This window comes from Micromonospora sp. NBC_00421, from assembly GCF_036017915.1.
In the GTDB taxonomy this organism is placed as follows: Bacteria; Actinomycetota; Actinomycetes; order Mycobacteriales; family Micromonosporaceae; genus Micromonospora.
The window spans coordinates 2,502,514-2,558,445 of the sequence record NZ_CP107929.1; the positions used below are offsets into that span (position 1 = coordinate 2,502,514).

Genomic DNA, 55,932 nt, shown 5'->3' on the forward strand with positions numbered 1-55,932 from the left:
CGACGCACGATCGGCGAGATGACCAGAGCGGCCGTCCCACCGGTCGGGGCGGTTGCTTCCTCCGGTCCGGCGACGGGCTCCGGGGCCGGGGTCGGCCGGGATCGGCGGCGACGGCGGGCGGTGCCGCCGTGCCCGGTGCCGTACCCGATCAGCACGTTGCCGGAACCGGCCCGCTCCTCCTCGCGGTAGGTGGCGTGCCCGGCGGGCTCGTCGCCGCCGTCGGGCGACGCGATGGTGATAAGCGGTTGGCCGACCGGGCGCGTCTCGCCGGCCGCGCCGTGCAGGGCGACCACCCGGCCGGCGTACGGGCAGGGCACGTCGACCACCGCCTTGGCGGTCTCCACCTCCACCACGCTCTGGTCCACGGTGACCACGTCGCCGACGGCGACCCGCCACTCGACGATCTCCGCCTCGCTCAGCCCCTCGCCCAGATCGGGCAGGAGGAAGACCCGGGTTCCTGCGGGGGCCTGCGGAACGGTGACGGCCTGCGCTGCGGTGCGGGCGCTCACGCCGCGCTCCCCTGGAGCAGCCAACGCGGGTCGGGCCGGTCGTCCCACTGGAGGCGGGCCACCGTGTCGAGCACCCGGTCCACCCCGGGCAGGTGGGTGTGCTCCAGCATCGGCGCCGGGTAGGGGATGTCCAGCCCGGCGACCCGCAGCACCGGTGCGTGCAGGGCGTGGAAACAGCGCTCCTGCACCCGGGCGGCGATCTCCGCCCCGACCCCGGCGAAGCCCTGCGCCTCGGTGATCACCACGCACCGGCCGGTGCGGCGTACCGAGGCGGTGACCGTGGCGTCGTCGAAGGGCACGATGGTCCGGACGTCGACCACCTCCAGGTCCCAGCCCTCCTCCCGGGCGGCCTCGGCGGCCTCCAGCGCCACCGGCACCGCCGGGCCGTACGCGACCAGGGTGGCGTCGGTGCCGGGTCGACGCACCACGGCCCGGCCGAACGGCGCGGTACGGGCCGGCAGCTCCGCGTCGGCGCTGGCGAAATAGAGCTTCTTCGGCTCCATGAACACCACCGGATCGGGGTCGGCGATCGCCTCCCGCAGCAGCGAGTACGCGTCCTCGACGGTCGCCGGGGTGACCACCTTCAGCCCGGGGGTGTGTGCGTAGTACCCCTCGGACGAGTCGCAGTGGTGCTCCACCCCGCCGATGCCACCGGCGTAGGGCACCCGGATGACCATCGGCACGCTCAACGCGCCCCGGGTGCGGTTGCGCAGCTTCGCCACGTGCGAGGCGATCTGTTCGAACGCCGGGTAGGCGAACGCGTCGAACTGCATCTCGACCACCGGCCGCAGCCCGGTCATGGCCAGGCCGACGGCGAAGCCGACGATGCCGGCCTCGGCGAGCGGGGTGTCGAAGCAACGCTTGTCGCCGAACCGGGCCTGCAACCCGTCGGTGATCCGGAAGACCCCGCCGAGCTGCCCGACGTCCTCGCCGAAGACGAGCACCCGCTCGTCGTCGAGCATCGCGTCGGCGAGCGCGGCGTTGAGCGCCTTCGCCATCGTCATGGTGGCCATCAGGCGTCCCCCTCCGCGTCGGCGGCCAGCTCGGCGCGCACCTGTTCGCGCTGCTCGACAAGTTGCGGGGTCGGCTCGGCGAAGACGTGGTCGAACAGGCTCAGCGGGTCGACCGTCGGCTGGGCGTGCATCCGCTCCCGCAGGTCGGCGGCGTACCCCTCGGCCTCGGCGGCGACCTGCGCCACCGTCGCGTCGTCCAGCTCACCCCGGTTGCGCAGGTACGCCTCCAGCCGGGCCACCGGGTCGCGGCCCCGCCACGCCTCGACCTCGTCGGGATCCCGGTAGCGGCTGGCGTCGTCGGCGTTGGTGTGCGCCTCCATCCGGTAGGTGTGCGCCTCGACCAGGTACGGCCCGTGCCCGGCGCGGGCGTGCGCCACCGCCCGGGTGAGCACCGCGAGCACCGCGAGCGGGTCGTTGCCGTCGACCTGCTCGCTGGGCACCCCGTAGCCGACGCCCTTGTAGGCCAGGCTCGGCGCGGCGGTCTGCCGGGACAGCGGCACGCTGATCGCGTACTTGTTGTTCTGCACGAAGTAGACGACCGGGGCCTTGAACACGGCGGCGAAGTTGAGCCCCTCGTGGAAGTCACCCTCGCTGGTCGCGCCGTCGCCGATGAAGGCCAGCGCCACGGTGTCCCGCCCCTGGTAGGACTCGCCGTAGGCCAGTCCGGCGGCGTGCACGCACTGGGTGGCCAACGGGGTGCACTGCGGCGCGGTGTGCACCACCGTCGGGTCGTACCCGCAGTGCCAGTCGCCGCGCAGCAGGGTCAGCACCTCGACCGGGTCGATGCCCCGGGCGGTCAGCGCCATCGACTCCCGGTAGGTCGGGAAGACCCAGTCGTCGTCGCGCAGCGCGAGCACCGCACCGACCTGGCAGGCCTCCTGGCCGCGCGAGGACGGGTAGACGGCGAGCCGGCCCTGCTTGGTCAGTGCGGTGGCCTGCGCGTCGAACCGGCGGCCGACGACCATCCGGCGGTACATCTCGCGCAACACCTCGACCGGCGGCTCGGGCAGGTCGGCGCGGGACGGCAGCGGGGTGCCGTCGGGGTCGAGCAACCGCACCGGCTCGGTCTGCGGGAGCAGGCCGGCGGTGGGTTCGGGGGCGACCGGGGTGGCCGGTCGACGGGTACGCGGGGATGCCCTGCGGACCGCCTGGGGTGTGGTCGTCACGGCGGGGACCTCCTGGACGTGTGGTGGCCCTATGCTCCAGCCGTTGGATGATTGACTCAACGTTCCCGGTGAACGCGGGACGATTGGCCTACCGAGGAGTATCTGATGAGCCAGCAGACCACCCCGTCGGCGGCCCTACCGGGCGGAACGGGACGTTCGGTCGCCCCGCTGGACGAGGTGGACCGACGGGTCCTCGACGAGCTGACCCGTGACGGCCGGCTGTCCATGCGTACCCTCGCCGAGCGGGTGCACGTCTCGCGCACCAACGCGTACGCCCGGGTGGAGCGGCTGCTGCGCGACGGGGTGATCACCGGGTTCCGGGCCCGGGTGGCGCCGGAGCCGGCCGGGCTGGGCACCTCGGCGTACATCTCGCTGACCATCCAGCAGAACACCTGGCGGGAGGTGTCGGCGGAGCTGGCCCGGGTGCGCTACATCGAGCACGTGGCGCTGCTCAGCGGGGAGCACGACGTGCTGGCCCTGGTCCGCGCGCCGGACAACGCCACCCTGCGGGACGTGGTGCTCAGCCGGGTGCAGGGCATCGCCGGGGTGCTCTCCACCCGGACCTGGCTGGTCTTCGACGAGTTCGACGGGGCCGGCAGCCCCTGGGGGTGAGCGGCCCGGCGCGGTCGCTCAGGCCCCGACTGGCCGGTCCGGGGACGGCCGGGCGGCGGGTCAGCGTTCCGGTGGGGCGGCCAGGCCGGCGCGGTCGGCCAGCGCCAACAGCGGCTCCAGGGAGTAGCGGTCGCCGTCCAGGCCGGCGTGCGGGTCGCCGCGCTCGGCGAACCGGGCCGGCATGCTCAGCACGTCGAAGTCCTCCGGGCGGGCGTCGTCCAGCTCGGCCCACGCCAGCGGGGCCGACACCAGCGCCGCCGGGGTGGGCCGGATCGAGTACGCCGAGGTGACCGTGTGGTCGCGGGCCATCTGGTTGTAGTCGATGAAGACCGGCTTGTCCCGCTGGTCGCGCCACCAGGTGGTGGTGACCAGGTCGGGCAGCCGCCGCGCCAACTCGTGGCCCAGGGCCAGCACCGCGCGCCGGCAGTCGCCGAAGCTCCACCGGGGCTCGATGGAGAGGTAGACGTGCAGGCCCCGCCCGCCGGTCGTCTTGGGGTAGCCGACCATGCCCAGCTCGGTGAGGAAGGCCCGGACCTCGTGCGCCACCGGCACCACCTGGTCGAACCCGACACCCGGCATCGGGTCCAGGTCGATCCGGAGCTGGTCGGGGCGCTCCACGTCGGCCGTCGTCACCGGCCAGGGATGGAACCGCAGGGTGCCGAGGTTGGCCGCCCAGATCACCACCGCCAGCTCGCTCGGCGCGACCTCGTCGGCGGTACGACCGCTGGGGAAGGTGAGGTGTGCGGTGCGGACCCAGTCGGGAGCACCGGCCGGGAGCCGTTTCTGGTAGAACGCATCACCCCGGTTGTCCTGCCGGGTGCCGATCTTGGCCCCCTCGAACACCCCGCGCGGCCAGCGTTCCAGCATCGTCGGCCGGTCCCACAGGGCGCGCAGGATGCCGTCGCCGACGGCCAGGAAGTAGCCGACCACGTCCCGCTTGGTCAGCCCGCGCTCGGGAAAGTAGGGCTTGTCGGGGCTGGAGATGCGGACCAGCCGCTCCCCCACCTGGATCTCCTCGGCCGCCGTCGCCACGCCCACACGGTAACGGCCACCCCCGACACCCACAGCCGGCTCACCGGATCGCAGCGATTCGCGTGAGGGCTACGGCTCGGGCTGCCCGACGTAGGTGCCGCGCTGCGGCACGGTGTAGACCAACCCGCGCTCGCGGAGCTCGGCGACGGCACGGCGGGCGGTGCCGCGGGCCACCCCGAACTCCTGCACGATCGCCGCTTCGCTCGAAATCGGTCGATGCGCCGCAAGATCACCACTGGCGATGCGCTCGGCCAGGATGTTCGCCACCTGGCGATAGACCGGCACCGGGCCGTCTGGGTCGATCACGACACGACGCTAATCGAGAAACAGGTCTTTAGCTATGGCACCCGAACGCCAAACCGTTCAGCGTTCCTCGTCGTCCGCGCCGCGCGGTTGATTCGGCCGGTACTGCCTGATCCACGCATCGACCGCCGTGCGATCCCAGACGCGGACCTTGCCGCTTGCCACCGTGTCGATCGGCGTCGGGAAGGTCGGACGGTTGGTGATCTCGGTGGCCCTGGTGCGCGACACGCCACCGAGCATGTCCGCGATGTCGGAGAGGGCTACGAGTCTCACGATGCGACCGTATGTACGTGCGCCGTGCACACGTTGCCACTTCCAACCTTGACGGTGTGCACGTTGAAGGTGATGCTGGTGAAGCACATCCGGTAGCGGTCCGGGTGCCTGATCGGAGATCGGTGCCCGGACCTGCCTGTCCCCAGAAAGGGCCGACCATGCCGATGGACGAACCGATCTCGCCAGCCCTGGTCATCTGGACCGCCCAGCGGGTGTTGGCCCAGCACCACGAGGCCCCGGACGGGCCGCCACCGCTGCGCCGCTGCTTCCAGTGCTGCGACGACGGATGCCACATGCTGACCTGGGCGCGCTCGGTGCTGCGGGCTCACCGGCAGCCGCCGCCGCTCCCCCACTAGGCTCGCCGCCATGGCGACCTATCTCGACGTACACCCGGAGAACCCGCAGCCCCGGACGATCGCCCGGGTGGTCGACCTGCTGCGCGGCGACGGCCTGGTCGCCTACCCGACCGACTCGTGCTTCGCACTCGGTTGCCAGCTCGGCAACCGGGACGGTCTCGACCGGATCCGGGAGATCCGGCAGCTGGACAGCAAGCACCACTTCACCCTGGTGTGCCGGGACTTCGCGCAGCTCGGCCAGTTCGTGCACATCAACAACGCGGTGTTCCGGTCGCTGAAGGCGGCCACCCCGGGCAGCTACACCTTCATCCTGCCCGCCACCAAGGAGGTGCCGCGCCGGCTGCTGCACCCGAAGAAGAAAACCGTCGGGGTACGCATCCCCGACCACCCGGTCGCGCAGGCGCTGCTGGCGGCGCTGGGTGAGCCGCTGGTGTCGAGCACCCTGCTGCTGCCCGGCGAGACCGAACCGATGACCCAGGGCTGGGAGATCAAGGAGCGGCTCGACCACGCGATCGACGCGGTGATCGATTCCGGTGAGTGCGGCACGCTGCCCACCACCGTGATCGACTTCTCCACCGACGAGCCGGAGATCGTCCGCTACGGCGCGGGCGACCCGACCCGCTTCGAATAGTCGCGCGCCGGCCCGTCTCCTACCTACGTCCCGGGGCGCTCGATCCGGGTCGACCCACCGGCTGGTCGTCGGGTCAGGAACCGGGTTCGGGAGGCGGCAGCGGCAGCGGCTCGACGACCGGGTCGACGTCACGGGCGGAGTGGACGGGTGCCGGCCGGGCCGGACCCGTCGTCCGGCTGTGCCGGCGGCCCGCGCCCACCGGCCCGGAGTGTCGGGCCACCTCGCAGGTGACCAGGCGGATCGGGGCCGGCGGCACGGCGAACTTCCCCGGACCCCAGCGCACCCAGAGGGCGACCCGGCCGGCGGCGGCCTCCGCCGCGAGCTTCTCCCAGGTGCGCCGCCGGTCGGTATGGTCGATCTCGATCACCACGGGCGGCCCGTCCCGGCGGGCGCACGCCACGTCCAGCACCGAGTGCCGGTCGGTCATCGGCGGGGGCAGCGGCAGCACGCTCGCCGCCCGACGGTAGGACCGCCAGCCCTGCCCGGCGGCCCAGGCCAGCACGGCGTCGATGATCCGCGCGGTCACCTCGTCGGTGCCCAGGTCGACGAATTCGAGCCGATCCAGCCAGGCGGTGAGCGATGCCGCCAACCGTTCCCCGTCCGCCGCACTGTCTACCCCGCCGTCCACCCGGGGAGGGTATCGACCCACTGGCGACGGGCCGACCCCGGACCAACGGGCGCGCTCCCCGACCGGTGGGGCGGCGACGGACCCTCCGGATCACATGATCGACGCCGAATCGTTGATGTAGTGGCATCCGTCGGCTCCGATACCACTACATCAACGATGTTGCGCAGCGCCTTCCGCTCGGACCTCGGGCGGCGCAGTGGGGCGGTTATCCGGGTCGGGGTGGGGGTAGGGATGGGGCATGGCGGAACTGGCAGCGCTGTGGATCGTCCGGCACGGTGAGAGCACGGCGAACGTCGCCGCCTCGGCGGCCGAGGCGGACGGCGCGGAACTGATCGACCTGACCCACCGGGACGCCGACGTGCCACTGTCGGACACCGGCGAGGAACAGGCGCGGGCCACCGCGCGCTGGCTGGCCGACCTGCCGGAGCAGCGACGACCCGACCTGGCGGTCGTCTCGCCGTATCTGCGGGCGAGGCGGACGGCCGAGTTGGCGTTGGCCGGCACCGGCATCCCGGCCAGTGTCGACGAGCGGCTGCGTGACCGGGAACTGGGCATCCTCGACGGGTTGACCGGGCACGGGGTGACCCGCCGGTTTCCCGACGAGGCGGCCCGCCGGCAACGGCTCGGCAAGTTCTACTACCGGCCCCCGGGCGGTGAGTCCTGGACCGACGTGGCGCTGCGGCTGCGTACCCTCCTCGGTGATCTGCGCCGCGACCACCAGGGGCAACGGGTGCTGCTGTTCGGGCACGACGCCCTGGTGTTCCTGCTCCGTTACCTGGTGGAAGGGCTCACCGAGGCGGAGCTGATGCGGCTGACCCGGGAACACGTGATCGCCAACTGCTCGGTGACCGGCTGGTCGGCGGACGCCGCCGGCCGGCTCGTCCCGGCCATCTTCAACGACGTCGCCCACCTGCACGCACAGGGTGCCCCACCCACCACGGAGGACGAGATCCATGCCGAACCGGTCTGACACCCGGGTCATCACCCCGGGTCTGCTGCGGGACTGGGCGCTGCCGACGCCGACCGGAGGCAAGGACAACCGGGGAACCGTGCTGGTGGTCGGTGGCTCCCGTTTCACCCCGGGCGCGGTGCTGCTGGCCGGGGTGGCCGCGCTGCGCGCCGGGGCCGGGGTGCTGCAACTGGCCGCCGCCGAGTCCACCGCCGCCGCGCTGAGCATCCAGGTGCCCGAGGCCATGGTGGTCGGCCTGCCGGAGACCGACGACGGCGCGGTCGCCGGTGACCCGGGCGACCGGCTCGGTGACCTGGTCGCGCAGGCCGACGTGGTCACCGTCGGGCCGGGCCTCAACGACATCGACCAGACCCGCGCGCTGCTGCGCCTGGTGCTGTCGGCGGCCGGGCCGCACACCGCACTGGTCTTCGACGCGTACGCGCTGGGGGCGCTCAGCCACGAACCGGACCTGCTGGTCGGCGCGGACCGGAAGGTGGTGCTGACCCCGAACCTCACCGAGGCCCGGCACCTGCTCGGCCGGGATCCCGGCGACGACCTGGACGCCGACTCCCGCGAGCTGGCCCGCCGGTACGAGGCGGTGGTCTCCCTCTACGGCCACATCGCCACCCCCGACGGCCAGGGCTGGCGGGAGGAGAGCGGCGACGCCGGGCTGGGCACCTCGGGCAGCGGCGACGTGCGGGCCGGCCTGCTCGCCGGACTGCTCTCCCGGGGTGCCGAGCCCGCCCAGGCAGCCTGCTGGGCGGCGTGGGTGCACGCGGTCAGCGGGCAACGGCTGGTGCCCCGGTACGGCCGGATCGGGTTCCTCGCCCGCGAGCTGCTCGACGAGATCCCGCACACCATCGCCACCGTCTGACGTCGCCTTACATTCGTCGACCACGATCCGTTTCCGCAGCTCGTCCCGGGGTATCGGGAGCACCGTCAGCCGATCAAGGAGGTCTGCCGGTGTCCACCGACGCCATCGTCCTGCTCAAAGAGGACCACAAGGAGATACGCCGCCTCTTCCGCGAGTTCGAGAAGGCGCAGGAGGGGCCGGCCAGTCGCCGTCGCAAGATCGTCGACGAGATCGTGGCGGCCCTGACCACGCACACCTACCTCGAGAACGAGGCGATGTACCCGGAGGTCCGCAAGCTGCTGCCGGACGTGGAGGACGACATCCTGGAGTCGTACGAAGAGCACCACGTCGCCGACCTGCTCTGCGCCGAACTGGCCGCGATGGACGCCTCCGACGACCACTTCGTCGCCAAGACGACTGTGCTGATCGAGAACGTCGAGCACCACATCGAGGAGGAGGAGCAGGAGTGGTTCCCGAAGGTACGCGAGGCGCTCGGCCGTAACCCGCTCCAGGAGATCGGCGAGCGGATGATCGCGCTGCGCCCGGACGCGCCCCGCTCGCCCGGCGACCCGAAGGCGATCAAGAGCGCCCGGCACGCCACCACCGCCTGACCGCACCCGCACCCTGCGGGGTCCGACCGCCGGTCGGGCCCCGCAGGCCGTCGCCCGCCCGGCCCGGTGGTTCACCAGGCAGTCGGTGGGGCGCCCTCCGGTGCCGGCAGGATCCGCCGTACCCGCCCCGGGGGGATGCCGCGCTGCCGCCACTCCCGGGGGTAGCCCACCGAGACCTCCTCGAACCGCACCCCGTCCTTCCAGGTGGTGCGTGGGATGTGCAGGTGCCCGTAGACCACCGCGGCGGCGACGAACCGGCGGTGCCAGTCGGCGGTGGCCTGCGTCCCGCACCACTGGGCGAAGATCGGGTAGCGCAGCACCTCGGTCGGGTGGCGGTCCAACGGCCAGTGGTTCACCAGCACCGTGGGCAGCGCCGGGTCCCGGGCCGCCAACCGGCGGGCGGTCGCGTCCAGCCGGGCCGCGCACCACTCCTGCCGGCTCGGGTACGGGTCGGGATGCAGCAGGAACTCGTCGGTGCAGACGATCCCCGTCCGGTGCGCCTCCGCCAGGGCCGCCTCCCGGGTGTCGAACCCCGGCGGTCGCCAGCTGTAGTCGTAGAGCAGGAACAGCGGGGCCACCAGCGCGGGACCGCCCGGCCCCCGCCACACCCGGTAGTCGTCCTCGGGGGTGACCACGCCCAACTCCCGGCACCGCCGCACCAGCAGCTCGTAGCGGGCCACCCCGCGCAGGGTCACCGGGTCGGCCGGCGGCGTCCACAACTCGTGGTTGCCGGGTGCCCAGATGACGGTGTCGAAGCGTTCCGCGAGCAGGCCGAGCGCCCACTCGATGTCGGCCACGGTGTCCGCCACGTCACCGGCGACGATCAGCCAGTCCCGTGGCGAAGCGGGCCGCAGCGCCTCGACCAGGGCACGATTCTCCGCGTACCCGACGTGCAGGTCGCTGATCGCGACCAGACTGCCCTCGATGTCCTCCCCCAGCATCCGCCGATCGTACGCAGATCGTCGACCGGCGCGGGGCGCGCGGGAGCGCGCCCCTGCGCGGTCGGGGTCAGTCGGCCGAGCCCGGCTCGGCCATCCGGCGGTGCTGCTCGGCCTTGAGCCGGTCCGGGGTGAGGCGGGCCGCCGCCGCCTGCACCTTGTTCTTCAGCGAGCCGGCGACCACCTTCTCCTCGCCCTTCATCATCGCCGCGAAGCCCTGCGCGGCCACCGTCGCCGGGTCGTCCTTGTCGTCCGCGCCGACCTTGGTGTCGCCCATCTCGGCCCGGTCGAAGAACTTCGTCTCGGTCGGGCCGGGCATCAGGGCGGTCACCGTCACCCCGGTCTCCTTCAACTCGTTGCGCAGTGCCTCGGCGAACGACTGCACGAACGACTTGGAGGCGTTGTAGACGGCCTGGTAGGGGCCGGGCATGGTGGCCGCGATCGACGAGGTGAACAGCACCCGGCCGGCACCCCGCGCGACCATCGCCGGCAGCATCCGCTTGGCCAGGTGCACCGTCGACGTCACGTTGACGTCGATGATGTTCAGCTCGTCGGTCAGGTCGGTGTCGCCGACGAACGCCCCGCCCGCGCCCCGGCCGGCGTTGACCGCCAGCGCGTCGACCGGCCGGCCGGTCGCGTCCACCGCCTCGACCAGCGCCGTCACCCCGTCGTAGGTCGCCAGGTCGACCCGGACGGGCTGGACCTGCGCCTGGCCGTCGCGGCGCAGGTGGTCTGCCGCCTCGGTGATGCCGTCGTCCTCGGCGGCGATCACCAGGTCGTAACCGTGTCGGACGAACTCGCCGGCCAGCTCGTACCCGATGCCGCTGGAGGCCCCGGTCACCACGGCCAGCGGTCGTCCGGTGGTCGGTGCGCTCATCTGCCTGATCCTCTCGTCGGTCGGGGCCCGCCGTCCGGATCTCCCCTGGTGGCTGCAATGCCCCGGATGGGGCCGGCCAACCATCCGGCCGGGCCGCGTGCCGGAGGTGCTCCCGGACACCCCGCCGGCCACCCGGTAGGATCGTCGGTGGGCCGTGACTGGCGCGTGGGGATGGAGCACCATCGGGAAGCGGCCCCGTCATGAGGACGCACGCCGAGCGCCTGGGCCTTCCGCACGTCACCTGGAGGTCGCATGTCGCTGAACGCCGAATCCACCGCCTTCCGCAGCGCGCTCGAGGTGATCCGGGCCGTCGAGCCCCGGGTGGCCGACGCGATCGGCGCGGAACTGGCCGACCAGCGCGAGTCGTTGAAGCTGATCGCCAGCGAGAACTACGCCTCCCCGGCCACCCTGCTGACCATGGGCAACTGGTTCAGCGACAAGTACGCCGAGGGCACCGTCGGCCGTCGCTTCTACGCCGGCTGCCAGAACGTCGACACCGTCGAGGCGCTCGCCGCCGAGCACGCCAAGGAGCTGTTCGGCGCGTCCCACGCGTACGTGCAGCCGCACTCCGGCATCGACGCCAACCTGGTCGCCTTCTGGGCGATCCTGGCCGACCGGGTGGAGTCCCCGGCGCTGAAGAAGGCCCAGGTACGCCAGGTCAACGACCTGACCGAGGCGGACTGGTTCGCGCTGCGCCGTGAGCTGGGCAACCAGCGGATGCTGGGCATGTCGCTGGATGCCGGCGGCCACCTCACCCACGGTTTCCGGCCGAACATCTCCGGCAAGATGTTCGACCAGCGCAGCTACGGCACCGACCCGGCCACCGGCCTGATCGACTACGACCGGGTCGCCGAGGCCGCCCGGGAGTTCAAGCCGCTGATCCTGGTCGCCGGCTACTCGGCGTACCCCCGGAAGGTGAACTTCCGGATCATGCGGGAGATCGCCGACTCGGTCGGGGCCACCTTCATGGTCGACATGGCGCACTTCGCCGGCCTGGTCGCCGGAAAGGTCTTCACCGGCGACTTCGACCCGGTGCCGCACGCGCACATCGTCACCACCACCACCCACAAGTCGCTGCGCGGCCCGCGTGGCGGCATGGTGCTCTGCGGCCCTGAGCTGGCCGACCAGGTCGACCGGGGCTGCCCGATGGTGCTCGGCGGGCCGCTGCCGCACGTGATGGCGGCCAAGGCGGTCGCGCTGGCCGAAGCGCGCCGGCCCGACTTCGCCGACTACGCCCAGCGGATCGTCGACAACGCCCAGGCGCTCGCCGAGGGGCTGCTGCGCCGGGGCACCACCCTGGTCACCGGCGGCACCGACAACCACCTGGTGCTGCTCGACGTCTCCAGCTACGGCCTGACCGGCCGGCAGGCCGAGCAGGCGCTGCTCGACTCGGGCATCGTCACCAACCGCAACGCCGTCCCGCAGGACCGCAACGGGGCCTGGTACACCTCGGGCATCCGGATCGGCACGCCCGCGCTGACCAGCCGGGGCCTCGGCACCGCCGAGATGGACGTCACCGCCGAGCTGATCCACACCGTGCTCAGCCAGACCACGCCCGGTGCCAACGCCGACGGCACCCCGTCGAAGGCCAAGTACGTGCTCGACCCGGCCGTCGCCGACAAGATCAGCAAGCAGGCCACCGACCTCCTCGCCACCTTCCCCCTCTACCCCACCATCACCCTGGGCTGATCCCGCTCCCCCCTCCGCTCCCTCCCGCTCTGTCCCGCTCTGTCCCGCGTTGATCAAGAGGTTTGAGTCACGGATTCCCATGTCCGTGACTCAAACCTCTTGATCACCCGACCGCCCCTGCCGACAGGCCCCACCCCCTCGCCCGGCCGTCCCCTCGGGTTCGCCGGGACGAGGGGGTGGTGATCAAGAGGTTTAGGTCAGCGGAGGCGGTTCCGGTGACCTAAACCTCTTGATCACCCGGGAGACCGGCGGGTGAGGCGGGAGAGGGGGTGGGAGAGGAAGTGGGGGGTCAGGAGAGGGGGCGCTTGAGGTGGTAGCGGTGGACCTCGGTGCTGCCCTGGATGTTGTTGACGTCCTCGGCGGCGGAGACCAGCTCCCAGCCTTCCCGGCCGACGCGGTTGAGGTGGGCGATGGCGGTGTCGCCGTACGCCGTGACGTCGGTGCGTGAGCCGTCCGGTCCGTACCAGACGAACGAGACGTGGAACTGGCGTCCCTGCCCCTGGTAACGGCGGACCAACAGGGCGTACTCCCAAGCGATCATGCGTCCATTATGGCCACTTGACGATTGCCGGCACAGCACTGGGGGTGGCGGTTCGACGACACCGGGTGGCGCCAGCCGATGGCCGCCCACCGACCACGAACACCGACGGCCGGACGCCGGTGACCGGGACGGGAGCGACCGGCGGGAACGGATCACGGCGGGAGCGGCGAGCGCCGCCGGTCAACGGGGCCGCACACTGGTGCGGGTCAGTTCGTCGGTGATCAGGGCGGCCAGCCGGTCCAGGCCGAGGTCGATCTGTTCCGGGGTGACCGCGCTGACCGACAGCCGCAGCGCGTCGACCGGGCGGCCGTCGTCGTAGAAGTGCGCCATCGGCGTCCAGAGCACGCCGTAGCGCTCGGCGGAGCGCCGCAGCAGCGCGTCGTCGACCGGAAACGGTACGGTGACCACGACGAAGAAGCCGCCGGCCGGGGCGTTCCAGCGCACCGGCGAGCCGGCCGGGAGCCGCCGCCGCAGCCCGGCCAGCAGATGGTCCCGGTTGCGGGTGTACACCGCCCGCTCCCGCCGGTTCGCGGCGACAAGCGAGCAGCCGTGCTCCAGCAGCGCCCCACCGATCACGGCCTGGGCCAACGGGGAGGTGTTCACCGTGACCATGCTCTTGACCTTGGCGAGCTGGTCGGCGAACAGCCCCACCACGCCGTCGGCACCGCCGACCCGCTGGTCGGCCACCAGGTAGCCGATCCGGGCCCCGGGCAGCACCGTCTTGGCGAACGAGCCGAGGTAGACCACCCGACGCCGGGTGTCCAGCGCCTTCAGCGTCGGCAGCCGGTCGGCGTCCCCGGCCGGAAAGAGGCCGTACGGGTTGTCCTCGATCAGCAGCAGGTCCTCCTCGGCGGCCAGGTCGAGCAGCCGCCGCCGGTCGACCACCGGGATGCTGGTGCCGGAGGGGTTGGCGAAGTCGGGCATCACGTAGCAGGCCCGGGGCCGCAGCCCCTCGTCCCGCGCCCGGCGTACCTGGGTGCGCAGGTCGGCCAGGTCGATCCCGGTCGGACCACCGGCCACCGGCCGGACCGGCAGGTCGACCAGCCGGGCCGCACCGGTCAGCCCCACGTACGTCGGGGCGACGGCGAGCAGGACGTCGGCCGGTCCGGCCCGCAACGCCCGCAGCACCAGCAGCATCGCCTCCTGGCAGCCGACGGTCACCACCACCGCCTCGTCGTCGACGTGGACATCCTCGTCGACGGCGAGGTTGCGGGCGATCAGGTGGTGGATGATCCCCTTGGTCCGGCCGTACTGGAACAGGGTGCGGCGGATCTGCTCGGGGCTCTGCCCGAGGTCGTCGGCGAGGTGCCGGCGGAACCGGCCCAGCCAGCGCCCCGGCGCGTCGTCGTCGAAGTACTCCTCGTAGGGCCGCCCGGCCGCCAGCGACACCGCGTCGGGCCAGTGCCCGGCGACCTCGTTGAGGAAGTTCATCGAGTTCAGCGCCGGGTCGTCGACCGCCGGATGCAGCGTCGCCAGGTCCAGGTCCACCAGATGTTCCAACGGGTCAGCCTCCGGTCAGGGTACGCAGCCGCCGGGCCCGCCCCGGGTCGGCGCAGCCGCTCAGCGTCAACGCGTCGCGCAGTTCCCCGGCGAGCAGGTCGAGGGCGGCCCGCGCGCCGGGTCGGCCACCGGCGGCGAGTGCCCAGAGCATCGGGCGGCCGAGCAGCACCCCGGTCGCGCCGAGGGCGAGCGCGCGCAGCACGTCCGTGCCGGAGCGCACCCCGCTGTCCAGCAGCACCTCGATCCGCTCACCGACGGCGGCGACCACCTCGGGGAGCACTGTGGCGGTGGCCGGTGCCCCGTCGAGCTGCCGGCCGCCGTGGTTGGAGACCACCACGGCGTCCACGCCGACGTCGGCGGCGCGGACCGCGTCACGCGGGTCGAGGATTCCCTTGACCAGCAACGGCAGCCGGGTACGCTCCCGCAGCCAGGCCAGATCCGCCCAGGTCAGCGCGGGGGCGAAGACGGCGTCGGTGTGCACGGCGACGGCGGACACCCCGGGCGTGCCGGCGTGCGCCAGGTCGTTCCGGCCGCCGGGCAGGTTGGCGGCGGTCACCTCCGGCGGCAACGCGAAGCCGTTGCGGACGTCGCGCAGCCGCCGACCGAGCACCGGCACGTCCACGGTGACCATCAGCGCGGCGCAACCGGCGGCGTGCGCCCGGTCGAGCAGCTCGGCGACCAGTCCCCGGTCGCGCAGCCAGTAGAGCTGGAACCAGACCGGCCCTTCGGTGGCGGCGGCGACCTGCTCGATCGGGGTGCTGCTCAGCGTGCTCAACACGTAGGGCACCCCGGCCGCGCCGGCCGCCGCCGCGAGCGCCGATTCGCCGTCCGGGTGCAGCAACCGCTGGTACGCCATCGGCGCGACCGCCACCGGCATGGCCTGTTCCCGGCCGAGCAGCACCGCGTCGGTACGGGGCCGCTCCACGCCGGTGAGCACCCGGGGCAGCACGGCGACCCGGTCCAGGGCGGCCCGGTTGGCGGCCAGGGTGGTCTCGACACCGCTGCCCCCGTCGACGAAGTCCCAGACGCCGGGCGGAAGCGCCGCCCGCGCCAGGTCGGCGAAGTCGGCCAGACTGACCGGCGGCCGGTCAGCGTCCCCGACCGGACCGACGACGGCCGAACCGACGGCCGAACCGACGGTACGAGGGGAGTCCGTCACCGCCCGTCCCCGACCGTGGCGGCGAGCGGGGTGACCGTCGGCGGGGCGGGCAGCCCGAAGACCTCCCGGAGGAAGGCGGCGGCCTCGTCCTGGGCCCGGCGGCCCGCGTCGAAGACCCCGGGCATGGCGAAGAACCCGTGGATCATGCCGGGATAGCGGCTGGCCCGCACCGGCACCCCGGCCTCCCGCAGCCGCTGCGCGTACCGCTCCCCCTCGTCGCGCAGCGGGTCGTGTTCGGCGGTGACCACCAGTGCCGGCGGCAGGCCGGACAGGTCGTCGGCGAGCAACGGCGACGCCAACGGGTCGAGCGCGTCCGCCGGGTCGGCCAGGTAGTGCCCGCGATACCAGTCGACGGAGTGCGTGTTGAACAACAGCGGGTCCTGCCCGTCAGCCGGCCGGTCGTCGGCGTCCTGACCGAGGGCGGGTCGACGGTCGGCGCGCTGGTCGGTGTTCGGGTAGACCAGCAGTTGCCCGGCCAGCCGGGGGCCGCCCTCGGCGCGGGCCAGCAGGGTCACCGCCGCCGCCAGGTTGCCGCCGGCGCTGTCCCCGCCCACCACCAGCCGGTCAGGGTCCACCCCGAGGTCGGCGGCGTGCTCGGCCAGCCACCGGGTGGCGGTGTGGCAGTCGAGCACGGCGGCCGGGAACGGATGCTCCGGGGCCAGCCGGTAGCCGACCGTCACCACCTGGCAGGGGGTGGCGTTGGCCAGCCGGCGGCAGATCCCGTCGGCGGTCTCCACGCTACCCAGCGTCCAGCCGCCGCCGAAGAAGTAGACCAGGGTGGGCAGCGGCCCGTCCCCGGCTGGCCGGTGTACCCGTACCCGCAGATCCCCGGCGGGGCCGGGCACGGTCGTGTCGCGTACCTGGTGGACCGGCTCGACGTCGCCGCCGCTGGCGCGGATCGCGGCGAGGTCGGCGGCGCGGGCCTCGGCCAGGGTCTGGGTGTAGAGCGGTGGGATGCCGGCGGCGGCCCGCGCGGCCCGGTACGCCACCACCTGGGGGTCGAGGGACATGGGTCGGCTCCTATCCGCCGGTGCTGACGAAGAGCTTGTCGATGCCGCGCAGGAACAGGCTCCCGCTGTAGTCAGGCTGCTGGCTGACCGCGAGCCGGGGGAAGCGGGCGAAGAGTCGGGGCAGGCCGATCCGGCCCTCCAGCCGGGACACCGCCGCACCGAGGCAGAAGTGCGGGCCGACGCCGAAGGCCAGCGACGGGGGGCCGTTCCGGCGCGGGTCGAACCGGTCCGGCGCGGGGAACCGGCGCGGATCCCGGTTGGCGCCCGCGATGATCAGCAGCACGTTCTCGTCCCGGGCGACCGGCACCCCGCCCAGCTCGGTGTCCCGGGGCGCGGCGCGGGCCAGGAAGTGCACCGGGCTCTGCAGCCGCAGCACCTCGTCCACGCAGCCCTGGGCCAGGGCGTCGTCGCCGGGCAGCGCGGCCACCGTCTCCGGATGGTCCAGCAGCACCGGCAGACCGTTGCTGAACATGTAGACGGTGGTGACGAAGCTGGCGTTGAACAGCACGATCAGGTTGCTGATCAGCTCCTCCTCGGTCAGGTCGACCTCGCCGGAGTCCAGCGCCTCGACCAGTCCGGAGATCAGGTCCTCGCCCGGCCGGCGACGACGGTGGGCGATCAGGTCCCGGTAGAGCGCGCGCAACTCCTCGGCGGCCTGGTTGGCCAGCGCCAGCCGCTGCGGGGTCTTGCCGGCCACGTCGAGGAACTCGTCGATCCAGTCGACCCGCTGCCGGTACCAGGCCAGTTCGGCCTCGGGAAGACCGATGAACTCGGCCATCACCAGGGCCGGCACCGGGTAGGCGAAGTCCGCGACGAAGTCGACCTCGCCGCCGTCGGCCCCGGCGTCGGCCATCCGGTCCAGCAGGGTGTCGACCACCCGGACGATCACCGGCTCCAGCGCGCCGAGCCGGCGCGGGGTGAAGGTGCGGGCGAAGACGCCGCGCATCCGGCCGTGGTCGGGTGGGTTGACGAACATCATCGACGACTGGAAGGTCCGCAGGATCTCCTGGTCCTGCCAGCCCGGCGGGGGCTGCTTGTACCACTGCGGGTCGCGCAGCACCTGGTCGACCAGGTCGTAACCGACGGCCACCGCACTGATCGTGCTGTGCTCCGGGCGGGTCGGCACGGCACTGATCGGCCCGTGCTCGTGCAGGGCCGCGTACCACGGATAGGGGTCTTGCCGGCCGGTGTCGCTGTAGAGGCCGGTCAGGATCTCGTCGACGTCCACGATGGTGCTTCCTCCCCAGGAATGAACGGTGGGGCGGCGGGTCACCCCCGCCACCCCACCGGTGTCACAGACCGAGCAGTCGAAGGGGTACGGCGTCCGCCAGCGCCTGATTGCCGGCGTCGTTGGGGTGGATGTGGTCACCGGAGTCGTACGCGGGCAGCAGTCGACTCGGCTGCGCCGGATCGCGCAGCACCGCGTCGAAGTCGAGCAGCCCGTCGAACTCGGTCGCACCCGGGCCCCGCAGCCAGGTGTTCACCGCCTGTCGGGTGGTGTCCTTCTCCGGCGTCCACACCCCCGGGTTGCCGTGCCCCTCGTACGGGGTCAGGGTGACCGCGAGGCTGCGCAGGCCGCGCGCCTTGGCCTGCTTGTTGATCTGCCGCAGCGAGGCGATGATCCGGTCTGCGGAATCGTCGGACATCCAGATGTCGTTGATGCCGAGGTGGGTCACCAGGGTCTTCACCCCGGTCTGGGGGAAGACGTCCTCGTTGAGCCGGGCCAGCGCGTTCGGACCCAGCTCGTAGTAACCGGGGAAACCACCCGCGCCGGGCTCGGTGCCCTCGTGGTTGAGCCGGTTGCCGGCCAGGCTGAGGTTGAGCACCCCGGGGGTACGCACCTCGGGGCGGGCGGCGACCAGCCGCCCGGCGAGCAGTTCCGGCCAACGCTTGTTGGCGTTGACGGTGCTGCCGTTGGCATCCCCGATCGAGTCGCCGAGCACCACCACCGCGCCCGGGCTCTGCTGGCGCTGCACGTCGATGCCGGACAGGAACATCCAGCAGCAGTCCGGCCGGATGGTGAAGCCGGCGCCGTCGGCGGCGGTGGTCAGGTCGTTCGCCCCGATGAAGGTGGTCACCTTGGACTGGCCGTGGAAGGTGACCGGCCCGGTGAGCACCGGGAAGTGCAGGGTGACGATCAGGTCCTCCTGCTCGGCCACCTGGTAGGTCAACGGGTCGCTGAGCAGTTCGGCGCCCTTGTTCATGGTCGCCGAGGTGGACCCGCCGAACGTCAGCTCGCGCAGCGTGCCGGGCCGGATGTCCGACCGGTCGGTCAGCGTGGTGAGGTTCGGGCGGGCGACGGTGGCGTGCCCCACCTGCACCGCCTGCTCACCGTAGAGGTTGCTCAACCGGACCCGCAGCCGCTCACCGCCGACTGTGGTGCGCACGGTCATCCGGATGCTCTGGTTGTTCAGCCCGGTGTTGGTCAGCCCGACGGTGTTGCCACGGGTGACCGCCGCGGCCCACGTGCCCGCCCACTCTTTATGGGCGGCTGCCCCGCCACGGTCGGAGTCGGACGGCCCGGCGCTGGCCACCACCGCCGGGGCGCTCACGACCAGCAACGCGGCCGCGGACGCTATGACCTGCCATCTCTTCGGGGTCGACATTGAACCTCCATGGTTGGCCGCCCAGGGCCGGCGTCCATCGACGGCACCGCCCGGACGATGGTCCAGAAACCTAGCCGCGACCTCTGACAGGCGTCAATCGCCCCGATAGACATGATCAAATGTCCATGGTGGCCGGTGCATCACCGTTCGGCCCTGTCCCCCGGCGATGCCGTCGGCCTAGGCTCGCAGGCGGCGGCGGTGCGGTCGCCCACTTCCCGCACCCCGTCGCGGGCCGGGCTCTGACCTGCTCGGACGCCATCCCGGCCGGTCGCCACGGCGGGCCCCACCGGGCCGCCGGCGACCCGCCGCATCGACCTGGGGGCTGTGCGATGACCGACGGGGCCGACCGATCCACCACCTACGTGCACGACGCGCTGGAGCTTTTCGTCGGGTTCGGCGACCGGGAGGCGCTGGTCGGCGACGGCCGCCGGCTGACCTACCCGCAGGTCGCCGCCGAGGTACGCGGGCTGGCCCGCGCCCTCACCCGCCACGGCGTACGCCCCGGTGCGGCGGTGCTGGTGATGCTGGGCAACGCCGTCGAGGGCCCGCTGCTCCAACTCGCCCTGCACCTGCTGGGCTGCCGGACCATGTGGATCGCCCCGGTGACCTCCCGGCGGGAGATCGACGAGTTCGTCCGGCTGGCCCGCCCCGACGTGTTCGTGCACCACGCGTACGCCCCCGACGGGCTGGGTGTCGAGATCGCCGCCTCGCTGCCCGGGGTGCCGGTGCTGCGCCTCGGCGTCGAACTCACCGCCGACACCCCGCCGGTCGGCGCGGAACCCACCGCCGACGCCCCGCCGATCGACCTGCCGGCCGGGGTGCCCGTGCCGGAGTCGTTCCTGCAGACCAGCGGCACCACCGGCACGCCGAAGCTGGTGCACCACCGGGAGAGCTTCTACCGGCAGGTGCTGGCCCTGGCGGCCGATTTCCGCGCCGCCGGTTTCCCGCTGCTGCGGCACCTGTCGCACTCCCCGATGTGGCTGGCCAGCGGGCAGATCACCACCCTGTTCAACCTGTTTACCGGCGGGGTGCTCTTCCTGCGCCAGCAGTGGGACCCGGCCGCGTTCATCGCCACCGTGCACGCCGAGCGGCTCACCTCCACCTTCGTCACCCCGCCGATGCTCTACGAGGTGCTCGACCATCCGGCCCTGCCCGGCGCGGACTTCTCCGCGATGTTCATGTTCAACGTGGGTGCCGGCCCGGCCGCGCCCGCCCGGCTGCGCCAGGCCGTCGCCCGGTTCGGCCCGTGCCTGCGCATCGTGTACGGCCTCAGCGAGGCGGTGGTGATCTGCGCCCAGCCCGGTCTGACCGAGGATCCGGCGCACCCGGAGCGGTTGGGCTCCTGCGGTCGGCCGTACGGGGACGTCACGGTGGAGATCCGCGACGCCGACGGGCGGGTGCTCCCGGCCAATGTCGACGGCGAGGTGTGGGTGCGCACCCGGCTCAGCTTCCACGGTTACCACGGCCAGCCCGAGCTGACCGCCGAGACGCTCGTCGACGGCTGGGTACGCACCCGCGACATCGGCCACCTCGACGTCGACGGGTTCCTCTACCTGGTCGACCGGTTACAGGACCGCATCCTCACCCGGCAACGTAGCTGGCCGATCTACTCCCGCCCGATCGAGGACGTCCTCGCCGGGCATCCGCAGGTCCGGGCGGCGGCGGTGATCGGGGTGCCCGACCCGGTCGCCGGTGAGCTGCCGCATGCGTACGTGGTGCGGGCGCCGGGGGCGACGGTGACCGGGGCGGAGCTGATCGGGCTGGTCACCGCCGAGCTGAGCGACACCTGGGCGCCGGGTGCGGTGGAGTTCGTCGACGCGTTGCCACTGAACCGGTCGGCGAAGGTGGACAAGCGGGCGCTGCGCGACCGGTACGCCGCCGGGCTTCCCGCCGACCCGGTCGGCACCCCGTCATGACCGCCGACGCCGACACCGGCCCCCGGACGGCCACCGACCGGCCGCCGACACCACGCCCCGACCGGCCGGCGCAGCCAGGTCTCGACCAGGCGGCGCAGCCAGGTCTCGACGCTGGGAAGGCGGCGGGTGTCGTCGGATCACCGGCACGACGGGCCGCCCGGCGGGAGCTGGTCACCCTGGTCGCCGCCGACCTGATCTCCAACCTGGGCAGCCGCATCTCGGTGATCGCCATCCCCTGGCTGGTGCTCACCACCACCGGCAGCCCGGCCAAGATGGGGATCGTCGCGGCGGCGGAGTTCCTGCCGTACATGCTCTCCAGTTCGCTTGCCACCCCGTGGGCGGACCGGTTCGGGGTTCGGCGTACCTCCATCGTGGTGGACGCGGCGAGCGCGGCGGTGATCGCCGTGGTGGCGTTGGCGCCGTGGCTCGGTTTCGGGGCGCTGGTCGCCCTCGTCGCGGTGGCCGGCGGGCTGCGCGGCATCGGTGACCGGGTCAAACACGTGATGTTCCGGCCGGCGGCGCAGCGCGCCGGGGTGGAGCTGATCCGGCTCACCTCCGCCTACGACGGGCTGCTGCGCGGGGTGGCGTTGTTCGGCACGGTGATCGGCGGTCTGCTCATCGACTGGGTGGGGGTGACCCGGGCGATCTGGATCGACGCGGGGACCTTCGCGCTCTGCGCGCTGCTGGTCGCGGTGCTGGTCCGACCGCCCGCCACCGACGCCCCGGCCGCGCCCCGGGAGGGCTACTTCCGGGCGCTGCGCACCGGCTTCGGTTACCTGCGCACCGACCGGGTGTTGCTGACCATGCTGGTGGTGGTCTCCGCGTTGAACATGTTCGCCGCCGCCAACACGGCGGTCTGGGTGCCGCTGTGGGTCCGCGACGAACTCGGCGATCCGGCCGGCTTCGGCCTGGTGCTGGGGGTGTTCGCCGGTGGCGCGCTGCTCGGCAACGTGGTCTTCACGATGCTCGGCCCCCGGCTGCCCAGGACCGTGGTGTTCGCCGTGGGGGCGGCGTTGAGCGGCGCGCCCCGGTTGCTGGTCCTGGCGCTGACCGACCACCTGGTGGTGGTGCTGGTGGTGACGTTCCTGTCCGGGATCGGGATCGCGGCGGTCAACCCGTTGCTCGGTGCCGCCCTCTACGAACGGGTGCCGGACGAGTTGCAGACCCGGGTGCTGGGCATCTCCGGTTCGCTGGCATTCGTCGGGCTGCCGGTGGGGGCGCTGCTCGGCGGCTGGTCGGTGGCCGCTCTCGGGCTGCGGCCGGCGCTACTGGCAATGGCGGTGGTGTGCGCGGTGCTGACCGTCCTGCCGCTTGTCGTCGGGCCGCTGCGGATGGGTCGGCCCGCGCCTGCGCCGGCCACCGCGTCAGCCTGACCGAGGGACCACCGACCGCAGCGCCGCCGGCCACCCGGCACCACCGCGCCGGTCCGCGGGGCCCGATGCCGGCAACCCCGCCGTGCGGGCGGACAGAAACGGCGGCCGGCGCGACTCGGCGCACCCGGACGACCATCAGGCGATCCGAGCGCGTGATGTGGACGACGGCACCGGCCCGGTCGGTTACATTGCCGCCCATGTCATCGACGTTGACCGAAGCCACAGATCCCTATTGCCTGCGCGAGGGGGAGAGCGCCGCGCTGCTGCGCGACCATCCCTGGCGCCGGTTCGTGGTGCTCGGGGACAGCGTCGCCGAGGGCATGTGCGAGCCGGTCGACGGCTACCCGGACGTGCAGTGGGCGGACCGGATCGCGGCCGAACTGTCGGCGGTGCGACCCGGGCTGGCGTACCTGAACCTGGGCCGACGCGGGCTGCGGGCGCAGCAGGTCCGGGCCGGTCAGCTGGACCGGGCGCTGGCCTTCTCCCCCGACCTGGCGCTGGTGGTCTGCGGCGGCAACGACGCCTTCCGGACGGCGTTCGACCCGGACGCGGTCGACACCGAGCTGACCGCGATCGTCGGCGCGCTGCGCGACGCCGGGGCGGACGTGATCACGGTGGGCATGTTCGACGTCTCGCACAGCCCGGCCGTCCCGGCGGCGCTGCGTCCCGGTCTCGCCGCCCGGATGCGGCTGCTCTCCTCGCGTACCGGCCGGCTCGCCGACCGGTTGGGCGCGCTGCACGTGCACCTGACCGATCATCCGGCCGGCACCGATCCGTCGATGTACAGCAGCGACGGCCGCCACGGCAGCGCCCGCAGCGACGCCATCGCCGCGGCAGAGACCATCCGCCGCCTAGCCACCCACCTCACCGCCCCGACGGGTTGATCAAGAAGTTTCGGTCAGGAAATCGGCCCAGGATGACCTAAACCTCTTGATCAACCCGCGAAGGGCGACCTGGGGGCACGGGAGGAGAGGGAGGGGAGGGGGTGGGAGGGGGGAGGTGGGAGGGGGGTGGGAGGGGGGTGGGAGGGGGGTTAGTGGGTGAGGAGGATGCCGGTTAGGAGGACGCCTCGGGCGAGGTTGAGGACCTCGTCGCAGCCGGGGTAGCCGACCCGGGCGAGGGCACCGGAGCCGGTGCGGCCGAACAGGTACGGAGCGATGCTGTACGGCACCTCGGCGGTGACCGTCTCGCCGGTCTCGATCTGGACGAAGTCCATCGCCACCCGGTCGGCGGGCATGTACCGCTGGAGGATGTCGCCGCCCCGGTCGAGGGCCGCGCGCAGGCCGTCGGCCCACTCCTGCGGGCTCAGCTCCCGGCCGATGAGCACGCCGAAGCCGGCGGAGCCGTCGGCGGGCTTGGCGACCAGGTTCTCCCGGTCGGCCAGCGCCCGGTCCAGGTCGGCGGCGGTGAACGCCACGGTGTGCGGCACGTACCGGCGGATCAGGGCCTGGTCGTCGGCGGGGAGCAGGTCCAGGTCCTCATAGAGCCAGGCGAAGTTGATTTTGTTACCGAGCAGCCAGGCGGCGGCGCTGACGAACATCGGCAGGGTGCCCGCGTCGAGCGCCCCGGCCACCGCCTCCAGCCCGGCGCTCGGGGTGACCCGGTTGGGCACGAAGAGCCGGAACAGCGCGTCCACCGGTGCGCCGCCGACCACCAGCCGCCGGTCGGCGTCCAGGGTGGCCGTGGCGACCGGGGCGATGACCAGGTCGATGCCGAACGGGCGGGCCTGGTCGATCAGCGGGGAGAGGATCCGGATGAACGTCTCCGGGTCGTCCAGCCCCGGGTAGTCGGCCTCGAAGTCCATCAGCAGCGCCACCCGGGCCCCCTCGGGCAGGCCCAGCTCGGTGCGGATCGCCACGAACCGCTGGTCCAGCAGGGACGGCGCGGGCCGGGCCGACAGGCCGTCGAGCAGCCCCCGCTCCCGGTACAGCGCGCCGAACCGTTGGATCACCGTGTCCGCGTCGAAGCCCCCGCCCAGGCTGCTGTCGATGTTGTACTCGACGATCCGCGGCTCCCCACCGGAGAACAGCACATCAGGCCGGTACGCGGCCAGCAGCGCCTCGGTCAGTGGCTCGTCCTCGTCGAGCAGCCGGGTCTGCCCCACCGGCACACCGAGCAGCGCGCGCAGCTCACCGGCGGTGGACGCGCGGCGGCGGCAGGCGTCCAGGATGAGCTGGGCGATCCGGTCGCAGACCTCGTTCAGCTCGCGGAACGCGTCGGCGGTCAACACCGGTGGCCGGGCCAGCCGCCACTGCTTGTTGTACGTCGCCCGGCCGTGGAAGATCCGTTCCCACTCCTGCGCGCCCGCGGCCACCATCGCCGTACGGGTCGACTCCGGCAGCTCCGCCCAGGCCCTGCCGGGCTCCGGCCACGGGTAGTTCACATCGATCATGGACAGTCCTTGGTCACGTGGTGGATGGCGGCGGCGAGGGCGGCCCGGCCGGGCTGCACGGCCCGGTCGAGGGCGGGCGAGAAGGGCAGCACCGCGCCGTCCGGTCGGGTGACCCGGCGCGGCGGCGCGGTCAGCGGCACCCGCTCCAGCACCGAGGTGATGATCTCGGCGGCGATGCCGCAGGACCGGTTGGAGTCGTCGATCACCACCAGCCGGCCGGTGCGGGACACCGAGTCGACCAGGGCGTCGATGTCGAACGGGTAGAGCGTGCGTGGGTCGAACACCTCCACCGACACCTGGTCGGCCAACTCCTCGGCGACGGCCAGCGCGTCGTGCACCAGGTGCCCCACGGCGACCACTGTGACGTCGTCGCCGGCCCGCCGGACCATTCCCCGGCCCAGCGGCACCGGGGCGAGGGTGGCGAAGTCGACGTCGTCGCGGACCTCCAGCGCGCCGGCCGGGGCGAAGACCACCACCGGGTCGTCGTGCCGGATCGCCGACACCAGCAGCCCGTACGCGTCGGCCGGGGTGGCCGGCACCACGGTGACGATCCCGACGTGCGCGAAGAGCGAGTACGGGTGGTCGGAGTGCTGCCCCGCCCACCCCGTCCGGGAACCCGACCCGGGCACCAGGTAGGTGACCGGCACCGCGCACTGCCCACCGGTCATCATCGGGAACTTGTGCGCGTGGTTGACGATCTGCTCGAAGACCAGGAACAGCAGCGACGGGATCTGGAACTCCACCACCGGTCGCATCCCGGCCAGCGCGGCCCCGGTGGCGAAGCTGGTGAACGCCTGCTCCGACAGCGGGGTGTCGAGCACCCGGTCCGGCCCGAACCGCTTCAGCAGGCCCGGGGTGACATTGGACGCGCCGACCCGGATGTCCTCCCCGAGCAGGAACACCGCCTCGTCCCGGGTCATCTCGTCGGCAAGCGCCCGGGTCAGCGCCTTGCGGTACGACAGCCGGGGCATCAGCTACCTCCCCGGCCGGTCAGCCCACTGGCGTACAGGTGGTCGAGCGCACCGGCCGGGTCCGGTTCCGGGCCGGCCAGGGCGAACGCGACGGCCGCGTCGAGGGTGGCCTCCACCTCCGCGTCGATCGTCGCCCGGTCGGCCGGGGAAAGCCGGGCGCCCTGGATCGCCACCGGGTCCCGGGACCGGCCGTCGGCCACCTCCTGCGGCGGGCGGTAGTCCAGGCGTACCGAGTGTTCGAAGGTGTGGTGGGCGTCGAACCGGTAGGTGCGGGCCTCGACCAGCTCCGGCCCGCCGCCGTCGCGCATCCGCGCGACGGCGGCGGCGGTGACCTGCCGGACCGCCTCCGGGTCCTGCCCGTCGACGACGACGGCCGGGATGCCGAACGCCTCGGCCCGGCCGGTGATGGTGCCGGCGACCGCGCCGGCCACCGGCATGGTGGTGGCGTAGCCGTTGTTCTCGCAGACCAGCAGCACCGGCACCCGCCAGAGCGCGGCCAGGTTGAACGCCTCTAGCAGCATCCCCTCGTTGACCGCGCCGTCGCCGAAGAAGCTCGCCCCCAGCACGGGGTTCCCGCGCTGCCGGTGGGCCCACACCGCACCGGTGAGGATGGCCGGGGACGCCCCGACGATGGCGTTGGCGCCGAGCACCCCGATGGACAGGTCCGCCGCGTGCATCGAGCCGCCCCGACCCCGGTTCAGTCCGGTTTCCCGGCCGCACAGTTCGGCCATCATCCGGGCCGGGTCGGCACCCTTGGCGAGGACGTGCCCGTGCCCGCGGTGGGTGCCGGTGACCAGGTCCCCGTCGCCGAGCGCGGCGCACACGCCGGCGGCGATCCCCTCCTGACCGAGGTAGGGGTGGATGCCGCCGACGATGTGCCCGGAGCGGACCAGCGCGATGGCCCGCTCCTCGAACCGGCGGATCAGCCGTACGGTGCGGTAGAGCCGGGCCGGGTCGGCGTCGGTCACCGGTCGCGGCCCTCCTTGACGGCGGCGAGGATGTCGTCCCAGAGCTGCGCGCGGGCGGTCAACGCCAGGTTGACCGTGTCGGCGCACTCCTGCCACTTGACGTCGTCGTCGCCGCACAGGTCGGCGAGCATCTGCATCGCCATCGGGGTGTGCTGCTCGCCGTCGACCTCGATGTGCCGCTCCAGGTAGTCGACGAAGGTGTGCAGCCGGTTGCTGCGCTCGTTGACCGCGACGACCTGGGTGAACATGTCGGGGATCAGGTCCTCCCGGCCGAACGCGAACGCGGCGGCCTGGCAGTGCACCGGGGTCGACTCGATGATCTTCCAGGTGGTGGCGGCGAAGGCCCGCGACGGCTCCGGCACCCCGGCCTCGACCAGCGCGTCGGTCACCGACGAGCCGGCGCGCAGCAGCGCGACCAGCCGGTCGACGGCACCGGTGTCCGCGCCCGCCTCACCCATCCCCCGGACGTACAGCTCGAAGTGGCTGATGAAGCCCTCGCCCAGCTCGTCGCTCTCCTCCACCATCACGATGTCGTTGATCAACCGGCGGCTGCCGGTCGGCCCGGTGGGGATCCACGGCACGGTGACGCAGGTGAGCTGCCGCTGCAACGACTTCAGCAGGGACATGAAGTCCCAGACCGCGAAGACGTGGTGCTCCATGAAGGTGACAAGTGATTCGTGGGTGTCCAGATTGGCATAGAGCGGGTGCTTGACCACCACGTCCCGGCGGTCGGTCACCGCCTTCTCCAGCCGCTCGATGCCCGGGTGTGTCTTACCCCAGTCGTACCGTGACATGTTCAGCCTCCCTGCTGGGCGCGCTCGCGCCAGATGACCGGGCAGTAGTCGGGGTCCGCGTAGTCCGGCCGACCCTCGGGGGTACGGCGGACCAGCACGTCGTGGTTGTACGCGGCGAGGGTGCCGTCGGAGAGCGGGAACTCCCGGTGGGCGTTGTCGCCGTCCTGCAGGTGCAGCGAGATGGCCCGACGGGGGCGTCCGCTGACGTTGGCGCCGCTGCCGTGGTAGGTGCGGCAGTGGTGGAAACTGAGGTGCCCTTTGGGGATCACCATCGGGATCTTGCGGATCTGCGCGCCGTTGTGCGCCGCGTTCTCGGCCAGCATCTCCTCCAGCTGGTCGCGGTCGCGCTCGGCGAAGTGCCGGACCACCGTGTCGTTCGCGCCGATCTCCGACCACCGGTGCGAGCCGTCGACCATGGTGATGGTGCCCATCTCCTCCCCGCAGTCGTGGAACGGGATGAACGCGGTGAGCATCTTCTCCGACGACGAGGACGACCAGTAGTGCTTGTCGAAGTGCCAGGGCACGATGTTCGACGGCTCACCGGAGATCGGCGGCTTGTAGATCAGCGTGGACTGGAAGATCCGGATCTCGTCGGCCTGCGCCAACCGGGCCGCCACCGCGCCGATGAGCGGCTTACGCAGGATCGCGGCGATGCCGTCGTGCTCGACGTGGACGTAGTCGTTGTGCCGCTGCACCGGCCCCTTCGACGGCTCCCAGTAGGCGAGCTTCGGCGGGCGTACCGGCAGGGTGCGGTCCCGCTCGCCGTCGTAGTAGCGGTCGGTGGCCGCGGTCAGGGCGTCCACCTCGTCGTCGGTGAGCAGCTTCTCCGACAGGTACCAGCCGTGCTCGGCGTAGTGCCGCACGTCGGAGTCGGACGGCAGCAGCGCCTCCTCCTCGACGGTCAGCCCCGGATGTGTCGTGGTCATGCCCCAACTCCTCGTGCCGTGCCGGCCGCGACGGCGGGGGTCGCCCCCGCCACGGCCAGCTCCCGTTCCTTGGCCTCGTACAGCGCCCGGATGTTGCCGCTGCCGAAGGTGCGCGCCCCCCGCCGCTCGATCAACTCGAGGAACAGGGTGCGGCGGACGTGCATCGACTCGGTGAAGATCTGCAACAGCTGCCCGCCGTGGTCGGCGTCGACCAGGATGCTCAGGTCCCGCAGCCGGTCCAGTGGCGCGTCGACCTTGCCGACCCGCCGTTCCAGGTCGTCGTAGTAGGCGGCCGGGGTGCCGGCGAACCGCACCCCGCGCGCCCCGAGCGCACCGACCGCGCCGACGATGTCGTCGGTGCGCAACCCGAGGTGCTGCACCCCGGCGCCGTGGTGCTCGGTGAGGAACGCGTCGATCTGGCCGGGCCGCCGACCGGCGTCCGGTTCCAGCAACACCAGGGTGACCCGCCCGGAGGCGTCCTGGACCACCTTGGAGTTCATCGCCTGACCGGCGACCTCGATGTGCTCCTCGAAGATCTGCGCGAAGCCGAACACCCGCTCGTAGTGCGCGACGGTGTCGTCGAGCTGACCGGGTGGCACGCAGACCGCCAGGTGGTCGATCTCGGCGAGCAGCCGCTGGTCGACCCCGCCGGGCGGGGTCGCCTCGATCGCGCCGGGCAGGAAGTCGGCCCGGTCGCCGCGCCGCTCCACCAGCCGGTGCAGCACGTCACCGAAGCCGCCCACCTCGGCGGTCACCACCTCGGCGTCCGCGCCGGTCCAGGTGCGCGGCGGCGTCACCGGCGTCGCACCCCGCTCCACCAGCTCCGCGTACGCCCCGGCGGCGTCGCCGACCTCCACCGCCACCACCGCGATCCCGTCGCCGTGCCGGGACACGTACGTCGAGGCCGGATGCTCGGCGGTGAGCCCGGAGGTCAGCACCATCCGGATGTCGGCCTGCCCCAGCAGCAGGGAACGCTGCCCCGCCAACCCGGTCTCCGGCCCACCCTGCCCACGCAGGGTGAAGCCGACGGCGGTTCCGAAGTAGAAGGCCGCCTGTCGGGCGTCTCCCACGTACAGTTCGATGTGGTCTATTCCGCGAATGTCCATCTCTCCAGCCCTTCCCCATGTCCCCCCGTGACTGCCGTCCGGGCACGTGCGGCCCGGGTCGCCGCGCCGATCACCTCCCCGGCCCGACGGGCCGGGCGCCGGCCCCGGTGGTACGCCGCAGCAGCAGGCTCACGTTCTGCCCGCCGAATCCGAACGAGTTGGTGAGCGCGAGGTCGGTCCCGGTGGGCCGGGGGGTGTCCCGGACGTGGTCCGCCGGGCAGTCCGGGTCCGGATCGTCCAGGTGGTAGGTCGGGGGCAGCAGACCGGCGCCCAGCGCCAACGCGCAGGCGGCCGTCTCCACCACCCCGGACGCGCCGAGCAGGTGCCCGGTGAGCGCCTTGGTGGAGCTGACCGGCACCCCACCGACGCCGAAGACCTTCCCCAGCGCGGCGCTCTCGGCGATGTCACCGAGTCCGGTGCCGGTGCCGTGGGCGTTGACGTAGCCGACCTCGGCCGGTGCGACGTTCGCGCTGTGCAGGGCGGCACGCATGCAGTCGGCCGCCCCCTCGCCGTCGGGCCGGGGCATGGTCGGGTGGTGGGCGTCGGTGGTGGTGCCGTAGCCGGCCACCTCCGCGTACGTCCGGGCACCCCGGGCGGCGGCGTGCCCGGCCCGTTCCAGGACCAGCAGGGCGGCCCCCTCGGCGAGCACGAACCCGTTGCGCCGCCTGTCGAACGGCCGGCTCGCCTCGGTCGGGTCGGCCCAGCCGCGGGCCAGCGCGCGGGCGTTGCCGAAGGTGTCGGCGAAGGTCGGGAAGAGCGGCGCCTCGCTGGCCCCGCAGAGCACCACGTCGGCCTCGCCGGCCCGGATCAGCCGGGCCGCGTCGGCGACCGCCTGGGCCCCGGAGGCGCAGGCCGTGCCGACGGCCGAGCTGTAACCCCGGATGCCGTGGGCGATGGCGATCCGCGCCGAGGCCATGTTCGGCAGGATCCCGGTCAGCAGGTACGGGCTGACCGCCGAACGACCCCGGGCGGTCCGGGCGATCACCTGGCTCTCCAGGGTGGCCATCCCGCCGACCCCGCCCACGATGACGCCGATCCGGCCCGGGTCGACGTCCCGGCCCACCTCGATGCCCGCGTCGGAGAGCGCGTCGGCGGCGGTGAGCAGGGCGAACACCACCACCCGGTCGAGCACCCTGGTCTCCGGGCCGGTGGCGACGGTGCGCGGGTCGATCGGCGGGAGCACCCCGGCGACCTCCAACGAGTCCCGGGCCGGGTGCCCCTCGGGCGGTCGGCTCAGCCCGGATCGCCCGCTTGTCAACGCGTCGAAGGTGGCCTCCACCCCCCGCCCGACGGGGCTGAACAGCCCCATCCCGGTGATCACGACGGTCATGACGACGACTCGGCGAGGTAGCGCTCCCGCAGTGCCACCTTGCGGACCTTGCCGGTGACGGTGACCGGGATGTCGTCGGCGCGTACCGGCACCACCCGGCGCAGGGTCGCGCCGACGTCCGCCCCGAGCGCGGCCCGGATCGCCGCGGTGCGGTCGGTCGCCGGGTCGGCCCCGGCGGCCAGCTCCAGCAGCACGTCGGTGGTGACCGTGTCGCCGTCGGCGACGATCAGCACGGTGCAGTCGGTGACATCGGGGCAGGCGGCGAGGATCCGCTCCTCGGACAGCGCGGTGAAGTAGCGCCGCCCGTCGGGCAGCGCCACCGAGTCCACCGCCCGGTCCAGGTGGTAGTAGCGGCCGTCGGCGTCGGCGCGCACCAGGTCACCGGTGAGGTACCAGCCGCGCAGCCGGAACCGGTAGCTGGTGACCGAGTCGTTCCAGTAGCCCCGGAACAGCGACGGCGAGTCGACGCCGAGGAAACCGACCTGGCCGGGGGGCAGCTCGTTGCCCTCGGCGTCCAGGACGGCCACCCGGGCGAACCGGTAGGGTCGGCCCACGCAGCGGCCGTACCGGTCGGTGTCGACGGTGTGCGTGATGTGGAACATCGAGTGCCCCATCTCGCTGGAGCCCAGCCCGTCGATGAAGACCGACCCGGGGACCCGGGTGACGCCCTGCCTGGTGAACACGTCCCGCGAGCCGACCGCGACGAGGCGGCGTACGTGTGGCTCGTGCGAGCAGTCGCCGGTGTTGAACCACAGCCGCACCGAGTCCAGGTCGTACCCGGTCAGGTCGAAGCGGGCCAGTTCGGCCCAGGTCATCGAGAAGCCGAAGACCCCGTCGGGCCGCCACCGCTGGATGGCGTCGAGGACCCGCTCGCCGCCCTGCTCGGACAGCAGGAACATCTCCGCCCGGTTGCCCAGCGCCTGGTTGACCATGAGCACCGTCGCGGTGTGCGGGGCGGGCAGCGCGTTGAGGATCCGGTGGGTGCCCTGTGCCTGCGGCATGGACAGCAGGTGCCGGGTGGCGGCGAAGAGGCTGGCGTGCGAGTGCAGCACCGCCTTGGGCACCCCGGTGGTGCCGGAGGTGTGGGTGATGACGATCGGGTCGTCGGGGTGGTGCCGGTAGTGGGCGGGGGCCTGCGCCGGGTCGCCGGTGCCGGCCTCTTCCGGGGTGCCCAGCACCGGTACGCCCGGGTCGTGCCCGGCCAGCAGGTCGGTGTGCGCCGCGTCGGCGAGCACCCCGACACCGCGCAACCGGCGGATGTACTCGGCGGCGATCTCCGGGCGCAGTTTGCCGTTCATCAGCGCCGGGATCGCGCCGAGCCGGGTCAGCGCCAGGAAGCTCAGCACCATGTCGGCGGCGGCGGTGGCCCAGACGGCGACCGGGTCACGGGGCTGCACCCCCCGGGCGTGCAGCCAGGCGGCCCGCGCGGCGACCCGCTCGTCGAGCCGGCCCAGGGTGAGCGGCTGCCCGGCGGGGTACCCGTCGACCGGGGTGTCGAAGGTCAGGCCCGGTCCCTGCGGGTCCGCGCCGTGGGCCAGCACCCGGGCCAGCACGTTGCCGGCGCCGAGTTGCGGGTCGGCGGCGAGCGCACCCCGCAGTCCCCTCGTCCTCATTGACTGTCTCCTCCCCCCCAGCAGCACCGCGACCGCACCGGTGGGCGTCGCGTCGGGTGCCTGTTCGATCAGGACCAGCAACGCCTCGTCGGCGTCGCCGTCGTACAGCAGCAGTTCCGCCTCGGCGGTGGCGTCGGCACCGGGGTCGCCGGTCGGGCTGAGGCACACCACCGGGCCGGTCAGTCCCCAGCGCGCGGCGACCTGCCCGGCGACGCTGTTGGGCACCGACTGGAAGAAGAACAGCGGACCGACCCGCCCCCCGGCGGCGACCGTGGACCGGACGTGCGTGGCGCTGGGCCGGTCACCGGCGGCGCTGACCAGCACCACCGCGCACCGGGCCCCGGCCGGCACCGGGGCGGGGCGACGGTCCAGGCACCGCCCGGCCACCGCCGCGACCAGCGGCGCGAACGTCGAGTGCACGAAGCCGGGCAGCGGCGGTGGTGGCCCGTCGCCCGGCTCCGGCCAGCGCGCCTGCGCCAGCACCCGGGGTACGCCGTGGCCGGCCGGACGGCCCGGGGCGATCCCGGGCCCCGGGCCGCGCGTGCCGGTCACGGCGTACCCACCAGCAGGGCGGTGTTCGCGCCGCCGAAGGCGGCGTTGAGGCTGAGCGCGTACCGGCTGGTGACCGGGCGGGGCGCGGCGGTGATCACGTCCAGCGGGCAGGCCGGGTCGGGGCCGAGCCAACCGGCGTTGACCGGCAGCTTCCCGTGTCGCAGCGCCGCCACGGTGACCACCAGTTCGAGCAGGCCGGACGCCTCGAGCGCGTGCCCGTGCAGCGCCTTGGTGGAGCTGACCGGCACCTGCCCGGCCTGCTCGCCGAGGGTCAGGCGCAGCGCCGCCGCCTCGGAGGCGTCGCTGAACCCGGTACCGGTGGCGTTGGCGTTGACGTAGCCGACCGCTGCGGCGGGCAATCCGGCGCGGTGCAGCGCCGCACCGATCGCCCGGGACAGCCCCCCGCCCTGCGGGTCGGGCTGGCAGGGGTGGTGGGCGTCGCCGGCCCGCCCCCACCCGACCAGCGTCGCCACCGGGCTGCCGCCCCGGGCGCGCAGCGCGGCGGTGGACTCCAGCACCACCGCGGCCACCCCGTCACCGAGCAGCAGCCCCTGCCGCCCGGTGCTGAACGGACGGACCGCTCCGTCGGCGGCGAGCGCCCGGCCGGCGTCGAAGAGCGCGAACTGGTCCGGCTCCACCAGGTAACCGGCGACCACCACGACCCGGTCGGTGTCCCCCCGGCGGATCGTCGCGGCGGCGTCGGCCACCGCGCTGCTCGCCGAGACGCAGGCGGTGGTGTAGACCCGGGTCGGGCCGCCGAGCCCGCACCGCCGGGCCAGCCGACCGGCCAGCGTCGGCAGCTCCGGCCAGGCCGGACCGGCCTCGGCCCGCTCGCCGTCGGCCCACCACGGGTCGTCGGCGTCCGCGACCGGGCGGTCGTCGGTGAACGGGCCGGGCAGGGTGGCCGGGCCGCCGTGGGTGGCCAGGAACAGCGCCGACCCGGCCCGTTGCGCCGGATCGAGCCGGGCCGCGTCGCAGGCCGCGTCGACCGCGTCGGCCAGTTCCTGCGGCAGGGTCGACACGTCGGGCCGGGTGGCCGCGACGGTCACCCGGCGACCGGTGGTGTCGAACCGGCGGACCGGCCGGAACGCGGGTATCCCGGACAGCACCCCGGCCAGCAGTGGGTCCACCCCCCTACCGAAGGCGCTTACCGCGTACGTGCCGGAGATCGTGACGGATGCCCGCTCAACCATCAGCGGAGGCGGTCAGGGACGTGTGGAACACGGCCAGGGCGTCGTCGACGGTACGGATGCCGGCGAGCTGGTCGTCGGTGAGGTCCATCCGCACGCCGTAGCGTTGTTCGACGAGGTGCACCAGCCAGGCCAGCTCCATCGAGCCGACCCGGTGCGGCACCTGGTCGACGGGCTTGCCGGTCAGTTCGGCGAGCATGCTCACCAGGTCAGCTCGCCCCAGGTCGGGCTGACCGGACATCACCGGTGGTCGGTGGTCGCCCCGGCGACCCGGTCGGCGACCATGGTGGTGAACTCCCCCACCGTCATCAGGGCCAGCTTCTCCGACTCGTCGTCGGCGAACCGCAGCCCGTACCGGTCCTCCACCCGGACGGACAGGTCGGACAGGGCGAGGGACTCCAGGTCCACCCCGGACGGGCCGAGGGTGGTGGCGTCGTCGATCCCCTCGACGTCGTAGTTCATGTCCTGGAGCTGCTCGATGACGAAGGTGCGGACCTCGTCTCGCATGACGGTAACCTCTCTCGGTGTGCCAGCTACCGGTGCCCGGTCGGAGCACCGTGTGCGGATGGTTCGGGCGTACCGCCGACGGTCGGCCGGTGGTGACGCGGTGCCGCCCCGGCGGCGGTCCTCGCGGACCGGCCGGTGGGCGGGGTGGAGCGGACCGCTCACGGCGTCACCGTGCGCAGCACGTCCAGCGAGCGGACCAGTTTGCCGGTGGTGGTACGCGGCAACTGCGCCACCAGGTGCAGGGTGCGCGGACGTTTGTAGCCGGCCAGCCGTTCGGCGAGCAGCGTGTCCAGCACGTCCTCGGACAGCGGCCCGTCGGGCTGCACGTAGGCGGTGATCCCGTCGTCGTAGGCGACCACCGCGGCGGCCACCCCGGGCAGCCCGGCGAGGGTGGCCTCGACCTCGGTCAGGTCGACCTTCAGGCCACCCACGGAGACCTGCGAGTCGAGCCGGCCCCGGACGGTGACCAGGCCGGTGGCCGGGTCGACGGTGCCGGCGTCACGGGTGCGCAGCCAACCGTCGGCCCAGCGGGTCGGGTCGCTGAGCCCCACGTACGGCGAGGCGGGGCAGCTGATCAGCAGTTCACCGTCGGACTCGCGGACCTCGATGCCGGGTGCGGGCGCGACGGCCGGCCGGTGGCTGCCGTGCAGGTCGGTGCCGATGACGCCGACCTCGGTCATCCCGTACATGTTGCCCAGGGGTACGCCGTGCCGGTCGGTGAAGGCCTGCGCGACGGCCGGCGGGACCAGCTCCCCGCCGGTGGTCATCCGCCTGAACTGGGGCAGCGGCCGTTCGGGGCGGGTGGAGGCGAGCAGTCCGATGTGGAAGGGCACCCCCAGCACGGTGGCCGGGGTGTCCTGGGCGGCGATGGCGGCCAGCACGGCGTCGCCGCCGAGCCGCTCCGGCGGGACCAGCTCGACGCGGGCGTGCAGACCGTAGAGCAGACCCCCGACCAGACCGAGCACGTGCACCATGGACGGCAGCAGGATGATCCGCTCGCCGGGCAGCGCCACCCCGTCGATGCGGGTGTAGCGGTGCACCTCGGCGACCAGGTCGGCGGCGGTGCGGCCGATCACCTTGGACGGACCGGTGGAGCCGGAGCTGAGCTGGATCACGGCGTGACCGCTGACCGCAGGGCGGTCCGCGTAGCCGGTGACGCTCTCGGTGACGTCGACGAAGACCTTCAGCGCGCCACCGCCGGTACGCGCCGGGGCCACCACCACCTGCGGGGTGAGCCGTTGCAACGCCCGGTCGACCTCGTGGTCGGTGAGCCGGTGGTCGAGCAGCACGGCCTGGCCCCCGCTACGCCAGGTCGCCAGCAGGTTGACCACATAGGACAAAGAGGGCGGAAGGCGCAATGCGGCGGCACCGCCGGGGCGTAGGCCGGCGGCGCCCAGCCGGGCCTGCGCCTCGGTGACCAGGCGGTGCAGGGTAGCCCGGTCGACCGGCTCGGGCAGCCGCAGACAAACGTCGGTCGAGCGGCCGGCGAACAACAGCTCGTCCACCCAACCGGGGTCTTGCGCCGCAGGATCTTCCGTCTGGCGATACATGGTCACCGCCGGCCACCGTCCAGCTTAGGATCGGGCGAAAACCGCCCATACATCACGTCTCTTGGCGTGCTCACGGAACCCTACGACAGCCCCGAAGAGCATTACTAGATGCGAATGGCTAGATCAGAAAAGGCGGCCGGTTGGATTGCCGCCGCTCGATCGGCGGGGCAGGATCAGGCGCGTACGCCGGCCCGCGACACCCCGGCGGCTTCGCCGTGCCCGGCTCACTGCCGCGCCGACCTCCGCCGATGCGCCCGGCCTCCGATGTGGAGCTGAGCGGTGGCCGGGTGGGCGGGGCGAGGCAACGAGGGCGGGGTCAAGCCGGTGGAGGGGTACCGTGGAGGACCAGGGCGCTGTTGAATCCGTCGAAGCCGCGTGCGCAGACCAGCGCCACCCGGCTGCCGGGCCGGCGGGGAGCACGCAGGAAGTCCAGTTCGCAGCCGGGGGCCGGGTCGGTCGGCCCCGCCGAGGCGGGCAGCGTGTCGTGGTGGAAGGCGAGCAGGGCGGTCGCCACGTCCAGGGCCGACCCGCCCTGATGGGCCCGGCCGGTCAACGACTTGTGGGTGCTCACCGGTGGCGGCCGGTCGCCGAAGACCGCCCGCAAGGCGGTCGCCTCGCTGCGGTCGTAGCGGGGCACCCCGAGCGCGTCCGGGACGACCAGGTCCACCTCGTCGGCGGTGCTCCCGGATCGGGCCAACGCCAACCGCATCGCCCGCGCGTAGCTGACCGGGTCACCGGCGGTGTCCGGGCCGGTGTGCACCGCGTCGTGGGTGGCCGCCCAGCCGGTCACCTCCCCGTAGACCCGGGCGCCCCGGGCAAGGGCGTGGTCCCGTTCCTCCACCACGAAGACCGCGCCCCCCTCGGCGGGCACGTAGCCGCCGGCCGCCCGGTCGAACGGCCGGTACGCCACCGCCGGGTCGTCGACGTCGCTGAGCAGCCCGGAGCGGAGCTGACAGGCCAGCGCGTACGGGCTCAGCGGGCACTCGGTCGCGCCGGCGATCACCACCGACGTACCCCGCCGGATGGTCCGCACCGCGTGTGCCAGGCTGTCCAGCCCACCGGCGGCCTCGGCGACCAGTACCCCGGACGGCCCCTTGAACTGGTGGTGGATGGAGAGCTGCCCGACGCTCGCCGCATAGAACCAGGCGATCGACTGGTACGCCCCGACGGTCCGGCTCGACCCGCCCCAGAGCCGTTGCAGTTCCCGCTGCCCGAACAGGTTCCCCCCGGACGAGCTGGCCAGGGTGACCGCCCAGTCGTACGGATCGGGGGCGCGGGCGGGCAGCCCGGCGTCGGCGAGCGCCAACGCGGTGGCGGCGAAGCCGAGCTGGGTCCACCTGTCGGTCTGCACCAGCTGTCGGGGGTCGACGTACGCGGTCGGCGCGAAGCCGGGAACCTCGCCACCGACCCGGGTGGGGTAACGGCTCGGATCGAACAGGGTGATCGGCCCGGTCCGCCGGACACCACCGGTCACCGTCCGCCAGTGCGCGTCGACGCCGATGCCGCTGGGCGCGACCACCCCGATCCCGGTCACCACCGCCCGCACCCGGTCCCCGTCCGGCCCACCCGGCCCGGTCACCCCGGACCCGCCCGAGCCCGTCAGGCCGGACCCGCCGTCACGGACCGTCAGTCCGGGAACCACGTCCGGGGCCGTCACCGCGGCACCGCCAGCCGGCGGAAGAGCATCGCGGACTGGAAACCACCGAACCCGCTGCCCACCGACAACGCCACGTCCACCGGCGTCTCCCGGGCCACGTTCGGCACGTAGTCCAGGTCGCACTCCGGGTCGCGGGTGGTCCAGTTGGCGGTCGGCGGCACCACCCCGTACTCGATGGCCAGGGCGCAGGCGGCCATCTCGATGGCGCCGATCGCGCCCAGCGAGTGCCCGACCATCGACTTGATCGAGCTGACCGGCACCCGGTACGCCGTCGGGCCGAGCGCCCGCTTGAACGCCGCCGTCTCGTGCCTGTCGTTCTGCCGGGTCCCGGAGCCGTGCGCGTTGACGTAGGAGACCGCCGACGGGTCGAGCCGGGCCTGCCGCAGCGCCGCCGTGATGGCCAGCCCCATCTCCACCCCGTCGGGCCGCAACCCGGTCATGTGGAAGCCGTTGCTGCGGCCGGCGTAACCGGCGACCTCGCAGTAGACGTGCGCGCCGCGCCGCCGGGCGTGCTCCCACTCCTCCAGCACCAGCACCGCAGCCCCCTCGGCGAGCACGAAACCCTGCCGGTGGGCGTCGAAGGGCCGCGAGGCGTGGGCCGGGTCGTCGTTGTCCGGGCTGGTCGCCCGGATCGCGTCGAACGAGGCGACGGTGACCGGGGAGATCGGCGAGTCGGCGGCCCCGGCCAGCACGATGTCCGCCTCGCCGTCGGTGACGAGCTGGTGGGCGTACCCGATGGCGTCGATGCCGGAGGTGCAACCGGTGGAGACCACCTGCGCCGGGCCGTGCAGGCCGTGCCGGCAGGCCACGTCGGCGGCGAGGCTGCTCGGCACCAGCGCCTGGTAGAGGTACGGCCCGCCGAGGGCGTGGTCGACCAGCCAGTGCCGGCCCGAGTCGCTGACCCGGACGTACTCCTTCTCCAGGGCGGTGGTGCCGCCGACGGCGGTGCCCAGCACCACCCCGGTGACGTCCCGGTCGGCGTCGGTCAGGTCGAGCCCGCTGTCGGCGAGCGCCTCGGCGGCGCAGGCCAGCGCGAACTGCGCGTACCTGTCGGAGCGTTGCCGCTGCGCCGGGGTGAGCCCGGCGGCGTCCGGGTCGAAGTCGCACTCGGCGGCGATCTGCGACCGGTACGGCGACGGGTCGAAGAAGCTGATCCGCCGGGTGGCCGTCCGGCCCTCGGTGAGGGTCTTCCAGAACCGGTCCCGGGTGACGCCGCCCGGGGCGACCACCCCGATCCCGGTCACCACCGTGCGCCGGCCGGTCACGACGGTCCCCGCTGCTCCACCAGTTCGGTGTCGACGTGGCCGAGTTCCGGGCGGGGGGCGAGCGGGCCGAGGTGGAAGACCACCTCGGCGGTGACGTCGCCGGTGTTGCGCAACCGGTGCCGCACGTTACGGGGCACGAACAGCGCCTCCCCGGCGGCCAGCGGCACCGGCTCGTCGTCCAGGTCGACCGTGATGGCGCCCCGGACCAGGTAGAGGAACTCCTCGCTGTACGGGTGGTAGTGCTCGGCCACCCGGTCACCGGGGGCCACCGTCACCACCCCCATGAACCCCGAGGTGCTGCCGACGGTACGCGGGCCGAGCAGCACCCGCAGTTCCCCGCCGCGCCGCCGGTCGGCCGGTACGTCCCGGGCGGCCACCAGCCCGGTGGTGACGTCACTCATCGCCGCCTCCCGCGTACGCCCGCTCGATCCGCTCCTTGATCACGGCCAGTTGCACCCGGCTGTTGGCGTTGATCCGCTCGGTCATCGCCGCGTCGTCCACCGGGGCGGTCGGTTTCATCGCGAAGTCCTGCACCCAGGTCATCCGGGTGCCCTCCGGTTCGGTGTCGTAGGACCAGTGGATCCGCATGTACTCGAACGGGCCGGTCTCCACCCGCCGGGCCCGCACCTGCCAGGTCGCCGGGTCGGCGGTGCGTTCGCTGACCCAGCTCCACGCGACACCGTGCTCGTCGGGGTGCATGGTCAACCGGAAGCGCACCGTGTCACCGTCGCGGTGCAGGATCTCCACCACCGCGTACTCGGTGAACAGCCCGGTCCAGCGGGCCACGTCGTTGGTGATCTCCCAGACCAGCGGCAGCGGGGCGGCGATGACGATGCTGTTCTCGGTGTGCCCGACCGGGGGGTCCGCCGTACCGCCGGCCACCGGCGGGGCCGCCCCGGCGCCGGCCACCAGGTCTGCCACGCCGGTGATGCTGAGCTGCCCGGCCTGCTCGGGGATGCGTACCCGCCAGCGGTCGGCGACCACGGCGGACAGTTCCAGCAGCGCCAGGGAGTCCATCCCCAGCTCCTCCAGGGTGGCGGCGGGCGCGCGGGCCGCGGCGTCGGCGTCGAGGCCGCAGTGGGTCACCAGGATCTCGGTGATCTCACCGGTGAGCGGTCGGCCGTGGGTGACGGTCATCGCGGGTCCTCCTCGATTGCGGGTCGACCGTCACCTTCCGGCCGGCCCCGTCACCCGGGCGTCATCCGACGGCCCGCACCACCCCGCACGATGGTGACGCTGCGTTGACGCAGACTGTGTGTCAGCTATGCCCCTGCTGTCCATCGTGATGGCGGTTCGCAGTTCAGGGGCAATATGGTCCAGTCACGACCTCTACACTTTCATTGACCGAGAGTAATCACATTGGTAGTGTTCGTGCCGGTCGACCCGGCCCGCGGGTCCGGCACCGCGTGGAGTGACCCGGCCACGGCGTCGTGGGGACCGCGCCGGGACACCGGACGATCTGGACCCAGGTTCTCCTGCAGGGGGTGTGCCAGTGAGCGGTCATGCCAGCACGCCGGCCGGTGACCTTCCGGACGATCCACCGGTGCGCCTGCACCTGCTCGGCGGTTTCCGGCTGCTGCACGGCGACTCCCCGGTGGTGGTGCCGCGTGGGCTGCAGCGGGTGATCGCCGTGATCGGGCTGCGCCCCGGCGCCACCCGCAGCAACCTGGCCGGACTGCTCTGGCCGGACGTACCCGAGGAACGGGCGTTGTCGTCGCTGCGTACCGCCCTGTGGCGGCTGCGTCAGGACCCCTGCTGCCCGCTGCTGGCCAGCGGCGACACCGTCCGCCTCGACCCGACGGTACGGCTCGACGTGGACGACCTCGTCGCCACCGCGGCCCGGATACGCGGCGGGGGTGACCCGCGCACCGCCACCCTCGCGCTCGCCGCCGGCACCCGTGACCTGCTCCCCGGTTGGTACGACGACTGGGTGTTGCTGGACCGGGAACGGCTGCGTCAGCTCCGACTGCACATGCTGGAACAACTCGCCGCCGACCAGTTGGAGGCGGGACGGCACGGTGAGGCGTTGCAGGCCGCCCTGGAGGCGATGGCCGCCGAACCGCTCCGCGAGACCCCGCACCGCCTGGTGGTGCGTATCCACCTCGCCGAGGGCAACGCGTTCGAGGCGGTGCACGCCTTCTACGTCTACCGGGACCTGCTCATGCGGGAACTGCGACTGGAACCGTCCCCCGCGATGTGCGCGCTTGTCGACGAGACGCTGGCCCCGATCCGGCAGGCCACCCGCCACCCGCCGACGGCCCGCCGTCACGATCCGGACGGGCGACGTGACGAGCAGGTGACAGCTCCGCCGCCAGGGTGGACCCACCGTGAGCCCCGGGCCGATCGGGGCGCACCACCTGCGAGAGGGGTCCGATGAGCCGTCTGGTGATCGTCAGCAGGATCATTCCCGGCGCGGAGGGGCGGGTCGCCCAGATCTACGCCGAATCCGACGCGACCGAACTGCCCGGTCTCACCGGGTTGCGCCACCGGTCCCTGTACCGCCTGCACGACCTGTGCGTACACCTGATGGAGACCACCGACGTGGACGTCGACACCCTGGTCACCGCCCGCAGCCATCCGCTGTACCAACGGACCAACGAACGGCTGTCGGCACACACGTCGGCGTACCTGCCGACCTGGCGGTCGCCCCGCGACGCGCCGGCCGGTTGCTTCTACAGTTGGGACGCCTCCGCCGCGCCCACCCCGCAGGTTCGGCGCTGAACCGTCGGCCGGTGCGGTCGACTGCGGCGGCACGGCGCCCGCAGCACACCCCGTTGCGGCAGCACACCCCGTTGCGGCTTCGCCACCGCCCGACACCGGGCATTCCACCTGCGCAACGAGGGACGGTCCTCCCTGTCGTCCGACATTCGCGTGTGCAAAGCTGCGGCGGGTCTTCGCGTTTCCTCGCGACTTCGACGACATACGCAATAGGGAGGTTGCCGTGCCGGCTACGTTCGGGCAATGGCTGATCGTGATCCTGGCCCTGCTGGTGGGCCTGGCCGGAGGCTGGGCGCTGTGGGGACGGCAGCGGCCGGCCACCGGGACACCCATTGTGGAGGGTGACCCGGTAGTCGGGCTCTCCGCCGAGGAGAAGGCCGCCGCCACGATCGACGCCCCCCGCCCGGACGCCACGGTCGACACCTCCCCGACGCCCGTCGCCGTCGTCGACGAGCCCACCCCGCAGGACCTGACCACCCCGCAGTCCGCCGGCCACCTCGCCCCGCCAGCCGACGACGCCTCCCTCGTCGACGACACCGCTGCCGTCGACCGGACCCCGGCCGCCGACGGCACGCCCGCCACGATCGCCGCCGAGCGGTCCGTCCCGCTGGCCGTCATCGAGGACGAACCGACCACCGCGGACCTCACCGGCCATGCCACCTCGGGCCTCACCGGCCGTACCACCTCGGACGAGACGCCCGGGAGCACGGTCGCCGACGAGAACACCGCGCCGATCCCCGCGCCCCGGGCCACCGTCGAGGACACCCCGGACACCCCGGACACCCCGGTCCCGGCGACGGAGCTGCCGGAACCGGCCCCGGTCGACGGGGAACCCGCCGCCACCGACCCCCGATCGGCCGCGAGCGGCCCGGTGACCGGGGAGGAAGCGCTCCCGGCCCCGACGGCCGACACCGTCCCGACCGAGACCACGCCCGCCGACCCGTCCACCGTGCCTGACCCGGCCGTTCCGACCACCGCGCCGGACCCGGAGCCGGCCCTGACCACCCCGACCACCGTTCCGGACCCCGACCCGGTCGCCGTGCCGGACCCGGAGCCGGTCACGCCGGTCGCCGTGCCGGACCCCGACCCGGCCACCCGGGTCGCCGACGACGCGGACGAGGCCCCGGCCGCCGTCGCGCCGGTGATCCCGACGCAACGCACCTCCGTCGCGGACAACGCACCGGTTACGGACAGTGCACCCGTTACGGACCGTGCACCGGTTACGGACAGCATCGTCGCTCAGGACGCCGCCGCCGGACAGGACGGGCCGGCGGACGACTTCCGCCGCATCCAGGGCGTCGGACCGAAGATCGCGGCCTCGCTCCAGGCCGCCGGCATCCGCACCTACCGGCAGCTCGCCGAACTGGACGAGGTACGCCTGCGGGAAACGGTCCGCGCCGCCGGGCTGCGTGCCGCCGCGAGCCTGGCCACCTGGCCGCAGCAGGCGAAGGTGCTGGCCGGTGCGGGCACCGAGGCCGAGCGGGTACTGCCGGTGCCGACCGGCGGTGACACCCGGGTCTGACCGGTCGATCCGACGAGGGCCGGTGGGCGTCGCCAGGCGTACCCACCGGCCCTTTCGCCTGCCGTCCACAGGCCCGACCCCGGGGCGGGGTGACCGCGCCGGCCCGACATCCCGCCCCGGCCGACCGGGAGTGATCATGGCCCGGCCGACCGGGAGTGATCACGGCACGGTCGGTCCGCCACCGCTGTCAGGCTCGGTGAGCAGGGCGTCGAGTGTGTGCGTGGCCTCGACCACCCGCGCCGGGTTCGGGTGGTCGAGGGTGATGAGGGCCTTCCACAGTGCCCAACCGCGCGCCCGCCGCCAGGTGCCGGCATCGACGTCGAGGGCGGTTCGGAAGGCCGTACGGGCGGACGCGTCGAGCAGTGTCCAGGCGATCGTCAGGTCGCAGGCGGGGTCGCCCACCCCGCTGGTGCCGAAGTCGATGACGGCGGCCAGTCGTCCGTCGCGGACCAGCAGGTTGCCGTAGGCGACGTCCCCGTGGAACCAGACCGGCGGCCCGGCCCAGGTGCTGGCCAGCGCGGCCGACCAGATCCGGGTGACCGGGCCGGCGGGCACCCGGTGGGCGAGCCGGGTGATCGCGCCACGGGTCTCCCCGTCGTACGTACGCAGGGGTCCGCCCCGCCAGAAGCTGTGCGGGCCGGCGGCCGGCCCGGCGGCGGGGTCCACCCGGCTCAGCGCGGCCAGGAACCCGGCCAGGTCGGTGGCGAACGTCGTGAGGTCGCCGATCCGGGCGGCGGTGGCCTGCTCACCGGCTATCCAGCCGTAGACCGACCACTCGAACGGGTAACCCTCGGCCGGCCGGCCCCGGCCCAGCGGGACGGGCACCGGCAGCGGCAGCCGCGGTGCCAGATAGGGCAGCCACCGCTGCTCCTTGGCCACCTGGGCGGCGTAACCGGCGGCGCTGGGCAACCGCACGGTCATCGTGTCGCCGAGGTGGAAGGTGCGGTTGTCCCAGCCACCGGCTGAGACCCGGCGGACCGGGAGCGCGGCCCAGTCGGGAAACTGGGTGGCGACGAGACGGCGTACCAACGCCTCGTCGATCTGCGGGGCGACGGGTGCGTCGGGGCGGCTGCTCATCCCTCCCACCGTGTCGTAGCGACACCCTGCTCGGCAACGGATTTGTCCACACCGTCCCGCTGACCGTTCCGGAATACCGTTTACCTGGTCCCGGCGAGTGGGTACATGGGCGGCACCTCGAATACACCACAAGCCCGGAGGCACCCCCATGCGCGGTTCGTCGATCCTCGGAGTCATCGTCGTCATCTGGTTGGTCATCGGTGCCGTCGCCGCTGGCCAGCGCGGCTACTACGGAAACGACGACACCAACTGTGCCGAGGCCGGCACCATCCTGGTGACCATCGTGGCCGGGCCACTCAACTACATCGGCGCCAACCCGAAGATCGACTGCAAGCTCCCCGAGCCGTCGAAGTAGACCGCACCACCCCGGCCCGCGCCCACCCCTCGGGGCGCGGGCCGTCCCATGTCCGCTCCAGATCACCCCCACCCGCCATGCCCTGCACCCCACCCAGCCCCACCCACCCCACCCACCCCACACCTCCTAAACCTTCCTAGGAACCCACCCCGCATTCCCCCCTCCCACACCCATCGGCGTCTGTCATGCGGTGATCAAGAAGTTGTGGTCAGAAAACCGCGCTGCGATGACCGAAACCTCTTGATCACCGGGGAGATCCGGGGGGTGGGGGCGGGGGGGATCCCGGGGGTGGGGGTGGGTTAGCCGGCTACGTGGATGCCGGGGCGGCGGGAGGGGTCCGGTTCGCTCTTGCGGATGATCTCGCGGACCACCGGTGGGGTGTCGCCGCGGCCGAGGATCAGGTATCGGAGCAGGTGGGCGATGGGGTTTCCCTCGGACCACTCGAAGTGGGCGTGTGGCCGTACGCCGGTGCCGTCGCGCAGCGCCAGCAGGATCGCGGCGATCGCGTTCGGCACCGCCGGACTGCTGGCCCGCAGCACGCGGAACCCGCCCACCTCGGCCCCGTGCACCCACAGCACCTGGCTGAACTCCGACGGATCCACCACGTCGATCTCCAGGAAGAGCACGTCGGAGGCGCCCGGCACCGGGTTCATGCTCCGTTGCGCCCGCTCCTTGACCCGGTACTCCTTGAGCGCACCGGTGGCCCGCTTGTGGGCGATCAGGTGCAGCCGGCCGTCGTGGGCCAACGACTCGGCGACGAACCGCCGGGCCGACTCGTCGAACTCGATCCGCTCGGCCCGCAGCTCGGTGGTCCGGGTGATCCGGGAGACCAGCGAGACCGCGACGATGCCGGCGATGAACAGCCCGGAGATGGCGATCCCGTCCGGCTTCTCGATCACGTTCTCGATCAGCGCGTAGAGCAGCACCGCGGTCAGCACCGTGAAGCCGACCGCGGCGGGCCGGTGGCGCGCCCGCGCCGTCGCGATGGTCACCGCCACCGCTCCGGAGACCATCATCGCCAGGATGCCGGTGGCGTACGCGCCGGCCTGGGCGTTGACGTCCGCCCGGAAGGCGACGGTGATGACGATGCTGATCAGGGTGTAGACCAGGACCACCGGCCGGACCGCCCGACCCCACTCCGGTGCCATCCCGTACGACGGCAGGTAGCGCGGGACGATGTTGATCAGGCCAGCCATCGCCGACGCACCGGCGAACCAGAGGATCAACACGCTGCTGATGTCGTAGACCGTGCCGAACCCCTCGCCGAGGTGGGCGTGGGCCAGCCAGGCCAGTGCCCGCCCGTTCGCCGCGCCACCCGGCTGGAACTCCCGGGGCGGGATCAGCACGGTGGTGACGAACGCGGTGGCCAGCAGGTACACCGACATGATCAGCGCGGCGGCGGTGAGCAGCCGGCGGGTGTTGCGGATCCGCGCCGCCAGCCGCTGCTCGCGGTCCGCGCCCGCCCCGCGGACCAGGGGCATCATGCTCACCCCGGTCTCGAAACCGGACAGGCCGAGGACCAGCAGCGGGAAGGCCAGCACCGCCGGGCCGAGCAGGTCGCCGACGCCGGCGCCCCCGGCGGTCAGGGTGGCCGTCCAGTTCCGCACCGTGCCCGGGTCGGCGGCGATCTCGGCCAGGCCGGCGGCCACGATCACCGCGTTGAGGCCGAGGAAGACCACCACCAGGGGTACGGCCACCAGCACCGCCTCGCTGAAGCCGAGCAGGAACACCCCGCCGAGGACGAGCAGCAGCGCCACAGTCACCAGCACGGCGACCCCGGTGCCGTGCGGTGCCGACGACGGCAGGTAGGGGTTCTCCAGCAGGTGCACCGTCGCGTCGGCGGCGGACAGCGTGATCGTGATGATCCACGAGGTGGCGACGAAACCGAGCAGCACCAGCACGAAGAGCTTGCCCCGCCAGAACGGCAGCAGCCGCTCCAGCATCGCCACCGAACCCTGCCCGTGCGGGCTCTCCCGGGCGACCCGCCGGTACATCGGCAGCATCCCGCACAGGGTGAGCGCCACGATCAGCAGGGTGGCCAGCGGGGAGAGCGCCCCGGCTGCCAGCGCCGCGATACCCGGCAGGTAGGACAGGGTCGAGAAGTAGTCGACCCCGGTCAGGCACATCACCTGCCACCAGGGGTGCCGCCGCTGGCTGCCCTCCTCGGTCTCGGGGCCGACCGGTTGCACCCGGTACGCGAAGAGCCACCGGCGCAGCGCGCCACCGGGCCGCGCCGGCCGGGCATGGCTCTCCACGCACTCCGGCAACCGCACCGGTCCCGGTCGGGTGCGCTCACCCTGCCCGGCGTCCCGGGCCTCGCGCAGCGCCCGCCCGTGACCCGACGGCGGGGCACTCCCCCGTCGTTCCCGGGTCCGCCGTTCCCGCGCGCCGTCCCGCCCGTCCGCCATCCCCCGACCGCCCTCGTAGCCCCTCTCCCGACGGTAGGCGCTGAACGTGGTCGCCCCGGCCGGAACACGGGAAGCCAGACGCCCGCCCCCGGCGGAACGGTCGGTCGGGAAGCGGGCAGCGCGGGCCGTCAGGTGGGGCGGGGGCCGTCCGGCGGTGTGGTGGGCAGGGCCGCCAGCAGGGCATCGGGGTCGGCAACCGTCACCGTGGCCGCCGGATGGCGCAGCCACCGGCCGGGGGCCAGCCCCGGCACCGGCGAGCCGAAACGCAGGCACACCCCGGCCGTGGTGTCGGTCCCGAAGGTCACCCCACGATCGGCAAGCGACAGGTGCGGCCCGACCACCCGCCACCAGCGGTACGGCCCACCGGGCTGGACACCGACCACGTTCGTCCGCGCGGTACGCAGCCGCCAGGGGCCGAACCGGATCGCCACCGTCTCGTCGTCGACCACCACGGCGCAGGTCTGCGGCCGGATGCCGAGCAGCGCCAGCGGCACCCGGAACGTCGGGTCGAACCGGAACGCGAACCGGTGTACGGGCATGACCGCCGGGTACCCGGAGCGCGCCGCGCGACACCCGCCCGGACGAACGACGCCTGTGGGTCATGGCGCGGGTCGGTGCCGACGGCGTCGAACGCCCCGGACGGGCCGGTGCCCGGACGGGCCACGTACCCGATCCGACCGGGTGCCGGTGGGACGCGGTATCAGGTCAGGGCGCGGGTCCAGTCGTCGACGTGTGCGCTCAGGTGATCGGCGACCGACCGCCAGTAGGGGCCGTCCTCGGCGTGGATCCGGGCCCAGGGCTGCACCCCACGCCGGGCACCGTCACGCAGCAGGTCGTACATGGCGCGGGCGCGGGGGCCGAGGGTCGCGGCGAGCGCGGGACGCTCCGCCGCCGGCAGGCCGTACCCGTCGACCAGGACGCGCAGCCGGTGGGCCGACTCCGGCACCGGCCGGTCGGGGCGCATCCCGGTCATCGCCTGGGCGGCGTACGCCAGCTCCCACCGGCGGGTGCCGGGGCCGGCGCCGTCCCAGTCGATCAACACCCAGCCGCGCGGAGCCCGGACCAGGTTCCACGGTGCCGCGTCGTGGTGGCAGAGCAGGTCCGTGCCGTCGGGGCGGATCGGCACCTGCCAGCGGGCCGACATCGGGGGCACGAAGTCCACGACCGCGTGGTGCAGGTCGGCCAGCAGCCGGCCGATCGAGGCCAGCTCCGCCGTCGGGTACAGGCCGGAGGGGTGACCAAGCTCCCCCGGCACGTACTCCAGCACCTGGCGGCCCTGGTCGTCGCGACCCAGCGGGCGGGGCGCACCGTCGAAGCCGACGTCGTGCAGGTGGGTCAGCAGGGCGTCGACGGCATCGGTCCACGGGCCGACCGGCCGGCGGACGGTGTCACCGACCCGGACCACGCCGGTGGTGACGTTGCCGGGCAGCGGCTGTTCGTCGGGGCGCATCCCGCCATCCTGGCCGAACGGACGCGTCCCCGCGCGCCGGTTTCCCGGCGCGCGGGGACCCCCCCCCGTCCCGGCTGCTACTGCAGGAACGCCCCCAGCGGTGACAGCAGCAGCCGGCCGAGCGCCGCGGCATTGTCGTCCAGCCGGGTGCGCTCGCCGTCTCGGGCCTGCGGGTCGTGCCGGCAACGCCAGATCTTCTGCGCGTTACGCCAGGCCACGTCCCTGGTGTACTCGACCAGTTCGCCCTGGTACCAGTCGTCGATGTCGCCGTTGAGCATGTCGAGCAGCAGTTGCCACCGCTCCAGGTAGCCCCGCCGCAGCGACGGGATCTTGTCGGCGAAGATGTCGTTGATCTTCAGGTAGTCGCGGTGCTGCTCGGTGCCGTCCACCGGCTCGGACTCCAGGTGGTCGAACGTGGTCACCAGGGCGAACGGCAGGTCGAAGTTGATGTGCGCGTTCACCCCCGCCGCCGCCGACGGCAACGGCCGGGCGTCCGGGCCGCGCATCCGCTTGAACAAGCAGGACCAGGCGCGCGGGGTGGTCGGGCTCGACTCGGTCCACAACCGCATCGCGTCGAAGTAGCGGGCGGCGAACTCCACGTCCAGCCGGGACAGGAACACCGGGTCGGCGAAGTAGTCGTCGTAGAGCCCCTCCAACACCCGGCTGGTGATGGTCAGGTAGAGCCGGTTGAAGTCGGCCAGCGGGCAGCTCTGCTGCAGCGGTGGCAGCCGGACCAGCAGGTCCTGGAGCTTGGTCAGGTGGTCGACCACCGCCGGCACGTCCTCCGGGTGGTCGGCGAGCAGGTCGACGATATCCGCGTGGACGGGGCCCCAGACCGGTTCCCTCATGTCTCCTCCACAGTGGTCGGGGCAGCGCCGCGCCGTCGTTGTCGATAGACAGCCTGTCAGCGTCGGTGTGGCACCGGATCAGTAGAACGACGTATTCGCCGCCGCGCCTGACGTACGCTCACTCGCCCCGGTTACGCAGGTGGATGGCGCTGGCCTGGACCCGGGTCCGGACCTGGAGCTTGTCGAAGATGTGCGACACGTGTACGCCGATGGTCCGTTCACTGATGAACAACAGCTGGCCGATCTCCCGGTTGGTCAGCCCTTCGGCCACCGCGGCGAGCACCTCACGTTCCCGCGCGGTCAGCATCGCCAGTTCGTCCACGTCCGGGCCGACGGGGGCGGCGGCCCGGTCCGCCCCGACCGGGCGGGCCGGTCCTGCCTCCGCTGAGCGCCCGTTGCCCGCCCGGGAACGCGGGACGCGGGCCGGCCGCGCGGGCGGGGTGCGATCGGTCAACTCCACCCGGGCCCGTCCGGCCAGCGTCCTGATCTCGCTGGTCAGTGGCACCGCACCCAGGCTCGACGCCATCTCGTGCGCCTCCCGCAGCAGGGTGCCCACCGTACTGCGGCGGCCACGGCGGGCCAGCAACGCCTCGGCCTGGCGCAGCCGCGAGTAGGCCGCCGGATAGGGGTGGTGCCGCCTGTCCCACTGGATCGCAGACCGGGCCCAGGCGTCCGGGTCGCCCCGACCGTCGAGCCGGGTCAACTCGGCCCGGCTCAGCGCCAGGAAGCCCTCGGCGTTGAGCCGGACCGGCCCGGCCGCCGTCGCGCCCTTGCTGGCCACCCGCTCGAGCGCGTCGCGCAGCCGGCGGACCGCCGTGGGGTCCACCGCGACGGTACGACTGGCGTGCGCCTCGGCCTCGGCCCGCAGCCCGTGCCAGGCCAGCGTGCCCAGCAGCACCACGTCGTCGGAGCGGCTCTCGGTCAGGCCCCGCTGTACCGCCTGCCGGGCCACGTCGTGCCGGCCCTGCCACATCGCCAGTCCGGCGCGCAGGATCAGCATCGGCAGCACGTGTCGGGGTGCGCCACCACCGGCGAGCATGGTCGCCACCGCCTCCAGGTCCCGGTCGGACGCCTCGACGTCGCCGTATCCGACGGAGAGCCGGCAGCGGGCCAGCAGCAGCTCCACCGCGTCGGCGCCGGACGGGCGGTGCCGCAGTGCCGCCGCGACCACCTTCTCCGCCTCCGCCCACTGCCCGACCCGGAACAGCCCGTTGGTGGCGATGGCCAGCAGCCGGGTCTCGTAGGTACGGCCCAACCCCAGCTCGGCGACCCGTTCGGCACCCCGGCGGGCCACCACCACCCCCTCCTCCAGGATGTTCAGCGGCCCGGTCATCAGCTCCGCCAGATGCAGGTACGCGCAGGCCACGTCCTCCGGGCCACCGGAACGCTCGGCGGTCTCCAGGGCCCGGCGGACCACGGCCAGGCCCGCGTCCGGGTCCTCCAGGAACGCCTCGCTGAAGCCCAGCGCGGAGCTGGCCAGCACCACTTCGGTGGTGCTGCCGTCGACCGTCGCGGCCAGGTCCAGCGCCTCCCGGGCGCGCTGCCCGGCGTCGGCGTACCGGCCCAGGTGCAGCAACAGCTCCGCCAGCCGGGCGGCGGCGGTGGCCCGTTCCCGGCTGGTGCAGTCGGCGGCTTCCAGCACGCTGCGGTATTCCGCCTCGGCGGGGGCGGACCGGCCCGCCGCAGCGAGGTAGCGGGCCCGTTGGATGCGCCACCCGCAGGACGGATCGAGCGGCTCGCCTCCGGTCAGTTCGGCCAGCAGGGACAGGGCACGGGCGTGCTCACCGCTCTGGTGGGCGGTCTCGGCGGCGCGTTCCAGCAGCGCCGCCCGGTCCACCTCCGGCGGTACGCCCGCCGGGCCACGGGCCGGGGTCGCGGCCAGTTGCAAGGCCACCGACCAGTGCCGATGTGCCTCGGCGAAGCCGTGCAGCCGTTCGGCCTCCCTGGCGGCGGCCATCGCCGCCGGCAGGGCCCGCCCCGGTTCGCCGGCCAACCGCCAGTGGTGCGCCAGGCGAGCCTGGTGCAGCTGCGCCGGGGCCCGGGTGAGCGCCTCGGCGTAGCGGCGGTGCAGGCCGGCGCGCTCCGCCGGGAGCAGTTCGTGGGCGAGCACCTCGGCGACCAGCCGGTGTCGTAACCGGTAACCGTCGTCCGCGCCGACCAGCAGCCGGTGGGCCACCGCCTCCCGAAGTGCCTCGATCAGCTCCGCCTCGGGCAGGCCGAGCACCTCGGCGAGCAACCAGTGCTCGACCGGTTCGACACCGACGGCCACCGCGTGCACCGCCGCATGCGCGGGCCGGGGCAACGCGTCCACCCGGGACAGGAAGATCTCACGCAGCGTGTCGGACAGCCCGTCGCGGCCGTCGCGCAGGTCACGGGCGAGTTCCTCGACCACGAACGGGTTGCCGCCACTGCGCTGCCAGATCTGGTCGGCGGCCTCCGACGTCAGCGGCGTACCGACGATCTCGGCGGCCAACAGGTCGGTGTCGGCCCGGTCGAGCGGGGCCAGATCGAGCACCTGCACCGACCGTAGCCGGCGCAGCTCGGTGAGCACCCGACGCAGCGGGTGGGCACCCTGCAGGGACTCGGCCCGGACCGCCGCCAGCACCGACAGTTGCAGGTCACCCAGGCCGGCGAGCAGATAGAGCAGCAGTTGCCGGGTGGTCCGGTCCACCCACTGGAGATCGTCGAGGACGAGCACCAACGGGCGCCCCTCGGCGATCATGCCCAGCCCCCGGGAGACCCGCTCCAGCAGCGCCCCGGCGCTGTCCGCGCCCGCGGTCTCCTCGACGAAGGTACGTAACAGGCTGCGCACCGCCGACGAGGTCCGGGCCTGACCGGTGGCGAGGTCGGCGTCGTAGCGGCGCAGCGCCTGGAGCACCGGGTGCAGTGGGGAGGCGTCGCCGATGTCCAGGCAGGAGCCGGTGAGCACCACCGCCCCGGCGGCCCGCAGCCGTGCCGCGGCCTCGCTGAGCAGCCGGGTCTTGCCCACCCCGCTCTCACCGGTGACGAAGACCGCGGCGGTCTGCCCGGGGTCGATGTCGTGGTGGAGCGCGGCGCACAGCACCGTCAGCTGGTCGGCGCGGCCGACGAGCGGTGCGTCCACATCGCTGACCATGCCCGCAGCCTAGTCACAGGTCCCCGCACCCTTCTACGGGCTTAATACGTCACCGGTACCTCTCGCGTCGACATTGCGACTAAAGGTGGCGCCCGGCCGACATACGTCGTTCGGCAGATCCCCCGTCGGTCCGGTGGTGGGAGTCTCCGAACGTCGGAGACACCACTGCGGGGGAAGGGTGGGTGGGATGCCACTGTCCACGGTCGGCACCGGTCGGAAAGACGTCACCACGACGCCCTGGCCGGTGCCGCAGGAACGACGCACGCTGACCGTGCTCTTCGCCGACATCGTCGGCTCGACCGCACTGACCGAACGGCTCGACCCGGAGGACGTCCGGGCGGTGCAGTTCGCCTACTTCGACATCGTGGCGGGGGTACTACGCCGCTGGCAGGGCACGGTGGAGAAGTACGTCGGCGACGCGGTGATGGCGTTGTTCGGGGCGCGTACCTCCGACGGGCTGGACGGCTACCGGGCCGTGCGGGCCGCCCTGGAGATCCAGGCCGCGCTGGAGCGGCGGGTGTTGCCCGGCGGGGTCACGCTGCGGGTCCGGGTCGGCGTCGCCACCGGTGAGGCGGTGGTCGACCTGGCCGCCGTCCGCGACGGCGGCCACGGCATGGCCTCCGGCGCGGTCCTCACCACCGCCGCCCGTATCCAGGAGTACGCCCCGGCGGGTGGGGTGGTCGTCTGCGCCGCCACCCACCGGGCCACCGCCGGCCTGGTCGACCAGCACGCCCTCGCCCCGGCCAGCCTCACCGGCAAGGCGTTGCCTGTCGACGTCTGGCGGGTCACCCGCACGACACATCCGCGCCCGACCCACCACCACGGCCCGCTGATCGGCCGACGCCGAGAGGTCGCCACCGCGCACGACCAGCTCACCCGGGCGGCCCGGGAACACCGTCCACGGTGGGTGGCCCTGGTCGGCCCGGACGGCATCGGTCGCAGCCGGCTGCTGGCCGAGCTACGCCACCGGCTACCGGAGGTCGACGGCACACCGGTGCGCTGGGCGGTGGCGCACTGCCCGCCGTACCCGGAGCGGGTGTACGGGCCGGTCGCGGAGTTGCTGCGGGACGTGGCGGGACTGGCCGCCACCGACCCGGCGGAGGCGGTCCACGCCCGGCTGGCCGCCCTGGTCGACGGTCTGGTCCCACCACACCAGCTCGCGGCGACGGTGGCGGCGCTGGCCGCGCTGCTGGCCGCCCCGGACCGCTCGGCGGTCACCGGTGCGGCGTCGGTGCGCCGGGTACTGCTCGCTTTGGCGGCCCGCCGCCCGGTGGTGGTCGGCGTGGACGACCTGGACCGGGCCGCCCCCGAACTGGGGCACTTCCTGCACTCGCTGTTCGCCGCCGCGACCGCCCGGGGGCTGCCGTTGGCGGTGCTGGCCACCCACCGGCCGGACCACACGGACCCGCTGCCCGTGCCGGCGCACCACCACCCGGTGAAGCTGCCGCCGTTGAGCACCATCCACACCGGCCGGTTGCTGCGCCGCCTGCTCGCCCACGCCGGCCAGCCGGTGGCGGACGTCGCCCGGCTGGTGCCACTGGTCGCCGGCCGCCCCGGCTACGCCACCGCCTACGTCGACGCCGCACCGCGGCCCGACGGCGACGCCGCACCGCGGCCCGACGGCGACGCGACGACGCGGACCACGTCGCACCGGTCGGCCGAGCCGGCGCTGCCCGAGTCGCTCCGCCGGCGCGCCGCCGCGCGGCTGGACCGGTGCGACGGCCCGCACCGGGCGGTACTGATGGCCGCCGCGACGATCGACGGTGAATTCACCGCGTCGACCGTGGCCGGGCTGCTCGACTGGACACCCGGACGGACGGCGGACGCCCTGCGCCGGCTCACCTGCGCCGGTCTGGTCCAGCCCGGTCCGCGTGGCGGGCACGTCATCGCCGACCCGGCCCTGCGCCGCTGCGCGTACGACCGGCTGCCCCGGACGTTGCGCGCCGACTTCGCCCGACGCACCGGGTCCACCCGCCCGGCCGCTCACACCCGGCAGGTCGAGCCCGGCCGGCAGGTCGAGCCCGGCCGTCGGGCTGGGAGCGGCCAGCCGGCCCGGACCGGCCGGTCGACCATGTCCATCCGGCCGACAGGGGCGACCGTGACCACGGCCCCCGAACCGCAACCGGCCACGGGCAGTGCGGCGAGCGGCCGGGGACCGGATCTCAGGCGGAGCGGTCCGGGTCCGGCTTCCGGAGCCGGGCGGACCCGGGTCGGGCCGACGCCGGTCGACCGGCGGGCGGGGGCGTTCGACGGCCACGGTCCACGGCCGGTCGACACCGACGTCCCTCGCACGGGAGCCACCGTCGTGCCGCTGCCGTCCCCTGGCGTCGCTGTTCCGACGTCCCGCAGGGCCGCTGTTCCGACCGGTGCCCGGCCGGGGACCGGTGGCCGGCGACGACGTGGGGAGGGGATGCCGCACCCCGCCGTACCGTTACCGGCACGGGCCGCCTGACGGTCGGCCCGCCCACCGCATCCTGTGGAGCAGGCGCCGCGCGCCGGGCACGGCGTCGTGCTGCCGTTCGCGTCCCGCCGGCCGACGCGTGCCAGCCGACCGACGCCTACCAGCCGGTCGACGCGTCCCAGCCGGTCGACGTCTGTCAGCCGGTCGACGCCTACCAGCCGCCGTCCGTCAGCGGGCCGCGCCGGTGGCCGGTGAGGACAGGTCGGCGCGCATGGCGCGTACCGCCTCGCCGGCGTAGAGGCACGCGGCCCGGTGGCCCGGGGTCACCTCGATGGCGGGCGGATCGGTCTCGGCGCAGGCGGGACGGGCCTGCGGGCAGCGGGTCCGGAACCGGCAGCCGCTCGGCGGGTCGGTCGGGCTGGGCAGCTCACCGCTGAGGATGATCCGCCGCCGGTCGCGCTCCACCCGGGGGTCGGCCACCGGGATCGCCGACAGCAACGCCGCCGTGTACGGGTGGGCCGGCTCCCGCCAGAGCTGCGCCGGGGTGCCCGTCTCCACGATCCGCCCCAGGTACATCACCGCGATCCGGTCACTCAGGTGCTCCACCGCGGCCAGGTCGTGCGCGATGAACAGGTAGGTCAGCCCGAGGTCCCGTTGCAGCCGGCGCAGCAG

Annotated in this window: 53 protein-coding genes and 1 riboswitch (2 of these 54 cut by a window edge); of the genes, 15 read left to right on the forward strand and 38 right to left on the reverse strand. The window is 73.4% G+C overall.

The genetic code is table 11. The features are described from left to right. The 3 genes in view from OHQ87_RS10825 to pdhA are tightly spaced (each overlapping or abutting the next) and all read right to left on the reverse strand, a layout consistent with a single transcriptional unit that may run on beyond the window. Positions 1-509, reverse strand: the 5' end (the start) of a protein-coding gene (locus tag OHQ87_RS10825) for a dihydrolipoamide acetyltransferase family protein (protein ID WP_328347445.1). Its footprint begins 907 nt before the window's first position; only the first 509 of its 1,416 coding nucleotides appear in the window; it begins with the start codon at positions 507-509; its stop codon lies beyond the left edge, outside the window. Beyond that, positions 506-1,522 (reverse strand): alpha-ketoacid dehydrogenase subunit beta, encoded by a 1,017-nt coding sequence (locus tag OHQ87_RS10830; RefSeq protein ID WP_328347447.1) that lies wholly within the window; start codon positions 1,520-1,522, stop codon positions 506-508. The genes OHQ87_RS10825 and OHQ87_RS10830 overlap by 4 nt, the downstream gene beginning before the upstream one ends. After that, positions 1,522-2,721 (reverse strand): pyruvate dehydrogenase (acetyl-transferring) E1 component subunit alpha, encoded by a 1,200-nt coding sequence (gene pdhA, locus OHQ87_RS10835; protein ID WP_328348802.1) that lies wholly within the window; start codon positions 2,719-2,721, stop codon positions 1,522-1,524. The genes OHQ87_RS10830 and pdhA overlap by 1 nt, the downstream gene beginning before the upstream one ends. Positions 2,722-2,793: 72 nt before the next feature. Here pdhA and OHQ87_RS10840 point away from each other — a divergent pair, with 72 nt between their 5' ends. Beyond that, positions 2,794-3,300, forward strand: a complete 507-nt coding sequence (locus OHQ87_RS10840) for an Lrp/AsnC family transcriptional regulator (RefSeq protein ID WP_328347449.1) — start codon at positions 2,794-2,796, stop codon at positions 3,298-3,300. Positions 3,301-3,360: 60 nt separating this feature from the next. On the opposite strand, the gene OHQ87_RS10845 is transcribed toward OHQ87_RS10840, so the two are convergent. The 3 genes from OHQ87_RS10845 to OHQ87_RS10855 form a co-directional block, all read right to left on the reverse strand. Next, positions 3,361-4,332, reverse strand: a complete 972-nt coding sequence (locus OHQ87_RS10845) for a DNA polymerase domain-containing protein (RefSeq protein ID WP_328347451.1) — start codon at positions 4,330-4,332, stop codon at positions 3,361-3,363. Between the two features lie 69 nt (positions 4,333-4,401). Further along, positions 4,402-4,638 carry a winged helix-turn-helix domain-containing protein gene (locus OHQ87_RS10850; protein WP_328347453.1) on the reverse strand — a complete coding sequence of 79 codons (237 nt, stop codon included), beginning with the start codon at positions 4,636-4,638 and terminating at the stop codon, positions 4,402-4,404. 57 nt (positions 4,639-4,695) lie between these two features. Beyond that, a complete protein-coding gene (locus OHQ87_RS10855) occupies positions 4,696-4,908 on the reverse strand; it encodes a hypothetical protein (RefSeq protein WP_328347455.1) in 213 nt (70 codons plus the stop codon). Positions 4,909-5,066: 158 nt separating this feature from the next. Between OHQ87_RS10855 and OHQ87_RS10860 the strand changes: the two genes are divergently transcribed. Together OHQ87_RS10860 and OHQ87_RS10865 are read left to right on the forward strand one after the other, a co-directional pair. Further along, positions 5,067-5,264: a hypothetical protein gene (locus tag OHQ87_RS10860; RefSeq protein WP_328347457.1), complete on the forward strand. Its 198-nt coding sequence runs from the start codon at positions 5,067-5,069 to the stop codon at positions 5,262-5,264. A gap of 10 nt (positions 5,265-5,274) precedes the next feature. After that, positions 5,275-5,895, forward strand: a complete 621-nt coding sequence (locus OHQ87_RS10865; RefSeq protein WP_328347459.1) for an L-threonylcarbamoyladenylate synthase — start codon at positions 5,275-5,277, stop codon at positions 5,893-5,895. Between the two features lie 73 nt (positions 5,896-5,968). Here the strand turns inward: OHQ87_RS10865 and OHQ87_RS10870 are convergent, their stop codons facing one another. Continuing rightward, positions 5,969-6,523, reverse strand: coding sequence for a hypothetical protein (locus OHQ87_RS10870; protein WP_328347461.1), 555 nt, complete (start codon positions 6,521-6,523; stop codon positions 5,969-5,971). 238 nt (positions 6,524-6,761) lie between these two features. On the opposite strand from OHQ87_RS10870, the gene OHQ87_RS10875 reads away from it, so the two are divergent. The 3 genes from OHQ87_RS10875 to OHQ87_RS10885 all read left to right on the forward strand — a co-directional run bounded on the left by OHQ87_RS10875 (position 6,762) and on the right by OHQ87_RS10885 (position 8,936). After that, positions 6,762-7,493: a histidine phosphatase family protein gene (locus tag OHQ87_RS10875; RefSeq protein WP_328347463.1), complete on the forward strand. Its 732-nt coding sequence runs from the start codon at positions 6,762-6,764 to the stop codon at positions 7,491-7,493. Beyond that, positions 7,477-8,346, forward strand: a complete 870-nt coding sequence (locus OHQ87_RS10880) for an NAD(P)H-hydrate dehydratase (RefSeq protein ID WP_328347465.1) — start codon at positions 7,477-7,479, stop codon at positions 8,344-8,346. The genes OHQ87_RS10875 and OHQ87_RS10880 overlap by 17 nt, the downstream gene beginning before the upstream one ends. Before the next feature lie 89 nt (positions 8,347-8,435). Continuing rightward, a complete protein-coding gene (locus OHQ87_RS10885) occupies positions 8,436-8,936 on the forward strand; it encodes a hemerythrin domain-containing protein (RefSeq protein ID WP_328347467.1) in 501 nt (166 codons plus the stop codon). A 71-nt stretch (positions 8,937-9,007) separates the two neighbouring features. Here OHQ87_RS10885 and OHQ87_RS10890 read toward each other — a convergent pair whose 3' ends face one another. Continuing rightward, positions 9,008-9,877 (reverse strand): metallophosphoesterase family protein, encoded by an 870-nt coding sequence (locus tag OHQ87_RS10890; protein ID WP_328347469.1) that lies wholly within the window; start codon positions 9,875-9,877, stop codon positions 9,008-9,010. A 67-nt stretch (positions 9,878-9,944) separates the two neighbouring features. After that, a complete protein-coding gene (locus OHQ87_RS10895; protein ID WP_328347471.1) occupies positions 9,945-10,751 on the reverse strand; it encodes an SDR family NAD(P)-dependent oxidoreductase in 807 nt (268 codons plus the stop codon). A 144-nt stretch (positions 10,752-10,895) separates the two neighbouring features. Further along, positions 10,896-10,985, forward strand: a riboswitch (ZMP/ZTP riboswitch). A gap of 18 nt (positions 10,986-11,003) precedes the next feature. On the opposite strand from OHQ87_RS10895, the gene OHQ87_RS10900 reads away from it, so the two are divergent. Then, positions 11,004-12,440 (forward strand): glycine hydroxymethyltransferase, encoded by a 1,437-nt coding sequence (locus tag OHQ87_RS10900; RefSeq protein ID WP_328347473.1) that lies wholly within the window; start codon positions 11,004-11,006, stop codon positions 12,438-12,440. A 289-nt stretch (positions 12,441-12,729) separates the two neighbouring features. On the opposite strand, the gene OHQ87_RS10905 is transcribed toward OHQ87_RS10900, so the two are convergent. The 6 genes from OHQ87_RS10905 to OHQ87_RS10930 form a co-directional block, all read right to left on the reverse strand. Then, positions 12,730-12,981, reverse strand: coding sequence for a hypothetical protein (locus OHQ87_RS10905; RefSeq protein ID WP_328347475.1), 252 nt, complete (start codon positions 12,979-12,981; stop codon positions 12,730-12,732). 180 nt (positions 12,982-13,161) lie between these two features. After that, the gene (locus tag OHQ87_RS10910) at positions 13,162-14,481 is read right to left on the reverse strand and encodes an aminotransferase-like domain-containing protein (RefSeq protein ID WP_328347477.1); all 1,320 of its coding nucleotides are present in this window, start codon (positions 14,479-14,481) and stop codon (positions 13,162-13,164) included. Between the two features lie 4 nt (positions 14,482-14,485). Next, positions 14,486-15,553 carry an alpha-hydroxy acid oxidase gene (locus OHQ87_RS10915; RefSeq protein WP_328348803.1) on the reverse strand — a complete coding sequence of 356 codons (1,068 nt, stop codon included), beginning with the start codon at positions 15,551-15,553 and terminating at the stop codon, positions 14,486-14,488. Between the two features lie 83 nt (positions 15,554-15,636). Then, positions 15,637-16,650 carry an alpha/beta hydrolase gene (locus OHQ87_RS10920; RefSeq protein ID WP_328347479.1) on the reverse strand — a complete coding sequence of 338 codons (1,014 nt, stop codon included), beginning with the start codon at positions 16,648-16,650 and terminating at the stop codon, positions 15,637-15,639. Between the two features lie 10 nt (positions 16,651-16,660). After that, entirely contained in the window at positions 16,661-17,881 is a 1,221-nt protein-coding gene (locus OHQ87_RS10925; protein WP_328348804.1) for a cytochrome P450, read from the reverse strand. A gap of 61 nt (positions 17,882-17,942) precedes the next feature. Then, positions 17,943-19,229, reverse strand: coding sequence for an SGNH/GDSL hydrolase family protein (locus OHQ87_RS10930; RefSeq protein WP_328348805.1), 1,287 nt, complete (start codon positions 19,227-19,229; stop codon positions 17,943-17,945). A gap of 356 nt (positions 19,230-19,585) precedes the next feature. Here OHQ87_RS10930 and OHQ87_RS10935 point away from each other — a divergent pair, with 356 nt between their 5' ends. The 3 genes from OHQ87_RS10935 (at position 19,586) to OHQ87_RS10945 (ending at position 23,429) form a co-directional block, all read left to right on the forward strand. Then, positions 19,586-21,172 carry a class I adenylate-forming enzyme family protein gene (locus tag OHQ87_RS10935; protein ID WP_328347481.1) on the forward strand — a complete coding sequence of 529 codons (1,587 nt, stop codon included), beginning with the start codon at positions 19,586-19,588 and terminating at the stop codon, positions 21,170-21,172. Continuing rightward, positions 21,169-22,545, forward strand: a complete 1,377-nt coding sequence (locus OHQ87_RS10940) for an MFS transporter (protein WP_328347483.1) — start codon at positions 21,169-21,171, stop codon at positions 22,543-22,545. The genes OHQ87_RS10935 and OHQ87_RS10940 overlap by 4 nt, the downstream gene beginning before the upstream one ends. Before the next feature lie 197 nt (positions 22,546-22,742). Beyond that, a complete protein-coding gene (locus tag OHQ87_RS10945) occupies positions 22,743-23,429 on the forward strand; it encodes an SGNH/GDSL hydrolase family protein (protein ID WP_328347485.1) in 687 nt (228 codons plus the stop codon). A 149-nt stretch (positions 23,430-23,578) separates the two neighbouring features. Here OHQ87_RS10945 and OHQ87_RS10950 read toward each other — a convergent pair whose 3' ends face one another. The 16 genes from OHQ87_RS10950 to OHQ87_RS11025 form a co-directional block, all read right to left on the reverse strand. After that, positions 23,579-24,937 (reverse strand): hypothetical protein, encoded by a 1,359-nt coding sequence (locus tag OHQ87_RS10950; RefSeq protein ID WP_328347487.1) that lies wholly within the window; start codon positions 24,935-24,937, stop codon positions 23,579-23,581. After that, positions 24,934-25,908 (reverse strand): alpha-ketoacid dehydrogenase subunit beta, encoded by a 975-nt coding sequence (locus tag OHQ87_RS10955; RefSeq protein WP_328347489.1) that lies wholly within the window; start codon positions 25,906-25,908, stop codon positions 24,934-24,936. The genes OHQ87_RS10950 and OHQ87_RS10955 overlap by 4 nt, the downstream gene beginning before the upstream one ends. Further along, positions 25,908-26,876 (reverse strand): thiamine pyrophosphate-dependent dehydrogenase E1 component subunit alpha, encoded by a 969-nt coding sequence (locus OHQ87_RS10960; protein WP_328347491.1) that lies wholly within the window; start codon positions 26,874-26,876, stop codon positions 25,908-25,910. Before OHQ87_RS10960 ends, OHQ87_RS10955 begins: the two co-directional genes overlap by 1 nt. Beyond that, entirely contained in the window at positions 26,873-27,670 is a 798-nt protein-coding gene (locus OHQ87_RS10965) for a DUF3050 domain-containing protein (RefSeq protein ID WP_328347493.1), read from the reverse strand. Before OHQ87_RS10965 ends, OHQ87_RS10960 begins: the two co-directional genes overlap by 4 nt. A 2-nt stretch (positions 27,671-27,672) precedes the next feature. Beyond that, the gene (locus OHQ87_RS10970) at positions 27,673-28,596 is read right to left on the reverse strand and encodes a phytanoyl-CoA dioxygenase family protein (protein ID WP_328347495.1); all 924 of its coding nucleotides are present in this window, start codon (positions 28,594-28,596) and stop codon (positions 27,673-27,675) included. Then, positions 28,593-29,702, reverse strand: coding sequence for a 4-hydroxyphenylpyruvate dioxygenase (gene hppD, locus OHQ87_RS10975; protein ID WP_328347497.1), 1,110 nt, complete (start codon positions 29,700-29,702; stop codon positions 28,593-28,595). Before hppD ends, OHQ87_RS10970 begins: the two co-directional genes overlap by 4 nt. Positions 29,703-29,772: 70 nt before the next feature. Next, the gene (locus OHQ87_RS10980; RefSeq protein WP_328347499.1) at positions 29,773-31,032 is read right to left on the reverse strand and encodes a beta-ketoacyl-[acyl-carrier-protein] synthase family protein; all 1,260 of its coding nucleotides are present in this window, start codon (positions 31,030-31,032) and stop codon (positions 29,773-29,775) included. Next, positions 31,029-33,197 (reverse strand): AMP-binding protein, encoded by a 2,169-nt coding sequence (locus OHQ87_RS10985; RefSeq protein ID WP_328347501.1) that lies wholly within the window; start codon positions 33,195-33,197, stop codon positions 31,029-31,031. Before OHQ87_RS10985 ends, OHQ87_RS10980 begins: the two co-directional genes overlap by 4 nt. After that, a complete protein-coding gene (locus OHQ87_RS10990; RefSeq protein WP_328347503.1) occupies positions 33,194-34,390 on the reverse strand; it encodes a beta-ketoacyl-[acyl-carrier-protein] synthase family protein in 1,197 nt (398 codons plus the stop codon). The genes OHQ87_RS10985 and OHQ87_RS10990 overlap by 4 nt, the downstream gene beginning before the upstream one ends. Further along, positions 34,383-34,628 (reverse strand): acyl carrier protein, encoded by a 246-nt coding sequence (locus OHQ87_RS10995; protein ID WP_328348806.1) that lies wholly within the window; start codon positions 34,626-34,628, stop codon positions 34,383-34,385. Before OHQ87_RS10995 ends, OHQ87_RS10990 begins: the two co-directional genes overlap by 8 nt. Continuing rightward, positions 34,628-34,894 (reverse strand): acyl carrier protein, encoded by a 267-nt coding sequence (locus tag OHQ87_RS11000; protein WP_328347505.1) that lies wholly within the window; start codon positions 34,892-34,894, stop codon positions 34,628-34,630. The genes OHQ87_RS10995 and OHQ87_RS11000 overlap by 1 nt, the downstream gene beginning before the upstream one ends. A gap of 158 nt (positions 34,895-35,052) precedes the next feature. Continuing rightward, a complete protein-coding gene (locus tag OHQ87_RS11005) occupies positions 35,053-36,444 on the reverse strand; it encodes a class I adenylate-forming enzyme family protein (RefSeq protein ID WP_328348807.1) in 1,392 nt (463 codons plus the stop codon). Between the two features lie 316 nt (positions 36,445-36,760). Next, positions 36,761-37,990, reverse strand: coding sequence for a beta-ketoacyl synthase N-terminal-like domain-containing protein (locus OHQ87_RS11010; protein ID WP_328348808.1), 1,230 nt, complete (start codon positions 37,988-37,990; stop codon positions 36,761-36,763). Positions 37,991-38,097: 107 nt separating this feature from the next. Next, positions 38,098-39,366, reverse strand: coding sequence for a beta-ketoacyl-[acyl-carrier-protein] synthase family protein (locus tag OHQ87_RS11015; protein ID WP_328347507.1), 1,269 nt, complete (start codon positions 39,364-39,366; stop codon positions 38,098-38,100). Further along, positions 39,363-39,767, reverse strand: coding sequence for a cupin domain-containing protein (locus OHQ87_RS11020; protein WP_328347509.1), 405 nt, complete (start codon positions 39,765-39,767; stop codon positions 39,363-39,365). The genes OHQ87_RS11015 and OHQ87_RS11020 overlap by 4 nt, the downstream gene beginning before the upstream one ends. After that, the gene (locus OHQ87_RS11025) at positions 39,760-40,503 is read right to left on the reverse strand and encodes an SRPBCC family protein (protein ID WP_328347511.1); all 744 of its coding nucleotides are present in this window, start codon (positions 40,501-40,503) and stop codon (positions 39,760-39,762) included. The genes OHQ87_RS11020 and OHQ87_RS11025 overlap by 8 nt, the downstream gene beginning before the upstream one ends. 355 nt (positions 40,504-40,858) lie before the next feature. On the opposite strand from OHQ87_RS11025, the gene OHQ87_RS11030 reads away from it, so the two are divergent. The 3 genes from OHQ87_RS11030 to OHQ87_RS11040 all read left to right on the forward strand — a co-directional run bounded on the left by OHQ87_RS11030 (position 40,859) and on the right by OHQ87_RS11040 (position 43,606). Next, positions 40,859-41,743, forward strand: coding sequence for an AfsR/SARP family transcriptional regulator (locus OHQ87_RS11030; protein WP_328347513.1), 885 nt, complete (start codon positions 40,859-40,861; stop codon positions 41,741-41,743). Next, positions 41,740-42,087: a TcmI family type II polyketide cyclase gene (locus OHQ87_RS11035; protein WP_328347515.1), complete on the forward strand. Its 348-nt coding sequence runs from the start codon at positions 41,740-41,742 to the stop codon at positions 42,085-42,087. The genes OHQ87_RS11030 and OHQ87_RS11035 overlap by 4 nt, the downstream gene beginning before the upstream one ends. 220 nt (positions 42,088-42,307) lie before the next feature. Then, positions 42,308-43,606, forward strand: coding sequence for a hypothetical protein (locus OHQ87_RS11040; protein ID WP_328347517.1), 1,299 nt, complete (start codon positions 42,308-42,310; stop codon positions 43,604-43,606). Between the two features lie 159 nt (positions 43,607-43,765). On the opposite strand, the gene OHQ87_RS11045 is transcribed toward OHQ87_RS11040, so the two are convergent. Next, entirely contained in the window at positions 43,766-44,683 is a 918-nt protein-coding gene (locus OHQ87_RS11045) for an aminoglycoside phosphotransferase family protein (protein ID WP_328347519.1), read from the reverse strand. A 148-nt stretch (positions 44,684-44,831) separates the two neighbouring features. On the opposite strand from OHQ87_RS11045, the gene OHQ87_RS11050 reads away from it, so the two are divergent. Beyond that, on the forward strand, positions 44,832-45,038 hold the full coding sequence (locus OHQ87_RS11050; RefSeq protein WP_091251220.1) for a hypothetical protein: 207 nt from the start codon (positions 44,832-44,834) through the stop codon (positions 45,036-45,038). A 299-nt stretch (positions 45,039-45,337) separates the two neighbouring features. Here the strand turns inward: OHQ87_RS11050 and OHQ87_RS11055 are convergent, their stop codons facing one another. From OHQ87_RS11055 to OHQ87_RS11075, 5 genes are all read right to left on the reverse strand, one after another. Further along, positions 45,338-47,446: an amino acid transporter gene (locus OHQ87_RS11055; protein WP_328347523.1), complete on the reverse strand. Its 2,109-nt coding sequence runs from the start codon at positions 47,444-47,446 to the stop codon at positions 45,338-45,340. 128 nt (positions 47,447-47,574) lie between these two features. After that, positions 47,575-47,985 (reverse strand): hypothetical protein, encoded by a 411-nt coding sequence (locus OHQ87_RS11060; protein ID WP_328347525.1) that lies wholly within the window; start codon positions 47,983-47,985, stop codon positions 47,575-47,577. A gap of 161 nt (positions 47,986-48,146) precedes the next feature. Next, complete coding sequence (locus OHQ87_RS11065; protein ID WP_328347527.1) at positions 48,147-48,896, reverse strand: phosphotransferase; 750 nt, start codon at positions 48,894-48,896, stop codon at positions 48,147-48,149. Between the two features lie 77 nt (positions 48,897-48,973). Continuing rightward, positions 48,974-49,744, reverse strand: coding sequence for a DUF5995 family protein (locus OHQ87_RS11070; RefSeq protein ID WP_328347529.1), 771 nt, complete (start codon positions 49,742-49,744; stop codon positions 48,974-48,976). A gap of 118 nt (positions 49,745-49,862) precedes the next feature. Next, on the reverse strand, positions 49,863-52,859 hold the full coding sequence (locus tag OHQ87_RS11075) for a helix-turn-helix transcriptional regulator (protein WP_328347531.1): 2,997 nt from the start codon (positions 52,857-52,859) through the stop codon (positions 49,863-49,865). 187 nt (positions 52,860-53,046) lie between these two features. On the opposite strand from OHQ87_RS11075, the gene OHQ87_RS11080 reads away from it, so the two are divergent. Then, positions 53,047-55,311 (forward strand): AAA family ATPase, encoded by a 2,265-nt coding sequence (locus OHQ87_RS11080; protein ID WP_328347533.1) that lies wholly within the window; start codon positions 53,047-53,049, stop codon positions 55,309-55,311. Between the two features lie 177 nt (positions 55,312-55,488). Here OHQ87_RS11080 and OHQ87_RS11085 read toward each other — a convergent pair whose 3' ends face one another. Then, positions 55,489-55,932: the 3' end of an ABC transporter ATP-binding protein gene (locus OHQ87_RS11085; RefSeq protein WP_328347535.1), read on the reverse strand. Its footprint extends 576 nt past the window's final position; the window shows 444 of its 1,020 coding nt (coding positions 577-1,020); its start codon lies off the right edge, out of view — the gene reads right to left on this strand; the stop codon is at positions 55,489-55,491.

Bases quoted from the DNA above. Each gene is read 5' to 3' on its own strand.
- OHQ87_RS11065 (WP_328347527.1), bottom strand. From the start codon at position 48,896: ATGCGCCCCGACGAACAGCCGCTGCCCGGCAACGTCACCACCGGCGTG.
- OHQ87_RS10990 (WP_328347503.1), bottom strand. From the start codon at position 34,390: ATGGTTGAGCGGGCATCCGTCACGATCTCCGGCACGTACGCGGTAAGC.
- OHQ87_RS10875 (WP_328347463.1), top strand. From the start codon at position 6,762: ATGGCGGAACTGGCAGCGCTGTGGATCGTCCGGCACGGTGAGAGCACG.
- OHQ87_RS11035 (WP_328347515.1), top strand. From the start codon at position 41,740: ATGAGCCGTCTGGTGATCGTCAGCAGGATCATTCCCGGCGCGGAGGGG.
- OHQ87_RS10935 (WP_328347481.1), top strand. From the start codon at position 19,586: ATGACCGACGGGGCCGACCGATCCACCACCTACGTGCACGACGCGCTG.
- OHQ87_RS11020 (WP_328347509.1), bottom strand. From the start codon at position 39,767: ATGAGTGACGTCACCACCGGGCTGGTGGCCGCCCGGGACGTACCGGCC.
- OHQ87_RS10965 (WP_328347493.1), bottom strand. From the start codon at position 27,670: ATGTCACGGTACGACTGGGGTAAGACACACCCGGGCATCGAGCGGCTG.
- OHQ87_RS10920 (WP_328347479.1), bottom strand. From the start codon at position 16,650: ATGTCCCTCGACCCCCAGGTGGTGGCGTACCGGGCCGCGCGGGCCGCC.
- OHQ87_RS11025 (WP_328347511.1), bottom strand. From the start codon at position 40,503: ATGACCGTCACCCACGGCCGACCGCTCACCGGTGAGATCACCGAGATC.
- OHQ87_RS10860 (WP_328347457.1), top strand. From the start codon at position 5,067: ATGCCGATGGACGAACCGATCTCGCCAGCCCTGGTCATCTGGACCGCC.
- OHQ87_RS11080 (WP_328347533.1), top strand. From the start codon at position 53,047: ATGCCACTGTCCACGGTCGGCACCGGTCGGAAAGACGTCACCACGACG.
- OHQ87_RS10970 (WP_328347495.1), bottom strand. From the start codon at position 28,596: ATGACCACGACACATCCGGGGCTGACCGTCGAGGAGGAGGCGCTGCTG.
- OHQ87_RS10945 (WP_328347485.1), top strand. From the start codon at position 22,743: ATGTCATCGACGTTGACCGAAGCCACAGATCCCTATTGCCTGCGCGAG.
- OHQ87_RS10900 (WP_328347473.1), top strand. From the start codon at position 11,004: ATGTCGCTGAACGCCGAATCCACCGCCTTCCGCAGCGCGCTCGAGGTG.
- OHQ87_RS10865 (WP_328347459.1), top strand. From the start codon at position 5,275: ATGGCGACCTATCTCGACGTACACCCGGAGAACCCGCAGCCCCGGACG.
- OHQ87_RS11050 (WP_091251220.1), top strand. From the start codon at position 44,832: ATGCGCGGTTCGTCGATCCTCGGAGTCATCGTCGTCATCTGGTTGGTC.
- OHQ87_RS10840 (WP_328347449.1), top strand. From the start codon at position 2,794: ATGAGCCAGCAGACCACCCCGTCGGCGGCCCTACCGGGCGGAACGGGA.
- OHQ87_RS10895 (WP_328347471.1), bottom strand. From the start codon at position 10,751: ATGAGCGCACCGACCACCGGACGACCGCTGGCCGTGGTGACCGGGGCC.
- OHQ87_RS10980 (WP_328347499.1), bottom strand. From the start codon at position 31,032: ATGACCGTCGTGATCACCGGGATGGGGCTGTTCAGCCCCGTCGGGCGG.
- OHQ87_RS10880 (WP_328347465.1), top strand. From the start codon at position 7,477: ATGCCGAACCGGTCTGACACCCGGGTCATCACCCCGGGTCTGCTGCGG.
- OHQ87_RS10955 (WP_328347489.1), bottom strand. From the start codon at position 25,908: ATGCCCCGGCTGTCGTACCGCAAGGCGCTGACCCGGGCGCTTGCCGAC.
- OHQ87_RS10940 (WP_328347483.1), top strand. From the start codon at position 21,169: ATGACCGCCGACGCCGACACCGGCCCCCGGACGGCCACCGACCGGCCG.
- OHQ87_RS10890 (WP_328347469.1), bottom strand. From the start codon at position 9,877: ATGCTGGGGGAGGACATCGAGGGCAGTCTGGTCGCGATCAGCGACCTG.
- OHQ87_RS11075 (WP_328347531.1), bottom strand. From the start codon at position 52,859: ATGGTCAGCGATGTGGACGCACCGCTCGTCGGCCGCGCCGACCAGCTG.
- OHQ87_RS11055 (WP_328347523.1), bottom strand. From the start codon at position 47,446: ATGGCGGACGGGCGGGACGGCGCGCGGGAACGGCGGACCCGGGAACGA.
- OHQ87_RS10950 (WP_328347487.1), bottom strand. From the start codon at position 24,937: ATGATCGATGTGAACTACCCGTGGCCGGAGCCCGGCAGGGCCTGGGCG.
- OHQ87_RS11005 (WP_328348807.1), bottom strand. From the start codon at position 36,444: ATGTATCGCCAGACGGAAGATCCTGCGGCGCAAGACCCCGGTTGGGTG.
- OHQ87_RS10995 (WP_328348806.1), bottom strand. From the start codon at position 34,628: ATGTCCGGTCAGCCCGACCTGGGGCGAGCTGACCTGGTGAGCATGCTC.
- OHQ87_RS11045 (WP_328347519.1), bottom strand. From the start codon at position 44,683: ATGAGCAGCCGCCCCGACGCACCCGTCGCCCCGCAGATCGACGAGGCG.
- OHQ87_RS10830 (WP_328347447.1), bottom strand. From the start codon at position 1,522: ATGGCCACCATGACGATGGCGAAGGCGCTCAACGCCGCGCTCGCCGAC.
- OHQ87_RS11070 (WP_328347529.1), bottom strand. From the start codon at position 49,744: ATGAGGGAACCGGTCTGGGGCCCCGTCCACGCGGATATCGTCGACCTG.
- OHQ87_RS10905 (WP_328347475.1), bottom strand. From the start codon at position 12,981: ATGATCGCTTGGGAGTACGCCCTGTTGGTCCGCCGTTACCAGGGGCAG.
- OHQ87_RS11000 (WP_328347505.1), bottom strand. From the start codon at position 34,894: ATGCGAGACGAGGTCCGCACCTTCGTCATCGAGCAGCTCCAGGACATG.
- hppD (WP_328347497.1), bottom strand. From the start codon at position 29,702: ATGGACATTCGCGGAATAGACCACATCGAACTGTACGTGGGAGACGCC.
- OHQ87_RS11060 (WP_328347525.1), bottom strand. From the start codon at position 47,985: ATGCCCGTACACCGGTTCGCGTTCCGGTTCGACCCGACGTTCCGGGTG.